Origin of the sequence: Streptomyces chumphonensis (assembly GCF_014779715.1) — a bacterium.
Lineage (GTDB): Bacteria > Actinomycetota > Actinomycetes > Streptomycetales > Streptomycetaceae > Streptomyces > Streptomyces chumphonensis.
The window spans coordinates 398584-456254 of sequence record NZ_JACXYU010000003.1 but is presented as its reverse complement, the minus strand read 5'-3'; the positions used below and the strand labels follow the sequence as shown (position 1 = coordinate 456254).

The following is a 57671-nucleotide window of genomic DNA, read 5'->3' as shown; positions in this document are numbered from 1 at the left end:
TCTCGCATGCTCGGCAGGGCTTGCGAGACCAATCGGATGTGCTGACGCAGCGTCGCGTCGAGTGCGACGTCGAGGTCGGCGTCCTCGACGCCGACCGCCGGAGCCGGCCTGGGGCCGGGGCCGTTGAGGACGAGGACATCGGGCGGACCGAATGCGGCGACCGTCGCCTCGAACATCTCGGCAGGGCCGTTCTCGCTGAGGAGATTCGCCTCGACAGCGATCGCACTGGGCAACTCCGCGGCGATCTCCTTCGCCCGGTGGGCCCGTCGGCCGCACACCACGGTCTGGGCTCCTTCCGCGGCCAGCGCTCGGGCGATCGCCTCCCCTATCCCTGCCGTCGACGAACAGACGAGCGCGGTACGCCCCGAGAGACCGAGGTCCATCAGTCGACCTCCACGCGAGCCGGAACGGCGGTGCCAGGTACGGAGCCGGGAACCGGGCGCCGTCGGAACGGCTGGTTCCCGAGGACGGCGAAGAGCGCCCCACCCAGCATGATCAACGTACCGACAAGCTGCACGCCGGTGAACGACTCACCGAGGAACACGGTCGAGAAGAAGGACCCGAAGACCGGGACGGTGAACATCATGATCGTTGCTGTGGACGGACTCACGTTGCGTAGTCCCCGGTAGTAGAAGAGATAGGCGATCGCGGTGGGCCCGACGGCGAGGAAGACGACATTCGCCCAGGCATGGCCGGGGACCGCCTGCCACGACACCTCGCCCGCCGACGGAAGGGCGAGGAGGACGAGCCCCAGCCCGCCGATGCCGGTCCCCCACGCGGTGGCCCGCAACGGGTCCACTCCCGACAGAAGCGACTTCGACAGGATGCTGTAGGCCGCCCAGCACGCCGCTCCAGCGACGAAGACGAGGTCGCCGACCAGCCGGGTGGAGCCGGAGGCTGATCCTCCGATCCCGAGGAAGAAGACCACAGCTCCGGCCAGGCCGACCGCCAGCCCGAGGATTCTCGGCCACGGCGCCGACTCCCGGCGCAGCAGGATCAGGGCCACGGTGGTCAGGATCGGGCTCAGCACGGGCACGATGATGCTGCCGTCGAGTGAAGGTGCCAGGGACAGCCCCCAGAAGAAGAGCACGTTGTAGGCCAGGACACCCAGCAGGCCGGCCAGGCCCGCGCGTATGGCCGAGGCGCGTCCGATGGGCCGCGAACGACCACGGAGCACCGCGGCGAGGACGATGAGCAGTAATCCGCCTCCGCCGAAACGGAGGGCGGCGGCCACCTCGTGGGGCATTTCGCCGACGACCACCTTGGAGCTGGCGAAGGCGCTGCCGAACATCACCATGGTGACCAGAAGATTCAGGTACGGAACGGCGGTCGAGCGCGCCGCAGGAGCGGAACCGGGCACCTTACTCGTCATCGGTACGTCACCGCTCCCTTCGTTGTTCTTTTCCATGGTTGTAGAACTTAGGGGAACACGGCGACCACCCGCGCCCGGAGCTCCGGGCGCGGGGCTCCGGGCTGGGTCACTAGCGGCCGGCGACCCTGTCCAGCACCTCGTCACCCTCGGGGTTGCGCTTCGCTTTGATGATCTTCTTGTGCGGGTCGCTGTCCATGACCAGCGGAAGAACACCCGACTGAGTGGCCTTCTCCGCGTACGGCGACCACAGCGGTCCGTCGTGGAGGGCCCGCAGATCGGTGAGGCTGAGGCCACTGGTTCGCTCCAGCCGAGCGGCGAGCGAACCGTCCTCCTCCTTCCCGGCCAGCAGGGCGCGGATCCGCTCCTCCTCGGCGAGGAGCTCGGGGCGCTCTCCGGCGATGTAGTCGTGCAGGTTCGCGGCACCCCCCGCGAAGGGGGAGTAGACCATGCAGACGAGCTGCGTGGTGTCCACCCCGAACGCGTCCTCGCCGTACTGGGTCGCCACGGCCCGCATCGCCTCGACTCCGGCCTCGGTGCGGTAGCGGTTCTCCATTTCCTCGATGAGGTGGTCCGGGAAGTGCTTCCGGCGCATCAGCTCCAGTGCGAAGTCCACGTACTGGGCTATGCCCTCCTGGTAGGTGCGCTTGTATACGCGCTCGGTCCTCAGCCCACGGAAGTGCGCCATGAGCGCGGGGTTCGCGCAGTCGGACTCGGTGAAGTTGAACGCGATCTCGTCGAAGACGAACCCGAGGAAGTCCGTCAGGAGCCGCCAGTGAGCCCCGGAGGCATAGCTCGTGTAGTCGTAGATCGAGAAGAACTCCAAAGCGGTCGAGATGTCCGAGGTCACGCCGCGCTCCGTGACCCGCTCGACGTTCTCCGAACCGTGTATCTCCTCGAAGTACGACTGTGCCAGCCCGTCGAGCGTCTCCAGCGTGCCCTTGAACCCCTTCTTGCTGTCAGCGGGCTTCTGGCCGGCGCCACGCGCCAACTGGCGGATCCACACCGCGTAGTCACGCTGTTCCTGGGGTGAGTCACCCGTGATGATCAGGTCCACGCCGTCACCGTGCCGGGCTGCGACGCCGAAGGAGTTCGCCACATTCAGGTTGCATGCGTTGCAGAAGCTGGCCCGGCCGTCGCCGTACGTCCGATGGCCGGACATCAGCATGTCGATCCGGTTGAAGGCGATCAGCCGGTGCGGCATGCTGCGGTCCCGGTCGAAGGGCACCACCCGGTCGCCCTCCACGAGGAGCAGTTCGACGTTCGGGTCGTCGTACAGCCCCAGCGCCCGGTAGGTGCGGTCGATGTTCCCCATCACCTGGTACGGCATGCCTCCGTGACGCATGGTCACGACGCGCAGCTTGAAGGTCTCGTCATGCCGCTCGGCGAGCGCCAGATGGACCGCACGCACGAACGCGACGGCGTAGGCACTGTCCTTGCCGCCGCCGTAAGCGACCATCACCGTGTTCTTCTCGATTTCCTCCTGCCGAGGCAAGGCATGGTACAGCTTGGTGGCGCACTCCTCGACGGCTGGCACGTCCTTCTCCGGCAGCGCACCCCTCAGGTTCTTCAGCACTGTCGTACGCATCGGCATCCTTTCTGGCCGCTCCACCGCACGGGAGACACGGCCGGCATCGGCATCAAAGCCCCAAACGCCGAGGCTTGTTTTCATGAACGGACATCGAACGACGCTCACATCGCACCGCCGGCGTGCAGGCGCCGGAAGTCATACGGCGGCCACGGCGGGTGTCCTTTGCCTGATCTCCACCGCGCCCGAGGAACAGGAAGCCCAACGCGTCCCGGATTGACCGGGCAGCCAAGCCGCATTCTGCGACAAGGTGCCCGATGGTAGTCGTCTGCGACTTCGGGCTCATCGAAACAACGTGAGAAAGACCCTGTCAATACAGAGCGCGAGAGCAAGCCAAGATTGACTTCCGGCTGGCTGAAAGCCTTCGATATCACATCTTTACGAACTGATTAGTCATCATATGTCCGCATCATGCGACCGCCTCGACTGTTCGGATGGTGAGACGGGGGCTTCCGGTGATCGGCCGACCGATCTAGCGTCCTGATCAGCGCCATCCATTGCCGGCTCTCCGTCATTTCGTTGAGGGAAAGCCGTGCTTGAGACTTGTTCTCTCATGCGTGACTCCATGACCCAGTCGACACGCATGGCCCCCACGCACCCCCACGTACTGCCGCAAACGACCACGACAGGGGTACGCGCCCGGCGCGTTTCCCTCCACATGACCATGCGCCAGGCATCACCATCGCGCCCTACGGGCGAGGAATGCATGCTCGTCTCCGCGCACATGGCGAGAGGGGCGTGATTCCACGTTTATGCGCGGTTCTCCTACCGTCGAAATCCAGTTCAGCAACGGTTGACCGAACGCCTCTCAAAACTGCCGAGCTTCGGAGGATTGTTATGTCTGCAGCACAGACCCCGCTGTTCCAGCTGGAGAAGGCAGAGATCCTTGACGCAACGCTGCGTGATGGCTCCTACGCAGTCGACTTTCAGCTCGACGAGAAGTTCGTCAGTGAACTCCTCGGCCGGCTCGATGAGACACCGATCGGAAAGGTGGAGATCGGACACGGTATCGGCTTCGAGGCGGAGCGCTGCGGGATCAAAGCCTGCAACATCGACCTCGAACGCTGGTGCGAGATCGCACGGTCGGAGTTGACGTCCACCTCATGGGGGATGTTCGCGCAGCCTGAGTTCAGCCGGCTCTCCACCCTCGCCGAGCTCTGCGACGCGGGCATGTCGTTCGTCCGCATCGGCATGGAGCCCGAGCGGGTTCCGGACCACGTGGACTACATCGAGCGCGCCACCGAGACCTGTGGCGAGGTCTACCTCAACCTGATGAAGACGAGTGCCACGCCGGCCGAGGAGCTGCCGGGCCTGCTGCGCGACGTCACTCCGGCCATCGCCGGTCTGTACGTGGTCGACTCGTACGGCTCCATGCTTCCCAACGACGTCCGCCGCTACGTGACCGTGGCCAAGGAATGCTTCCCGGTCGTCGGGTTCCACGGTCACGACAACCTGGGCATGGCCAACGCCAACAGCATCACCGCCTTCGAAGCGGGAGCCTCGATCGCCGATGGCTGCCTCGACGGCATCGGCCGCGGTGCCGGCAACGCGGAGACCGAGTCGCTGGCCGGAATCTTCAACACGCTCGGCGAGGACCGGTTCGACTACAAGGCCTTGGCCAAGCTCGCGGACTTCTGCCGCACGAGCCTGCACCTCCTGCTGGAAGACCGGAACATGCAGGTACTCGGTGGGGTGATCGGCATGCATTCCGGGTTCTTTCCCCTCATCGAGCAGTTGTGTGGGGAATTCGCCGTTGACCCGGCCTCCCTGATGGAGACGGCTGTCGAGCTGGCCCCGCGCAGCGCGAGCAAGAGTGACATCCGCGCGGCGGCACAGCGCATCTCCCGGAGCACGGCAGCCGTCTGACGCCTTCGTCCATCGCTACACGAGAGGAATCAAGTGCGACTGGCACGGTTCCCGTCCAAGGGCGGGTACGAGATTTTCGCAGGTCACGACAGCGGCTGGCTTTCGCTCTCCCGCCTTGAGGGCGGCGACGCCCCGCTCCGCATGGCCGACCTCCTCAGCGCGTCGCGGAGGAGGGAGATCGCCGCACTGCTCGACTCCAGGTCGGACGTCGAGCCGGCGGACGTCCTCCTGGAGCACGCGGCCACCATCGTCGACGCGGGCGACATCTGGGGCGCCGGACTCAACTACAGGGGTCACTCACAGGACCTGAACACCCAGCAGCCCTCCTCCGGCCCCGGCTCGTACCTGCGACCGGGCAACTGCCTCATCGGCAACGGTCAGCCGATCGAGCTGCCGTCCCAGAGCCGGCGGGTGACCGCGGAAGCCGAACTGGGCCTGGTCATCGGCACGGAGTGCAAGAACGTACGGCGCGACGAGTGGCGTTCGGTCGTCGTGGGTGTCACGGCCGTTCTCGACATGACCGCCGAGGACGTCATCCGGGAGAACCCCCGCTACATTCCCTGGGCCAAGGGTTTCGACACGTTCTGCAGCGTGGGCCCGCAGCTGGTCACCCTCGACGAGTTCGATGACACGGCTCTGCGGGCGATCCAGGTCTCGACCGTCCGCAACGGTGAGGTGGTCTCCTCGGCACCCGTGTCCGACATGAAGTACGACCCCGGATACCTGGTCGAATACTTCACGGCCGGCCGCACCTTCACGCCGGGGACCGTCATCTGCACGGGCACTCCCGGAGCCGCGGTGATCAACTCCGGCGACTCCATCACCTCCGTCGTCGACGGGGTCGGCACTCTCTCCCACACCGTGAAGTGACACAAGGCCCGATCCACGCGGCGTGTGCCCAGCCTGAAGGACGTGAAGACATGACCGTACAGCACATATCAGTCACAGACGAGATCGCGCGCACCATTCAGGAGCACCCGGAACGCGGTGCCATCGAGACGGTGGACGGCGTGCTCAGTTACCGGGAATTCGGTGAGCGGGTCGAGGCGTTCGTCGCCCGGGTCGAAGCGCTCACCGCGCCGGGTGAGTTCATCGGGATCGAGGCGACACGAACCTCGGGTTCCGTTGTCGCCCTGGTCGGCGCGCTGCGAGCCGGGCGCCCGTTCGTGTTCATCGACCCCCGGGACAGCGAGGCGTCCAACAAGACCAAAGTGACCTCCCTCGGCGTCAATCGGGTCGCCACCAGCACCGCCCCCTCGCACCCGCCGGAGCTCGTTCCGACACCGACCGAGTGGGGCGGTGGTGGCGCGGGAGCACGGCACTTGCGGGCACCCGCCGCACTCGCACCGCACCGAGGTGGCATCGGATACGCGATCCACACCTCGGGGTCGACCGGGCAGCCCAAGTGCGTGCTGGTGCGTGCCGAACCGCTGGCGCGCATGGTCCAGGACCACGTACGCACGCTGGAAGTGAACCACCGCAGCCGCACGCTTCAGTTCGCGCGGCTGACCTTCGACGGTTGCATCACAGAGATCCTGTGGACCCTCACTGCGGGCGCGTGTCTGGTGGTGCTGGGTGAGGAAGCGCTCAGCCCCGGAACGGTACTCCGGACCACGCTGGAGAGGTTCGGCATCACCCACCTCAAGACGACGCCGTTCGCGCTCACGGCCACCGAGCCGACGGACGCGATGAGCCTGGAGCACGTTCTCAACGGCGGTGGAGCGTGCCGCCAGTCCGTGGTGCGGAAGTGGTCGTCGGTCGCGGCGTTCCACAACGCGTACGGCACGACCGAGACAACCGTCTGCAACCTTCTCAGCGGCGCGCTGCATCCTGACGACTGCACCGAGTCCGTGCCGCTCGGCGCGATGGTGGGTGACTGCGGATACGACATCCTCCCGTTGCCGGAGCAGGCCGGGGACGGTCCGTCCGGGTCGAGGGCAACTCGTGGCGAACTCATTATCACGGGCGAGAGCGTCGCGATCGGCTATCTCACCGAGCGGGGCCTGGATGCCTTCGTCGACGACGACGGGAACCGGTTCTACCGGACCGGTGACATCGTCGAGCACCGCGAGGGTCAGCTCTTCTTCGTCGAACGGCTGGACCGGCAGTTGAAGGTCCGTGGCTATCGTCTCGACCCGGGTGAGATCGAGAGCGCGGCATGCCGGCTCGGCGGTGTCGTCGAGGCCGCCGTCACCGCCGAATCCCACGAGGACACAGGCGACTCCCCCGTCGACGCCCTGGTCTGCTACTACCAGGGCACCGTCAGCCCCCGCACATTGCGGGCGCACCTGGAGGACGTCCTCGACGCCTACAAGGTGCCCTCGGTGATCCATCAGGTGGAGACGCTGCGGTACACGCGCAACGGCAAGGTCGACCGCGACGCCCTCGGCGCGAGCCGTCACTCGTCGTCGCACCCGGGTGGGAGCGTCACGCCGGAAGAGCGGGTCCTCGACGTGGTGCGCCGCCTCACCGGTGTGGACGACGTCAGCTTGGACGACAACTTCTTCGATGTCGGAGGCGATTCGGCCTCCGCGGTGGTCCTGGTCAACAAGCTCAAGGACCTCGGCTGGATGGACGTGGGCGTCCGGGACGTGCTCCGCGCCGAGAACCTCAAGGATCTTGTCGATCAGTTGCGCGACCAGGGTGTGTGATCACGATGTGTGGTGTGTGCGGAACTTACGCTCCGAACGGTGGGATTGATCGAAGCGTCGCCGCTGCGATGCACTCCCGGCTTGTCCACCGCGGGCCCGACGAGACCTACTCGCTGAACACGGAGACTCTCTCCGTGAAGCTCGGCCGACTCGGCTTCACCGGTCTGGCCAACGGCTGGCAGCCGTCGGAGGACCGCAGTGGCCGCTACGTGGCCATGACGAACGGCGAGGTCTTCAACCACCGGACGCTGCGTGACAAGGTAGGCGCCGATCGGCAGCACAACGGTGTCGACGTGTCGGTCATCCCGGAACTCGTCGCGCGCTACGGCATCGAAGGACTCCGGCTCGTGGACGGCCAGTTCGCCACCGCCGTGTTCGACCGGGTCGAGAACGCCCTGTACCTCGCCAGGGACCGGTTCGGTATCTGCCCCATCTACTACACCGAGACGGCACCCGGGGTGCACTTCTGCTCAGAGATCAAGCCGCTGGTGCAGTGTGTCGACCGGTCCTGGAAGGTGGATGTCGGCGCTGTCGACCAGTACCTCTCGCTGGGCAACATCGTCGCGCCGCGCACCTTGGTGAGGGAGGTCCGGGCCGTCCCTCCGGGCTGCGCCGTCAGGTGTGACGCCGACGGCGTCGAGACGCTGCGTTACTGGCGCTACGGGGAGTTCTCGCCGGCCGCGGAGCCCCTGCCCGGCGAGGCACTTCGCGAAGGGCTGAAACAGTCGGTTCGTGATCGGCTGCACGCCGACGTGGAGATCGGGGCCTACCTCAGCGGGGGCTTCGACTCCACCGCGATCCTGATGGAGGCGGCGGCCCTCACGGAGCAGCCCGTCCGTACGTTCTCGGTGGTCTTCGACGATCCGGGGCTGGACGAGGGGCGGTTCCAGCGGGAGGTGGCACGTGTCGTCGGGAGCAAGCACGAGCAGATCCCGTGCCGCCAGGCCGACATCGCCGCGCGGTTCGAGGAGATGGTGCGGCACTGCTGCTATCCCCAGCGCGAGACCTACAACGTGGCTGCCATGATGCTGGCGGGCAGCGTGCGTTCGGCCGGGATCAAGGGAGTCGTGTCCGGCGAAGGCGCGGACGAGTTGTTCTTCGGTTACGACTCCTACGCCTTCGACAGCGTGCCCCGGTCACGTCGTGGTTCCCGTGCCGAGAACGAATACGCCTGGGGCCGTGCGGACTTCGACTGGGAGATCAACTGGCGGAAGGTGAGCCGGCGACGGGACGAGTACCTGGCTCCGCGCACCCAGGAGGCTCTCCGGGGCGATGAGTTCTGGCGGACGAGGCTCATCCCGTTCTCCGAGGAGGAGGTGAGGTCGCTCTCGCCGATGCAGTTGCGCTCCATCGCCGACGTGTACGTGCAGATGTCGGGCCACCTGCTCGGTGATCACGGTGACTCGATGCTCATGGCGAACTCCGTCGAGGGCCGCTACCCGTTCCTCGGCAACGCCGTGGTCTCCCTCGCCCTCCAGGTCCCGGATGAGGAGAAGCTGGTCGACTTCGAGGGAAAGGCGTGCCTGAAGTCGGCCTACGAGGGAGTCGTCCCCGATGCGGTTCTCCGCCGTGGGAAGCACGGGTTCACCGCGTACGACCTGCGATCGGTCACAGACGCGCGGACGTGGGACGACTGGCGCGCCCTTGTCGAGGCCACCGGTGTCTTCACCCCCGGCTGCCTCGACGAGCCCACCGGGCAGGGCGGAGCCGACAAGTGGGACTTCAGGCTCAGCGCCATCAGTGTCGCCATCATCATGGACGAGCTGGGGCTGGGATGGTGATCGCCGAAGCGGTCACGCACCCGCGTTCGCCGGAGCGTGGGGGGAGAAGGGGGAGGATGCAGTGAGTGCCGAGAGCCCCGGCGTCGTCGTGTTTCCGGGCGCCGGCTCGTTCGGGACCGAGCTCAAGCCGTTGCTGCGCCAGTTGGGGCCCGCCGCACGGCTCGCCCGGTATCCGGGCCGTTTCGGCAAAAGCTTCGGCACGGCGGCCACATCGTTCTCGGGCGTCGTGGAGGCGTGCGGCACCCAGGTGATGCGTTGGCGGCCGCATCGCCCCGTGCTCGTCGGACACAGCTTCGGCGCCTACGTCGCCCATGCCACCGCAGCGGAATTGGAGGAGCTCGGAACGGAGGTATCCGCGCTGGTCGTCGTCGGCGCCACCGCGCCGAGCCTCCTCACGGTGCCCGACTCCGCGGTTGGAAGTCGGTCGGAGGCTGCCGACTACCTGCACGGTATCGATCCCGCTCTCCTGCCGGACGAGGCCGACGAGTGGCGGAGCATCGTCGTCGACACCGCAGTGCAGGACCTGCGGTTGCTCAAGGAGTTCTCGGCGGCGGACCATCGGAAGGTGCGGTGTCCGATCTTTGCCGCAAGGGGCGAGGAGGACCCGCTGACGTCCACCAGCGGAAACGGCGCGTGGGACGGCGCCAGCGTCCAGGGGTGCACCCGCCGGACGTTCCCGGGCGGTCATTCGGACCTGCTGAACCATCCCGACTTCGCCGCGTGGGTGCACGAGGTGCGCAACCATGGCTGACACAGCGTCCCTCCCCATCGTGGTTCCCTCGCGTCCCTTCAGTCGCGATGACAAGCACCGCACCCCGCGTACGTCGCGAACGGCGAGGAACGAGAAGCCCGCAGCGAACGGCCACCCCCTCACCGCGTGTGGGCAACTCGTAGTGATCGGCGGCGGAGCCGCCGCGACGGCGGTGCTGCACCAGTTGGCGAAGGACGCCGGTTTCCGACCCGAGACGGTTACGGTGGTGGACCCACGGCCGGTCGGATTCGGCCTGGCCTTCGGCACCACCGACCCGAAGCTGCGCTGCAACACCTCGGTTGACGTCACCGCTCTGCACCGCGCCAACCGCTCCGACCTCCAGTGCTACCTGGCGGCGCGGGGCTGGCCCGTGGGCCGCTCCGACTTCGTGCCGCGTGCGCTGGTCGCACACTACTGCCGGGAGCGGTTCGCGCGGGCGCAGCGGGAGCTCAAGGCCCGGGGCATCCACATGCGTCACGTGGCCGCACGGGCTCACACCGTACGCCGGGCACATCACCCGGCTGACAGGTATCGGATCACGCTGAGCGACGGCAGCGCACTGGAGGCAACCGATGTGGTGGTGGCGGTCGGGGGCGACCAACCGCTCCTGCCCGAGGTGCTGCGTGAGCACGCCGACCATCCGGATCTGCTGATCGGCCCCTACCCCACGGAGCGGCTGCGGGCCCTGCCCGGCGACGCCAGAGTGCTGGTCCTCGGCAGCAAGCTGTCCGCCGTGGATGCCGCCCTCGTACTGTGCCGGTCCGACCGGCAGGTCACCCTGTGCTCACCCTTCCGGTGAACTACCCGCCGTCCGCGACCGGTTGTGCCGTACGACCCGGCCGACCGGCCTCCTCGCGGAGCTGCGCGGCCTGGACCCCGACGCCCGGAACTTCGACGTGGCGCTCACGCGATTGCTGGCGCGCGCCGTCCGGACCGCCACGGCCGCCTCGGGACGCGAAGCGCCCGCGCTACGGCAGCAGTTCGGCACCGAGCCCGAGGCCTTAGACCGTGTCCTACGTGGTGAGGCGTCGTTGGTTCGTTCATGGGGCGGGGTACGTGGAGTTGGATTGTTCCGGACGGGTTGTGGGAGATCGCGAAGCCGCTGATCCCGCCGTCGAAGGTGCGGCCGCAGGGCGGCGGAACACAGGACACACCTGATGAGACGCTGTTCGCCGCGATCATCTACGTCCTGGTGTCCGGCTGCGCCTGGCGTGCGTTGCCGCCCTGCTTCGGGATATCGAAGTCGACCGCCCACCGGCGGTTCCTCATCTGGTCGAGGGCCGGCGTCTGGGGGCGGCTGCACGAGGCCGTGCTGCACCGGCTCGACGACGCCGGCCTCCTCGACGTCACCCGCGTCGTCCTCGACACCGCCCACGTGAGGGCGAAAAAGGGGGCGAACATACAGGTCCGAGCCCTGTGGACCGGGGCAAGCCGGGTTCCAAGATGCACGTCCTGTCGGACGCGAACGGCCTGCCCCTCCTCGTCGGTGTCTCGGCCGGCAACACCCACGACAGCGAAGGGCTGAAGCCGATGGTGGAGGGTCACCAAACGAGACACGACCCCCACCGCGGCCGGTACTTCAAGCCCCAGCGCCTGCATGCGGACAAAGCCTACGACCGGGCCGACCTGCGCAGATGGCTCCGCGGCAAGCGGATCGGCGTGCGCATCGCCCGCAAGGGCATCGAGTCCAGCGAACGATTAGGGCGCCGCCGCTGGGTCATCGAGCGCACCATGTCCTGGCTGTCCGGCTACCGCCGTCTGAGTCCTCGCTACCAGCGAGATCCCCGCAACTACCTGGCCTTTCTCAGCCTCGCCGCCACCCTCTGCTGCTACAAGCGGCTCGTCCGCCTCACCACGTAGGACACGGTCTCAAGGGAAAAGTCAGTAGCGAACTCGGGCCGTCACGGACGACTATGCAACGCATGAGTGATCAACCCACGCGATGGAGCCCTGCAACCGTCTACCCAGACATGTGGGCCGACCCGGACGACGACCCCCGCAACAAAGATGGGGCCAGTCCGGAGGGTGAGCTGGCGACGCTGAAGGACTTCCTGACGGACTACCGCCTGACGTTGCGGATGAAATGCGAGGGCCTGGATGCGGAGCAACTGGCTCGTCGGTCGGTTCCGCCGTCGACGATGTCGCTGCTCGGCCTGGTCCGGCATCTCGCCGAGGTGGAACGGGACTGGCACAACTGGATCACCGACGGTGACCCGCTGCCGAAGCTGTACGGCGAGAAGGACGCGGACTTCCACGGAGCGGTCGCCGAGCAGGCCGTGGTCGACGCCGCATTCTCCGACATGGAGCGGGAGCAGGCCGCGACCGACGCTGCGCTGGCCGAGCACCCGGATCTGAGCGAGCGGGTAGGGAAGGACAAGATCGCAGTTCGGGAGCTGATGGTGCACAGGATCGAGGAGTATGCCCGTCACTGCGGGCACGCCGACCTGCTGCGCGAGTGCGTTGACGGAAGAGTGGGTCAGTGACGAGGACGGGGTTCGCCCCCCGCCCCTACCAGCACGGCACTTCGAAGTGACGGCCTCAGTTGTCGCCGGTAGTGGCTTGCTCGTGATCGCGCCTGGTGGCGTCGTCGCCAATCGGACCAGCCGAGTCGGTGGGCCACATCGTGGAGCTGCTCGACGGCGACCGTGATGAACAGGCGCTGGATCTCGTTGCAGGTCAGCGGGACTAGGCCGTCCGGGCCGGCATGGGGGCGCGCTCTATCGTTTCCCGCAGTGGCGTACCGCGCCCAGTCGGCCCCGCGCTAGCGTGCAGGCTTACGGGACGGGGAGAGAGCGCCGAGGGCCGAAGGGCTGACCCGCCGGGTGGGTGGGGCGTCGGGTACGTGCTGGGCAGCCTTCAGTGGTGGCTGTTCGCCCTGGTGAGTGCCGCCACCACGGTCGCCATGTTCCGGGTCATCCCCTCACCCTGGGACGCACTCGCGCTCCTGTGCATGATGCCGATCTACGCATGGCAAACCCGACACATCCAGCGAGGCTGGAAACGAGCTCAAGAACACCGGACCACCCCTACCTCCTGAAAGGGACCGGTTGAGCGCCGATCAGCTCGCCGTACTCGCGGAGCTGGGCCTGACCTGAGCGAGGCCGGTGCCGATTCCCCCGGCCGACCCGGACGCCGTCTTATGTCGTGAGCGGACTCCGGGCATCTTGAGGGTCCGCGGTTCGGCGCTGTGGCCATGATTCGGCCGATGTCCTGGTAGGTCAAAGGTGCAACGCGGACTCTGCTGCACACCGGTGTTGCACGCTGCGTGGCCCCGCGTCTGCAGGGGACAGCCTTCACCGCGAAGCGAAGGGCCCTGGACCAAGCCCTGCGACACCGACTTCAGTGTGGCCGCTAGGCGGCGGGCCGGCCCGGGGAGGTGTGAGGGCACCCGGCTACTTCAGCAGGTGTTCCGGCGCGGCGTCGGCCTGCGTCCGCGCCGGGCGCGGTTCCGCCGTACCGGGCCGGAGGTGGGTGTCGACCGATGGGACGCGTCGGTCGAGCGCCCATACGGCCAGCGCGCAGGTCGCGAAGGCGGCGCCGAGGACGCTGGCGCCGCCCCAGCCGTGTGCGGAGAAGACGGCGGTGGTCGCGGCGGCACCGAGGGCGGAGCCGAGCGAGTAGAAGACCATGTAGCTGCCGATGACACTGCTTGTGCGGTCCGCGTGTACGACGGCGAGTTGATGCTGGTTGCTGACGTGCACGGCCTGAACCGCGAAGTCGAGCAGGATCACTCCGACCACGAGCAGCCACAGGGACCACGGCAGCTGCGCGATCGTCGCCCACGAGAGGATGAGCAGGGTGAGGGCGAGACCGATGACGGGCGCCGCCCTACCGGCGTCCGCCCACCGCCCCGCGCGGGCAGCGCCCAGTGCGCCGGCGAGTCCGGCGATGCCGAACAGCCCGATCTGGCTCTCGCTCAGCTGCCACGGGGAACCGGCGAGGGGGAGGGCGAGCCCGCTCCACAGCGTCCCGAACGACGCGAACAGGAAGAAGGCGATGAGTCCGCGGGTGAAGAGGGTGCGGTCCCTGAAGAGCCCGCCCAAGGAGGCCACGGCCTGCCCGTGCCCGGAGGTTCGGGGCGGTCGCTGCTCCTGCGGCAGCACGGCCAGGACGAGCGCCGCCAGACCGAGTGAGAGCAGCGCCAGTACGGCGTAGACGCTCCGCCAGCCGGCCACTTCGGCGAGGGTGCCGGTGACGACCCGGGCACCCAGGATGCCGACGACGACACCGGAGGTCACGACCCCGATGTTCCGGCCGCGCTCGGCCGGGGGCGACGCCGAGGCGGCGTAGGCCACGGTGGTCTGTACCACCACGGCGAACAAGCCGGCCACGGCGAGGCCCACGATCGCGATCCACGTCGTGGACGCGACCGCGGTCAGGAGGAGGCCCAGAGCCGTCAGCGCGAGGTGCGCGGCGATGAGTCGTCGCCGGTCGGCCACGTCGCCGAGCGGGACCAGGAGCATCAGCCCCACGAGGTAGCCCAGCTGGCCCGTCGCGACGATCCAGCCGGTGAGTTCCGGCGAGAAGCCGAGATCGCGTCCCATCGGTTCCAGGGCCGGCTGCGCGGCGTAGATGCTCGCCACCGCAACGCCGCACACCACTGCGAGCAGCAGCCGCCGCCACGCGTTCATTGCGAAGTCCATCGCACTCCAGCCTCGATAAGTAGCAAATTGCAACTGATTCGACGCTACGGCATGATGGTTTCAATACGCAACTCTTCGGGAGGTGTCATGCCGCGCATCGCCGCAACCGCCCGGGACGGCGAGTGGTCCGACCCGGACTGCCCCGTCGCTCGCACGCTCGACCTCGTCGGCGACAGGTGGAGCCTGCTCGTCATCCGCGACGCGATGGACGGAGCGCGCTCGTTCACCGAGTTCCAGCGCCGCACCGGCATCGCCCGCAACATCCTCACCGACCGCCTGCGCAAGCTCACCGCACACGGGTTCGTCGCCCAGCGCACCGCACCGTCGGGGCGTCGCCGCGAGTACGTGCTGACGGACGCCGGCCGCGACCTCTTCCCCGTGATCGTCACCCTGCGGCAGTGGGGGGAACGGCACGCCTTCGCCCCCGGCGAGACCCACTCCGTGCTGGTCGACCAGCACGGAGAGCCGGTGCCGGACGTCTCCCCCACGGGCGGCGACGGCAGCCTACTCACTCCCGACACCACCCAGGTGCGCAAGGTCGGATCATGACCTCGGGACCGGCCGGGACCGGCACAGGTCGGCGCCGCTCGGGTGGAAGAGCTACCGCACGCGTGCCGTTTGACACGCCACGGGTCCAAGCCCCTGGGGCCCGGATCCAGGGCCTTGTTGTACAACCGCGGAGGGTCCTGGTTGACGTGCGCGCCGCTACCGGGCCTGACCGGGTCGCGGAACGGCAACCGGCCGTGCGCGTGACGATCATGGCCTTGACGGCGTTCTGCCTGGTCTTGCCGGAGATGCACGTCTCCCGCTCGCTGCACGGCCTCGTTCGGCCGGCAGAGGCCGCACCTCGCCGACAGCCCACGTGCCGGAGGCGCACGAGGGGTGGCCGAGAGTCGATCGACGCTCACCGGCCGATGCCTCGCGCCAGCGCCCACCGCCCGCTTCCGCGCTCCCGTCAAGAGGCCCGTCTGGAGGCATAGTTGCGCGAGAATGTCAGCACAAGGGGACTTCATCGAACGGGGTAGCTCTTCGTCCATGCCACTTCACCGGACCAGGAGGAGGCCACGTGCCCTGGCACCTCGCCCTCACCGTGGACCGCACGGCACGGCTGCCGCCAGTCACGCAGATACGGGGCAGAGCGCCAAGCCGCCGCCCGGCCCCGCGTCCTCCCTGCTCCCCGGCCCCGTGGACGTCCCCGAGGGCACCTGGGACCTGCGCACCGGTACGTCCGACATCGCGGCCTTCCCGCGACAGGACTGGATCCGCTCGGTCACCGCGGTGCCGGCGGACGCGGGCGGCGCCGAACCGGGCTACTCACCGCCCAGCGGCGTGCCACAGGCCGGGCACGTCCTGATCGGCTACCTGGGGCGGGTACGCGGGGTACACGCCAGGCCCGAGAACCTCATGGTCACAGCCGGGTTCGCGCAGGGCTTGGCGCTGCTGTGCAAGGTGCTGCGGGAACGCGGCCACGACACACTGGCCGTCGAGGACCCCGGGCACCCGGGCGAGTGGGAGTTCATCGCGGGCGCGGGTCTGCGGCCGGTGGGCATCCTCGTGGACGAGGACGGGATACGGGTGGACCTGCTGGCCGCGAGCGGGGCCCGCGCGGTGCTCACGACCCCCGGCAACCAGTTCCCCACAGGGGTAGCCCCCCGGACGGGTCCACCCGCCATCGTCCTCGGCTACGCGAGCACACCTCCGAAGACCCTCCGAGTGGCCCTCGAGAAGTTGGGCGCGTGCGTTCGGGGGGATCGCCGCGCGTGACGCTCCGCGGCTCGGACTTCGGTCCTTCCGGCGGTAGGGGGCGCGCTCGCGGGCCGTTGGTCGCTCGACGGCGCGCGCACGGTCCGGATCCTCGGGCGGAACCGAGGGTCAAGTACCCCATGTCCATGCGTCCGGGAACCACCGGGACCCGGCAGGTCCCGGGCCGCCTCACCCGGTGCGGCCTTCGGCGCCGTGCCCACGCCGCCCGCACCGCCCCGTAACGCTGGGGCGGGCGGTCCGCACGAGGCCGCCCGCCGCGGCACCGGGGCCGTGGCGGGCCTCACGCGCTCAGCGCGCCGGGCGGTAGGTCGCGATGATCACGCCACTGCTGGTCGGCTGGGCGCTGACCAGCCGAAGCCTCTTCAGCGCGGCGTCATCGGAGAACAGCTTGCTGCGTCCCCCTCCGGCCACGACCGGGTGGATCAGCAGCACGAGCTCGTCCAGCAGGTCCAGTTCCAGCAGCGAACGCACCAGCGTCGGGCTGCCCGCGACGGTGATGTCCTTGCCCTCGCCCGCCTTGAGCTCGTTGACCGCGGTCGAGAGGTCGCCCTTGACCAGCGTGCTGTTCGCCCAGTCGTCAACGCTGTCCAGCGTCGAGGAGACGACGTGCTTGGGCGATGTGTTGATCCACTCGGCGAAACCGGCGTCCTCACCACTGGTCACCGTCGGCCAGTATCCGGCCCACTCGGTGAACGTCACCGCGCCCAGCAGGATCGTGTCGGCCGTCTCCAGCGTGTCGGCCAGCGCGGCACCCATCTCCTCGTCGAACGCGAACTGCCACTCGTCCGGAGACTGGACGACACCGTCGAGCGAGACGAACAGGCCCGAGACGACCTTGCGCATGATTCCTCCATGGTGGATCCGGGGTGCACGCCCCCGGCGGGGCGGGAGCCGACACCGTCGGCCACGTCAGGAACACTAGACACCGTGGAGGTTCAGGTCTTGTACAGAAGCGACAGCGGCTCCGCCGCGTCCGGTGCGCTCAGCTGCGTGGCGGTCCGCCCGACGTACCGCTTCAGGGACCGCGCCAGGTGCGGCTGGTCGAAGTATCCGAGCCGGTGCACGACCTCCTGGGCCGGCACCCCCTCCTGAACCAGCAGCGTCGCCTGTCGGGCGCGGTGGATCTGCCGGATCGCGCCCTGGGTCAGGCCCGTCGCCGCGACGAAGTGCCGCTGCAGGGTGCGATCGGAGACATCCGGGCCGGCGCCGCCGAGCACGGCGGGCACGACCGGGTCCAGGTCCACGATCCCCTCACGCACCATCCGCGACACGAACGCCTCGGCGTTGTCGTAGCCGGGAACGTGCCAGGCAGACCCCTTCAGCCACAGTGAGCGCCTCGTCACGTCCGGGATCGCCGCGGTGCCACCCACCAGCCGACTGACCGGGATGTGCGGCATCGACGTCCCCAGCGCGAAACTGATGCCGAAGAAGACAGCGTCCCCGGGGACCGGGGCGCGCGACGCCTTCGCCTCCGGACCCAGCACAGCCGCCTCCGCCCGGCCCCGGTGCTCCCACCACACCAGCTCCCAGTGGGACGTCGCGACGGACATCATCCGGCCGACGTCCTCACTGCGGCTGCGCCACACCCGTTCGATGTACGGCAACTCCGACGGTCGGCTCTCGATCGCCAGGCCCAACCCGGTTTCCCTCCCCGATCACACGCCTGCCTCGGACCCGCCAGTCTGCCACTCGACCGGATCACATCCCAGCCCGTCCGGACGGCCTCAGCGCGTCGCCCCGCGCCGTGGCGGCACCCGCGCTCCGGACTGTCGTGGCGCCCCCACCGGCCGGCACGGGCTTCGGCCTGGCCGGTGGGGGGCGCCGTGGTTCCTTCCGGCGGGTGACCGGGTCCGCGGGGACCCGCCGGACCGAACCTAGGGGCGCTGCCTCAAGCGGTCGACGATCGCCCACTCCACCGTGTGCGACAGCTGGACGTACGTCCTGCCGGAAGCCGTGGACCCCTCGCTGCGGAAGCCCAGGAACTCGTGGGACTCCTCATCGAAGATCAGGTAGCTGCCCTTCTGAGCGCCCTCTCCGGTGTAGGCGATCCCCACGCCCGTGCGCCCGGCGGAGTCCTTCACGTCCGGAATCGCCTCGACACCCTGCACCAGGGCGAGTGCCTCGTACGCGGCGGGACGCAGACCCGGGGGCAGCGCCGGCTGCTTCAGGAGCTCGCCGAGCAGGAAATAGGCGCGGAACCAGTCGAAACCGGAGAGGTCGTCGATCGACTGGTCGGTCGTGCCGCCGGCGGAAATGAGAGCCGGAACGAGCTTCTCCGGGTCGGTCGGAAGTGTGGCGAGCTTGCTCCACTCCCGAGGGGGCCACACGGAACCGCCGTCCTTCATGGGCTCCTCCCAGATCACGTTCCCGCGCTCCATGGTCAGGGAACGCTTGGAGCCGTCCACCGAATCCCAGTTCACATCCACGAAGGTCTTGACCTCACCGGTCTTCCGGTCCGTCTCCTTGATGATCCGCTTCGAGTAGATGAACTGGTCGCCGCGCGGCGCGACAGGCGTCTCCTGACGGCCCGCGTACACGGCCGCACCTTCCAGCACCTTCACGGCCGCGGCGCTGCGCAGGTGCGGGGTTTCCGTGCCGGCGCGGTCCGGCGCTCCGCCCTCGGTGGTGATCAGCACCGCCGTTCCCGTGATCAACAGGGCGACCACCCCGGCCGTCGCGAGGCGCAGCGCGCGTCGGCGGCCCGGTCCTCTGTCGGGGTGCCGCTCCGTGCGGCTGATCGTGTTGAGCAGTCGGTGCCGGGCCTGTGCCCGGGCGGGTTCGGTGAGAGGGGACGCGTCGGCGTCCCAGTCCTGTAGGAGTTCGAGTTCGTCAGTCATGGTCGGACGCCTCTCGCAGTGTCGTCGGATCGGATCCGCCCAACGCGTCGCGCAGCTTGCCGCGAGCCCGGTGCAACCGTGATCGGACGGTGCCGATGGGCACGCCGAGGGCGTGGGCCACCTCCTCGTAGCCGAGACCGCCCCAGGCCACCAGCAGCAGCACGTCCCGGTGCCGTGCGGGCAGGGCGGCCAGTGCCGCCGCCAGCTCACGGCGTACGGCCTGTGCCCCGACGCGGGCCGCAGCCCGGTCGGCCAGGGGCTCCTCGTGGTCGGCCGGAGCCGGGAGGCGGGCCAGGGTCTTGAACCGGCGGGCCTCGGCCCGACGGTGCCGACCGACCAGGTTGGTCGCTATGCCGAACAGCCAGGGCCGGGCGCTGTCGCCGGTGGCCCGTACGGGGTCGTACCGGTACCGCTGCTGGAAAGCCGTGGTGAAGGTCTCCGCCATGAGGTCGTCGGCCGGCTCGTCGCCGAGCCTGCGGGCCAGGTAGCGGTGTACCGCGTCCGCGTGCCGGTCGAACAGCACGGCGAACGTCTCGGGCTCGTCCCGGGACCGCGCGATCACCGAGGCATCGCCGTCCACCCCCGTGCAGACGCCTGGGTCGACGGTCATCGGGGCTCCTCTCGCTTTGGGGAACGCTTCGAAAGCCTGGGCTTTCCCCTCTTCTTCGCCCGTCGCCGCCATCGAGTTCCCTCGGGCCCCCGCAGGCGCTCCCCGGAGCAGGTGGCAGCGGGTGGGCGGCCCCCGGCACGCCCGCCGACGCCGTCGGCCGCCGGGCTCGTCCGGCAGCCGGTCGTGGGTTCTCTCCACCGTGTGGCAGTGCTTCGGTGGCGCGCCGGGGGGAGCCCTCAGCCCCGTCGGCCACCCGCTGTACGGGCCACGCGGATCGTACGCGGCGCACTTGCCTCCCGCGGAGCCCGGCCCGGTCCCGGCGGCGATGTCGTCGCTCCAGTCCCTCGCGCACGTCCGAGTCGGTGAACGATGCGGACCGCGGTGACGGGCGGGCGGCGCCGCGCGGACGAGACGGTGCCCGTGTTGGCGGCCTTCCCCGTGTGTCCGCCCGGATCCCTTCGTGTGTGTCTCCTCAGCAACCGAGGAGACCGGCAGACCGGTGAGGACGGCGGAGTTCGCCCCACCGCTCTCCGTGCGTGGCCACCAGCGCCGGGAGGTGAGGAGAGGGGTGCGGCGGGGCCTGGTTCCGTGCCGGGTGCCGGTACACCGGAGCGCTGCCGTCGCATGCCCGCGCGTACGCCATCGTCCTCCTGGATCGGGTCATCGACACGCGGCGGTGCGTGGCGGTTCTGGTTCTGGCGGCGGTGTAGCCCCTCCCCTAGTAGTTCGATATCTGTCAACATAGATGTATGTCGAATAACGGGGCGCTGCCCCTCCTGGAATCCCCGAGCGGTCGGGCCGTGGCGCCCTGCTGCCCGCCACTGACCGAGCGCCTGATGAACGCCGAGGAGGCCGAGGCGGCGTCCCGGATGTTCAGAGCGCTCGGCGATCCGGTGCGCCTGCGGCTGTTCTCCGCCGTGGCCTCGCACGAGGCCGGGGAGACCTGCGTCTGCGACATCCCCGACGTGGGCGTCTCCCCACCCACGGTCTCCCACCACCTGAAGAAGCTGAAGGAGGCCGGGCTGCTCACCTCCGAGCGGCGCGGCACCTGGGTGTACTACCGGGTCGAGCCGTCCGTGCTCGCCGCCATGGGCACGATCCTGACCGGGCCGGGGGAAGCCTGAGCGGAGACAGGGCAGCCCTCACGGGAGGCGTGCGAGGTGGAGCACTCCGCCTACGGCACCCGGCGCGACGTCGCCCTCGTCGGACACCGCGGCCCAGGCGTCACGGGGGACCGGCCCCTCCTGCCCTCCGGCGCGGCGGGGTCCGTTTGCGGCGCGGTGAGCCCTTCATGGCGAGTGCCATAACAATGTAACATTGCATTACCGCTGTCCCTCACACCCCGGAGCTGGCATGACCCCACCCTCGGCCCGCATCACCACCGGCAGCCACGACCTGCCGGTCTCCCCCGCCCTGGCGTCGTTCATGAGCGGTGGCTGGGCTCCGTCCCCCGTGGACCACGCCGTGCGCGCTCCCCGCGGCGGCGCCACCCTGGGCCGCCGGGCCCGCCTGTCCGCGCACTTCCCCGGCGAGCGGCTCGTCCTGCCGGCCGGGCGGCTGACCACCCGGTCCAACGACTGCGACCACCACTTCCGCCCGCACACCGCCTACGCCTGGCTGACCGGTCTCACCGGCGAGGACCAGCCCGACAACGTGCTCCTCATGGAACCGTCCGGGCCCCGGGGGCACCATGCGGTGCTCTATCTGCGGCCGCGCTCCCCGCGGACGGGGGAGGAGTTCTACCGCGACCGCCGCTACGGCGAGTTCTGGGTCGGGCCCCGCCCCGACCTGGCGGAGGCGGAAGCACTGACGGGTATCGAGTGCCGCCACCTCGACGAGCTGCCCGGAACGCTGTCGGGGCCCCAGCCGCCCACCCGGACGCTGACCGGTGTCGACGGCGCCGTCGACGCTCTCGTCGCGACCCGGACCTCCGGCGAGGCGGAGCGGCTGCGGGAGAGGGAACTCGCCGCCTGCCTGTCCGAACTGCGCCTGGTCAAGGAGGCGTGGGAGGTCGAACAACTCCAACTCGCGGTGGATCACACCACCGAGGGCTTCGAGGACGTGGTGCGGGCCCTGCCCCGGGCCCTGCGGCATCCCCGTGGTGAGCGATGGGTCGAGGGCGTCTTCAACCTGCGGGCCCGCGCCGAGGGCAACGGCACGGGCTACGAGACGATCGCGGCCGCGGGAGCCCATGCCTGCGTACTGCACTGGGTGCGCAACGACGGGCCGCTGGACCCCTCCCAGCTTCTGCTGCTGGACGCGGGCGTCGAGACCGACACCCTGTACACCGCCGACATCACCCGCACCCTGCCCCTCTCAGGGCGCTTCTCCCCGGTGCAGCGGCAGGTCTACGAACTGGTCCTCGCGGCCCAGGAGGCCGGTATCGCCGCGCTGCGTCCGGGCGTTCCGTTCCGGGACTTCCACCGCGCGGCGATGCGGGTGATCGCCGAAGGGCTGCGCGAGTGGGGGGTGCTCAAGGCGCCCCTGGACGAACTGGCCGGGGACAGCGGCCTCCACCGTCGCTACACCCTGTGCGGCAGCGGCCACATGCTCGGCATGGACGTCCACGACTGCGCCAGGGCGCGGGCCGACGCCTACGTCGAAGGCGTACTGGAGGAGGGGCAGGTCCTGACCGTCGAGCCGGGGCTGTACCTGCAACCCGACGACGAGACCCTGCCCGTCGAGTTGCGGGGCATGGGCGTGCGTATCGAGGACGACCTGGTGATCACCGGGGACGGAGCGCGGTTGATGTCGTCCGCCCTCCCCCGGACCGCGGACGGCGTCGAGGAGTGGATGGGCACGCTGTTGGAGGGCTGAGGCGGCCGCTGTCGGCGGGGCGTGCGCCGTCGCGGCCGCCCCCCGCCGTGCGTGCCCGCCCCTGCGGACCGGTGAGGGTCAGCGGGCGCCCAGCCGCCGGGACGGCGGCGTGCGTCGGGGTTCGTCCCGCTTCCTCGCGGCCCACAGGGAACGCACGTGGGACAGGTGTCGGCGCATGTGCCCCTCGGCCGCGGCGGCGTCCCCGGCGATCATGAGATCCAGCAGCTCGGCGTGCTCCTCGGCCGAGGCCACCAGCATCCCGGCTTCGGCGAGTTCGGTGAGGCCGTAGAGCCGGGAGCGTTTACGCAGGTCACTCACCGTCTCGACGAGCCGGGCGTTGCCGGCGAGGGAGAGCAGTCCGAGGTGGAAGCGTCGGTCGGCCTCCAGGTAGCCGATGAGGTCACCGGCTCGCGCGGCGGCCACGATCTCCTCGGCCACCGGGCGGAGGGCCTCCAGCCGCTCGCGGGGAACCGACCTCGTCACCTCGCCCACGGTCGGGATCTCGATCAGGGCGCGGATCTCGGTGAACTCGTCGAGGTCACGCTCGGACAGTTCGGTGACGCGGAAACCCTTGTTGCGCACCGGCTCGACCAGCCCTTCGCGCGCCAGGTCCAGCATGGCCTCCCGCACGGGGGTCGCGGAGACCCCGTACTCGGCGGCCAACGCGGGGGCGGAGTAGACGGTCCCGGGCTGCAGTTCGCCCGCGATCAGTGCGGCCCGGAGGGCATTGGCCACCTGATCACGCAAGTGCTCCCGCACCGAGACGAGTTTCCGGGACTGGGGCTCGCTCATGGATTCCCTCCGTGGACCGGCGGCCCACTATACAATGTCACGTTGCGAGCCGACCGCGCTCGTCGACGGAGCGGGCTCAGGCCGACCCGGCGGGCAGGAGCGAGACCGTGCGGCTGGACGTGTAGAAGTCCATCGCGGCGCGCCCCTGTTCCCGCATGCCGATGCCGGATTCCTTCTCCCCGCCGAAGGGAAGGTGGAAGTCGACGCCCGTGGTGGGGGCGTTGACGCGCAGCATGCCGGTGGTCAGACGGTCCAGCACCGCGAGGGCGACGTCCAGGTCGCCGGTGTGCAGGGAGGTGACCAGGCCGTACGGAGTGCTGTTCGCGGCGCGGACGGCGTCGTCCAGGTCCGCGGCGCCCGACAGCACGGCGAGGGGGCCGAAGGTCTCGCGGCGGTGCAGTTCGTGGTGGGCGGGCACGTTCTCCAGCAGCACCGGGTCGGTGTACCAGCCCGTGGCCGGGCCGGGCCGGCGGGCACCCGCGCCGGCCAGGGCGCGGGCTCCGGAGCGCAGCGCGCCGTCGCGGGCCCCGGCGACGCGGTCGAGAGCCGCCTGCGAGATGACGGGCCCGCAGACGGTGGCCGCCGCGTGGGGAGCGCGGGCGGGCAGTCCCCGCAGTGCCTCGGCCAGTGCCTCACGCAGGGGCGGCAGCGCGCCGCCCACGGCGATCACCCGTCGGGTGGCGGTGCACTTCTGCCCCGCGTAACCGGCGATGGCGACGGCGATGTCCGCCGCCGCGCGTTCGGGGTCGGCGTCGGGCAGCACCACGGCGGCGTTGTGGCCGCCCATCTCCGCCTGGACCGGGACGCCTCGGGCGACGGCGGCACGGGCGACGTCGGCCCCGACGGCGGTCGATCCGGTGAAGGAGACGACGTCGGCCACGCCGACCAGACGGGCGCCGACGTCGGCGCCTCCGGGAACGACCCGCAGCAGGTCCTCGGGCAGGGCCTGCCCGAGGACCTCGGCCAGCCGCAGCGCGCACGCCGTCGCCTCGGGTGCGGGTTTGAGGAGCACGGCGTTGCCCGCGGCCAGGGCCGGAGCGGCCTTCCAGGAGGGAATGGCCAGGGGGAAGTTCCACGGGGTGATCAACCCGGCGACACCGTGCGGCCGTCTCCGGGTGAGCAGCAGCCCTGGCCCGGAGGCCGGCTCGTGGACCGCACCGGTGGCGTCGTAGGGGTGCTGGGCGTAGTAGCGCCAGATGGCCGCCGTGCGCGCCAGTTCGCCGCGCGCCTCGGTGAGCGGTTTGCCGACCTCCCTGACCAGCAGCCCGGCGAGTTCCTCGGAGGCGGCCTCCACGGCGTCTCCGGCCCGGCGCAGGGCCGCGGAGCGTGCGCCCGCGCCGGCGGCGAGCCATTCCGTTCGGGCCCGGGAGGCCCGGTGCACCGCGCCGGTGACGGTGTCGGGGCCGCAGCCGTGCAACTCCACGACGATGTCGTCGGGATCGGCGGGGTTGCGGGAGACGAGCGGGCTGTCCGCCTTCTGTACGGGGGCGCGGTTCACAGCAGGAAGCCTTCCGGGAACGGGTCGGTGGGGTCGAGGAGGAACTGGGCGGTGCCGGTGATCCAGGCGCTGCCGGTGAACGTCGGCACCACGGCGGGACGGCCGGCGACCTCGGTCGTGTCCACCAGGCGGCCGGTGAAGGCGGTCCCGAGGAACGACTCGTTGCGGAAGTCGCGGTGCAGCGGGAGTTCGCCCCGGGCGTGCAGTTGCGCCATCCGGGCCGAGGTGCCGGTGCCGCAGGGCGAGCGGTCGAACCATCCGGGGTGGATGGCCATCGCGTTGCGCGAGTGTGCGGCGTCCGATCCGGGGGCGAGGAACTGGACGTGGTGGCAGCCGGTGATGCCGGGGTCCTCGGGGTGCGTGGGCTCACCCGCCGCGTTGATCGCGGCCATGACCTCCAGGCCGGCGTGCAGGATCTCCTCCTTGCGGGAGCGTTCGAAGGGCAGCCCGAGTTCGGCGAGGGGGAGGATGGCGTAGAAGTTGCCGCCGTAGGCCAGGTCGTAGGTCACGCGCCCGAAGCCGGGGACGTCGACGGTCGCGCCGAGCGCCGCCGCGAAGGACGGGACGTTGCGGAGCGTCACCGCGCGGGCGTGGCCGTCGGCGACGTGGACCGCGGCGGTGACGAGCCCGGCCGGGGTGTCCAGGCGGACGGTCGTGACCGGTTCGGTCACCGGCACCATGCCCGTCTCCACCAGGACCGTGGCCACGCCGATCGTGCCGTGCCCGCACATGGGCAGGCAGCCGGACACCTCGATGTAGAGGACTCCCCAGTCGGCGTCGGGGCGCGTCGGGGGTTGCAGGATGGCGCCGCTCATGGCGGCGTGTCCGCGTGGTTCGTTCGTCAGCAGGGTGCGGATGTGGTCCAGGTGGCGCATGAAGTACGTACGCCGTTGGGCCATGGTGGCGCCGGGGACGGGCGCGACGCCCCCGGTGACGACGCGGGTGGGCATGCCCTCGGTGTGGGAGTCGACGGCGTGGAAGACATGGCGGCTGCGCATGGCTCTTCTCCTGCGGGCTGGTTCCGGAGGGGCGGGGTCACGCCAGGCCGTCGGCGAGGGCCTTCTCCGTCGCGGCACGGACGGCCGCGCCCGCTTCGGGGCCCAGGGCCGAGCGCGGCGGACGGCAGGGGCCCCCGGGGCGCCCCGCGAGGTCCATGGACGCCTTGATCGCCTGGACGAACACGTGCCGGGTGTCCCAGCGCAGGAGCGGGTGCAGGGCCCGGTAGAGGGGCAGGGCGGTGTCCAGGTCCCGGGCGACGGCGGCCCGGTACAGCGCGACGCAGGAGTGCGGCAGGGCGTTGGGGTAGCCCGCGATCCACCCGACGGCGCCGGCCAGGGCGAGTTCGAGGAGGACGTCGTCGGCGCCGACGAGCAGGTCGAGACCGGGGGCGGCCTCGGCGATCTCGTAGGCCCGACGCACGTCCCCGCTGAACTCCTTGACCGCCACGATGTGCTGCCGGGCGTGCAGTTCCGCCAGGAGCCGGGGGGTCAGGTCGACGCGGGTGTCGTGCGGGTTGTTGTAGGCGACGACGGGCAGCCCCACGCTCGCGACCCGCGCGTAGTGGTCGCGGACCTCCGCGTCGTCGGCGCGGTAGGCGTTGGGCGGCAGCAGCAGGGCGGAGCCGGCCCCGGCCTCGGCGGCCTGCTCGGCCCAGCGCGCGGCCTCCGCGCTGCCGTAGGCGGAGACGCCGGCCATGACCCGGCTGCCGTCCCCGGCGGCCTCCACGGCGGTGCGCACGACGCGGGCGCGCTCGTCGTCGGTGAGGGTCTGGTACTCCCCCAGCGAGCCGTTGGGGACGACGCCGTCGCACCCGGCGTCGAGCAGCGAGCGGACGTGCTCGGCGTAGGCGTCGTGGTCGATCGACAGGTCGTCCTTCAGGGGCAGGGTGGTGGCCACCATGACGCCGCGCCAGGGGTGGTCGGGGGTGTGCAGGGGTGCGCTCATGTGCGGTTCTCCTCGTGTGTCGGTCCAGGGAGGCGGGTGCGGCGCGTGGGTGGGACCCAGGGGCCGGTGTGCCGGTCGGGTGCGGGTCAGGTGTGCTCGTCCGGGCGGGGCGGGGCGGGTTCGGGGAGTCGGGCGAGTCGGGCGAGGGGGACGGGGCGGGCGAGGGGGCGCCGGTCCGCGCTCACCGGGGCACGGCCCGAGCCCGCCGCGAGGCAGGAGACGGCGGGCCCGCACATCCGTCCCTGGCACCAGCCCATTCCGGCCCGGGTCAGGAGCTTGACGGTGCGGGTGTCGGTCGCGCCGTAGGTGTCGGCCGCCGCGCGTACCGCGGCGGCGTCGACCTCCTCGCAGCGGCAGATCTCGGTGTCCTCCCGCAGCCATCCGGTCCAGCCGGGGCCGGGTCGGTGGACCTCGGCCATCAGGTCCGCGAAGGCCCTCAGCCGGGCGACGCGGGCGCGCAGCCCCGCGGTCGTCCACCCGGCGGCGGAGGCGCCCCGGGCGGCGGCGGCGATCTCCCGGGCCGCCAGTTCGCCCTCGCGGAGCGCGAGGGGGGCGCCGCCGACGCCGGTGGTCTCGCCCGCCGCCCACACGCCCGCCACGCTGGTGCGCAGGGCGGCGTCGACCATGACGGCGGGGGTGCCGTCGGGGGCGGTCCGCGTCTGGCAGCCCAGCTCCAGGGCGAGTTCGAGCTGGGGCACCAGGCCGTGCCCGACGGCCAGCGCGTCGCAGGGCAGGTGCTGCTCGGTGCCGGGCACGGGCCGCCAGTCCTCGTCCAGCCTCGCCACGGTCACACCGGTGACGCGATCGGTCCCGTGCGCCCGGACGACGGCCGTCCGGGTGCTCAGGCGTACCCGGCGGCGGGCCAGGGCCGCCGCGTGCCGGGCGCCTTCGGCGATCTTGCCGGGGTTGCGCAGCAGCGGGCCCGGCCGGTGGGCGTAGGACAGGTAGCCGCCCGCCTCCAGGACGCGGGGCACCCGGGCCCCGGCGGCCGACAGCGTGGCGGCGACGGCCAGCAGCAGGGGGCCGCTGCCCGCCACGACGACGCTCCGGCCCGGGAGGACCAGGCCCGACTTGACCATGGCCTGGGCTCCTCCGGCACCGACGACGCCGGGCAGGGTCCATCCGGGGAAGGGGAGTTGGCGTTCGTACGTTCCGGTGGCCAGGACGAGCCGGTGCGCCCGTACGGTCTCGTGGGGGGCTTCGCCGGTGGTCGGCTCGCCGGGGCGGGGCGCGGCCTGCGGCGGGACGGTGGGCGCGGTGTGCAGGGTCCAGCGCCCCGGGTGGTCGTGGGCCTCCTGGACGGTCCACACCTGCCGCTCCGTCAGGTGGCGGACCCGGCCGCCGGCCCGGTGTGCGCGGAGCCGGCCGAGGAGACCGACGAAGGCGGGCCAGCCGTGGTGGAGTGCCTGGGGACGGCGCGCCCCCAGGCCGGGGGCGGGGTGCCGGTAGTACTGGCCGCCGGGCCGGGGGCCGTCGTCGACGAGCGCCACGGTCAGCCCCGCGTCGGCGGCGGTGGCGGCCGCCGCCAGCCCGGCGGGCCCGGCACCGACGACCGCCACGTCGTAGGGTGCGGCCGGGGGCTCAGCGGGCGAGGTCGGCACGGCCGTGTCCTTCCTGGGGGGTGACGGTGTCGCCGTCGCGGGCGGGCACCAGGCACGCGCGCTGGTTGGGGCGGCCGTTGACGGTGATCAGGCAGTCGAAGCAGACCCCGATGCCGCAGAAGGCGCCGCGCGGGCGTCGGCCGTCGCGGGTGGTGCGCCAGGAGAGGACGCCGGCGGCCCACAGCGCGGCGGCGATGCTCTGGCCGGGCAGGGCGGGCAGGGTGCTGCCCGCGTAGTCGATGCTGATGGCGGGCTGGGGTCGGGACCGCACCAGCCCGGCGGGGTCACGTGGCATGGGGGCTCCTCGGAGGGGTCGGGCGGTGGCGGTCGTCGGGGGGCCGGACGGTCATGCGGGAGGACTCGGGGTGGGGAAGCGGTCGGGGCGGAAGGGGGCGAGGTCCACAGCGGGCTCCTCGCCGCGGAGGGCCTGGGCGAGCAGCAGTCCGGTGCCCGGCGCGAGCCCGATGCCGGCGCCCTCGTGCCCGCAGGCGTGGTGGAGGCCGGGGACGCGGGGGTCGGGGCCGATCGCCGGGAGGTGGTCGGGCAGGTAGGGCCGGAAGCCGTGGTAGGCGCGCAGGACGCTGACCTCGGCCAGGACGGGGAAGAGGGCGGTGGCGTCCAGGGCCATGCGCCGGAGGGCCGCGGTGGACAGGGACCTGTCGAATCCGGTGCGTTCCCGGCTGGAGCCGATCAGTACGGGACCTGCCGGTGTGCCCTCGATCACCGGGGAGGTGTGGAGGGCCGCGGAGTCGCTCGTGACGTCGGCGAGGTAGGCGGCGGCGTAGACCTTGTGCCGGACCACGCGGGGCAGGGGCTCGGTCACCAGGACGAAGCCCCTGCGCGGCATGACGGGGAGTGTCGTTCCGGCCAGCTCGGCGATGCGCGCGGACCAGGGGCCGGCGGCGTTGACCACGGCCGGAGACCTCAGCTCGCGCCGGGGTGTGCGCACGCCGTCGATCCGCCCCCGTGGCGTGACCACGACCTGGGTGACGGGCTCCCCGGGGTGGAGGACGGCGCCCGAGCCGATCGCGGCGTGCAGGAGGCGGGACGCGGCGAGGGCGGGCTGGACCTGGGCGTCCTGGGGGTAGTGGACGGCTCCGGCCAGGCCGGGGGCCAGGTGCGGTTCGAGGTCGCGGAGCCGCTGGGCGGGTACCTCGCGGGTCGTCACGCCGGCGGCCGCCTGGCGCGCGGCGGCGCTGCGCAGCGCCGCCCACTGCGTCTCGTCGGCGGCCACCACGACGCCGCCCTTGGCCTCGTACTCGATCCCCTGCGGCAGCTGGGCGGCGAGGTCGCGCCACAGGCCGGTGGAGAGGAGGGCCAGGTCGAGTTCGGGTCCGGGGGACTTGTCGGAGACCAGGAGGTTGCCCTCCCCCGCCCCCGTCGTACCGGCGACCGGACCGGCGCGGTCGACGACGGCCACCGTCAGTCCGGCGCGGGCGGCGTAGTAGGCGCACGCGGCGCCGACGATGCCCGCGCCGATGACGATCACGTCGACGGTCTGTTTCATGAGCACCACAGTAATATGTCACATGCTTCTACGGTAGTCCGGGAGGCGTCGAAGACCTTTTCGACGCGGAGGCCGGGGCGCGCGGGGAGGGAACGCGCCGCCTGAGCCCTGCGACACGCCGCCGCCGTGCCGGGGCGGGCGGCGGGTGCCTTCGCCCGCCCCGGCGGTCGATGGGGCGCAGGGTCAGTACTCGGCCTTGACGGTCACCCCGGAGAAGTCCTCTGCGGCGGCGAGGCTGATGTAGTTCCAGCCCACGGCCGGGTTGTTGACGGTGAGCGTCTCGTCGTTGTCCGCACCCGTGGAGCGACTGGTGTAGGTAGTGGTGGTCGCCCAGGTGCTGTTGCTGTAGTACAGGTCGGCGTTGCCGGTCCCACCCGACGAGGTGATCCTCAGTTGCTGGGTACCGGCGGGGAGGTAGAGGTAGAGGTAGGCGTAGTTCCCGGCGGTCGCGGACAGGTTGCCGCGCCGGCAGTTGCGGTCGAGTTCCCGGGTGTCGGTGCCGGTGCACTCGGGAGTGGGATCCGGCCCGCCGACGGTGATGCTCTGGGTGGCGGTACCGGTGGCGCCCTTGTCGTCGGTGACGGTCAGCTTCACGGCGTAGGTGCCCGCCGCCGTGTACGTCTTGGCGGGGTTGGCGGCGGTGGAGGTGGAGCCGTCGCCGAAGTTCCACGAGCGGGCGGCGACGGTCCCGTCGGAGTCCGTGGAGCGATCGGTGAAGTTCGCCGTCAGGCCGCTGACGGCGACGGCGAAGGACGCGGTGGGCGCCTGGTTGCCGGGCGGGTTGGTGGAGCCGCCGCAGTCACCGGCCGCACACCGCGACAGCCAGCTGTACCAGTCGCTGTCGTAGCGGGTGCCGATGCTGCCGGTGAGGTAGGAGCGGGCGGCGTTCCAGTCGCCGTTGCGGTAGTGGCCCAGTACGGTGTCCATCTCGGCGCGGTGGGACTGGAGCATGTAGCGCACGGCGAGATAGCCCCACCGGTAGACGCGCGTGGTGTCGTGGCTGTAGGTGGTGTCGAACAGAGTGCTCAGCGCGTAGGTGCGCTTGCCGGCCTCGGTGACGGCCGCGTCGTAGCGCAGGCCGCGGTAGGAGTAGGAGACGTACTCGGCGAAGCCCTCGATCCACCAGACGGTGGGGGTGGCGATGTTGTCGGCGAAGCCTCCGTGCAGGTTGAAGCGGCCGTCGAGGTAGTGCGTGTACTCGTGGTTGAGGTTCCAGATCTCGAAGGAGGGCCGCACCCATTCGGCCTCGTAGGCGATGAAGCGCGCCTGGTTGCCGGCGGCGGAGGGGTCGCCCTCCAGGTACATGCCGCCGTTGTTCGTGTCGATGCCCCACGTCGCTCCGGCGTAGGTCCGGTAGTCGGTGCTGCTGTCGTAGACGACCACCTCCAGGCTGGTGTTGCGGTCGCCGGCGACCGGGCCGCCGTCCTTGGCGATGCCGTGGAAGTAGGCGTCCTGGTCGGCCAGGCTGCCGCAGGTGTCCGCAAGCTGCGCCGGGGACATCTGCTGGGCGCGGATGCGGAGACCGGCGCTGCAGGTGTGACGGACCACCAGGACCTCGGATATCAGGCGCTGCCGGAGGTCGCAGGTTCCGTAGTAGCCGCAGTTGGCCTTGTCGTAGCTGTCGGTCATCTCGGCGACGCCGACCCACAGGGGGGCGGTGTCCCCCTTGATGGAGCTCTGGTTGAGCAGCCCGGCCGCCTGCGGCCGCACCGTGCTCCGCAGTGACGCGTGCCGCAGGAACCGGGCGTGCTCGCGTCCGGCGTTGGACGTCAGGTAGCTCTGGTCGGTCCCCAGGAGGTTCCCGTGGGAGGAGGCGAAGTCGTACAGCGCGTCCAGGACGCCGCGGTCGGAGGACACCGCCGTGACGAAGGCGGGGACCTGGTGGCCGCGGAAGAGGACGGTGTAGACGTTGTTGACCGCGGTCAACAACCACCAGGAGGAGTTGTAGGAGCTGTCGTAGCCGTTCAGCAGACGCTTGACGACGTACAGGTAGCGCGCGTTCTCCTCGGCGCTGTCGATCAGGGTCACCGCCTCGGCGAGGACCTCGCCGTTGGCGTCGGTGACATCGCGGGAGCGGGGGGCGGCGAAGAACGCGTCGAGCCCGGCGCGGACGGCGGTGCGCAGCGTCGGGCCGTAGGGGCCGGTGTCGTCCTCGTGGTACCAGTGCACGTAGTAGCCGGCGCGCAGGTAGAGCACGAGCTGAGGCATCCCGGTGCTGCCGTCGCCGGGATATGACGCGGAGCCGTCCCGCAGCGCGTAGGCGACACTGGTCATCTGCCCCTCGCGGAACGCGTGGTGGGCATCGCTTCCCGTGAGGCCGAACAGTGTGTTGACGCAGTCCGTCGTGGACGCCTTGATCTGCCGCACCAGGGCGCTGCCGGTGCGGCCGGTGAAGTCACTCGTGTCGCAGTCGGGCACGGCCGCCGTCCTGGCTTCGCCCTTCTCGTCGGTCTCATGCTCCGGGACCGCCCGCATGGACGGCCGCTGCCGCGGCGCGGGGGAGGCGGGGTCGTCGTAGTCCCGGCGCAGCGCGTCCTTCGTCGAGGGCAGCGGAGCTCGGTCCTCGACCTTCAGCGGCTCACCGCGCACATGCTCGGGATCGTCGCCCGCACTCGTGTGCTCCGACGCCCGGGGCGGGACGTCGTGGGGAGTCTGACGCTCCGTCGGCTTGTCACCCGCGCGGCCGGGTGCCGCGTGTCCCGGAGCGGCGAGCGTGGCGATCCCGAGGCACAACACCAGGATCAGCACACTCAGCCTCGCGAGAGGGAGTCGGGCCTGTTCTGTTCTCACTCGCTGCCTCCAGCGGGAGGAAGGGGCCGTGTGGGGGCACGGCCGGTGGGGGACCCATGGAGGCCGGGCGATGGGGCCATCGGCTTGTCATGGGCACATCTGCAATGTGTGACAGGTAATATTGCACATGTCACGTCTCATGAGAACCCTCCTCCACACGACCCGCCTGACGGCCCGTCGAGTGGCAAGAAGTTGCGGGCGCCGTGCAGCAAGTGGACACCTGACGGTCTCCTCCGGGACGCCGGGGGCGGGCATCCTCTACCGCGCCGAGGGTGATTCAGCAGCGCTAGGGGGAACTGTCATGGCTGCAGCAAGCACATCCGGAAGAGTGACGGCCGACGCGGGAGCCGCCCGGCGCGGCACGGGTCGGCGGGGCGTGGTGACCGTCGCCCTGCTGGCCGCCGTCCTCACCGGCTCGGCATCGGCCGCGGCCGTGGCGTCCCCCAGCGCCTCGCAGTCCGCGGCCGACGCGGCGGCGCCGGGCCCGTCGGCCCGCGGCGCCGCCGCCCTCTCCGCGGACGGCCCGGGCCCCGGAGCGGTCCACCTCCCGGTGGCGTCCGAGACCGCCTGTGCCGCACTCGCCGCCCTCCCCGAACCCGCCGCGGTCGCCGCCGCGGCGGTGGCGCCGATGTGCCCCCAGGTCAACGGCTGGCAGTGAGTCCGTGCGGTTCCTGCTGCTCGGGCCACTGAGCCTCACCGAGGGTCCGGACACGGTCGTGCTCCCACCCTCCAAACCGACGGACCTGCTGGCCGCGTTGCTGCTGAACGCGGGCTCGGTCGTCTCCGTCGACTACCTGCTGCGCACGGTGTGGGGCGAGCACCGGCCGGCCAGCGCCAAGGCCGCCGTGCAGACCTGCGTGCTGCGCCTGCGCAGGCTGTTCTCCCGGCACGGGGTGAGCGCGACGCCCATCGAGGCGGTACCCGGCGGCTACCGGATCTCCGCCGGCCCCGAGACCCTGGACCTCGTGGATTTCCGTGAGCGGGTCCGGGCGTCCACCGAGGCGGGGGCCCCCGATCGGGAACTGCGCATGCTCGGCGAGGCGCTCGCCCTGTGGAACGGCTCGCTGCTGGCCAACGTCCGCTCCGAGGTGCTGCACCGCGACGAGGTCCCCCGGCTGACCGAGGAGCGGCTGCGTACCGTCGAACGCGCCTGTGACCTGCTGCTGTCGCTGGAGCGGTGCGGGGAGGCGCTGGTCGAGCTGTGGGGAGTGACGCGGGCCCACCCGGGTCACGAGCGGTTCCGCGAGCAGCTCATCGAGGCGCTGTACCGCACCGGACGGCAGACCGAGGCCCTGGCCGAGTACCGGCGCATCAAGGAACACCTGCTGGACGAACTCGGCGTCGACCCCTCACCGGCCCTGCGCCGTCTGGAACTCGCCATTCTGCGCGGGGACGAGCTCGGAACGGGTCACGGCGGCCGGGCCGAGCTCGCTTCGGCCGGGACGGGAGAGCCGGGCGGGCCGCCGGAACTGCCGGGCGGCACCGTGCCGGGCTCGGAGACCGGCGGGCCGCCGCGACCGGCCCAGGGCGGCGAGGGGACGGCCCGGCAGCGGCCCTCCGCCGTGCCGAGCCCCGTCTCCGCGTCGGGGTTTACGCGCGTCGACCACGCCGCCGAGCCCCTCGCCACCCGCGTCCTGCGCGACGTTCCGCACTTCACCGGCCGGGAGGCCGAGACCGAGGCGATGGCGGCCCGGCTGCGGGGCACCGACGGGGAGCCGGTCACCGAACTCATCTGCGGTCCGCCGGGGATCGGCAAGACCGCACTGGCCCGCCACGTCGCCCGGCTCGTCCGCGACAGCCACCCGGACGGGACGCTGCTGCTGCGGATGGCCCGGCCGGACGGCACGTCGGTCACCGCCGAGGAGGCCGCGGACGCGGCCCGGCGCGCCCTGGCGGAGACCGGCGGATCGCCGAACCGCACCCTGCTGCTCCTCGACGACGTCGTGGACGCCGAGCAGGTCCGCCCGCTGCTGACCTGCGGCACCCACGGCGCCGCCCTGCTCACCAGCCGGCGTCCGCTGGCCGGTCTCGTGGCCACGCACGGCGGCCGGGTGCACCGGCTGGGCGTGTTCAGCGCGCAGGAGTCCGGCCGACTGCTGAGCGCCGCGCTCGGCGCCGAGCGGGTGGCGGCCGAACCCGAGGCCGCCCGGTCGCTCGCGGACGTCTGCGGCCACTACCCGCTGGCCCTGCGGATCGCGGCGGCCCGGCTGTCCACCCGCCCCGCCCTGCGGCTGGCGGACTGCGCGCGCTGGCTCGCCGAGGACCCCTGGGCCCGGCTCTCCCTCACCGACGACCCGGACCTGTCCGTCGAACGGGTCTTCGGCACCGCCCTGGCCCGGCTGGACCCGCGGCTGGCCGAGGCGTTCCGGCGGCTGGCCGCGCTGCCCGACGACGCACTGCGCCCCGAGGAGGCCGGTCGGGTGCTGGGCGGGCTGCCGCCCCCGGAGGCCGAGCGGGCCCTGGAGTGGCTGGCCGACGCCGGTCTGCTGGAGGAGGGCCCGCCGGGCCCCTACCGCATGCACGCCCTGCTCCGTGCCTACGCGCGCTGGGCCGACGACCGAACCCGTTCCCGACAGAAGGTGTGACCCCATGGCAGCAGGAGCGTACGAGGCGCTGGCCGAGACCCGGCCGCGCATCCGCCGGGACGTGCTGTTCACCCGGACGCCCGGCGGCGTCCTCTTCCACAACGCCGACGGCGGGTTCCACCTCACCGGACGCACCGCCTACCGCTTCGCCTCCCTCCTCGTGCCGCACCTGAGCGGCCGCCACCGCCTCGCGGAGATCTGCGAGGGGTTCCAGCCGCCGCAGCGGAAGATGGCGGGGGAGCTGGTCAAGGCCCTGTACGCGCGGGACTTCGCGCGCGACGCCCCGGTGGAGGAGCCGGAGCCGGCGGCGGATCCGGCGACCGCCGCGGTCACGTCCCGGTTCGCTCCCCAGATCGCCTACGTCGACCACTACGCGGACGGCGCACGGGCCCGCTTCGCGGCCTTCCGGTCCACCCGGGTCGCCGTCCTCGGCCGGGACGAGGTGGCCCGCTGGTGCGCCGTCGGGCTGCTGCGCAACGGCTGCGCGACCCTCGGCGTCGAGGGCGACTTCGCCGAGGTCGCCGCGGAGGCCGCCGAACTGGAGGCCGCCGGGTGCCCGGTGGACGTCACCCCGCTGCTCCCCGCCGGGCGGACCGGAGCCCCTCAGGAGGACGACCCGGGCTGGGCCGACCTGGCCGACCACGACGTCGTCGTGGTCAGCGGTGCCCGGGCCGCCGCGCGCACCCACCGGCTGCTGGCCGAGGGCGTCCCCGAGGGCCGCGTCCTGCTGCCGTCCTGGACGTTCGGGGAGCACGCCGTCACCGGTCCGCTGCACCGGCCCGGCGCATCGGGCTGCTGGTCCTGCGCGCTGCTGCGGCTGGGGGCCAACCGGGACTCGGCCACCGCCGCCGAGTTGTGGAGCGAGGTCGCCGGCGCGGCACGCCCGCTGGACGCGGCGCAGGACGGGCCACTGCACGGCCCGGTCGCCGCCATGACCGGCAACCTCCTCGGCTACGAGGTGTTCCGGCTGACGACCGGCGCGCTGCCCGCCGAGACGGCCGCGCAGGTCCTCGTGCAGGACCTGCGCTCCCTCGACGTCGTCGCCGAGCCGGTGCACCCGCACCCCCGCTGCCGACTGTGCCGGGAGCCGGCGCCGAGTGACGCGGCGCAGCAGGTGCTCGTCGAGGGACCGGCCGCGCCGCACACCGCCACGGCCGGGGACGCCCGGGAGGCCGAGCAGGTCGTCGAGGACCTCAACGCCGTCACCGGCGCGCTCGTACGGCCCTGGACGGGCACGTTCCGGCGGTTCCTGGACGAGGAGCTGACGCAGACCCCGCTCAAGGTCAGCCGCCTGGAGGGGGTCTTCGGCGCGCAGGGCCCCCGGCTGATCGCCGCCTTCGACGTGCACCACCTGGCCGGGGCCCGCGTCCGAGCGCTGCACTCGGCCGCCGTCGCCTTCGTCGAGCACGTGGCGCCGGCTCCGGAGGAGGCCACCGGCGTCTCGCTGCTCACCAAGGAGACCGCCGCCGTACCGGCCGCCGCCCTGCGTCCGTTCGGCCCGGCCAACCGGGAGCGCCGGTACCCGGCCACGCGGGCTGGAGCGGGAGCGGGAGCATCGCCCCGGGAGGCGGCCGGCAGCGCGCTGCTCTCGGCCCTGGCCCATGAGGCCCTGCTCGGCGCCGTGTGCGGCACGAGCCCCGCGGCACCGCTGCCCGAGGACGAGGCGGACCCCGAACGCGTCTTCCTGCACCGGTCGGCCGGGCATCTGGAGGTCGGCGTCGAACTCCTCGCGCTCGGCGCGGACTCCCCCGGCGCCGTGCCCGTCGTCCTGGCCCGCGAGACCACGGCGGACGGCAACGGACGCTGGGCCGTCGCCGCCGCCCTGACCCGCCGGGCGGCGGCCACCGCCGCGCTGCGCGACCTGCTCGGACCGGTGCAGCTGGCCGCCCAGGAGCCCGGCACCCGGGTGGACCTCGGCGACCCGGTCCTGGCCGACCTCGCCCCGGGGACCCTGCGCGTCGATCCGGGCGGACGCCTCGGGCCGGACGGGACGACCTGGCCGGCCGTGCTGGAGGCGGTGCGCGCCGCCGGACGGGACGTGCTCCTCGTCCCCACGACGCCCGCCGCCCTGCTCGCCGGTGGCGTCCACACCGCCCGCGTCGTGCTCACCGGTGGTGCGGATGACCGGCGTTGAGGACGTGAACCACACCACCGGACCGGGCGCCGAGCACGCGGAGGCGGCGGAGCGGCTCGCCCGGGCCCTGGCCGAACTGGGTACACCGGTGCCCGTGGACGTCGCGCCGCTGGGCACCCGCGACGCCTTCGCCGCCGACGCCCACCGGGAACCCGGCGCCGACCCGGCGGCGGTGGGCATCCGGCTGTACGGGCGGCACGCGCTGGTCGGGCCGCTGCCCGGCCGGCGCGGCTGCGGGCACTGCCTGGCGCGGCGCTGGCAGGCCGTGCGGTCCGTGGCGCTGCGCGAGGCCCTGGAGCTGGGCGGGCCCACCCGGGCGGCCGGGGCCTCGCCGCACCTGACGCCGTTCGCGATCACCGCCCTGGCCGGTCTCGTCGCGGCCCGGCTGGACGGCGGCGGCCCGCCGGACACCGTCCACGGCCTGGTGCAGCTGTGCGACCTGCGGACCCTGGGCGTCCGGCACTACCCGCTGGTCGCCGACCCCGAGTGCCCCCGCTGCGGCCGCCGGGTGCCGGACACCGCCGAGGCCGCCACCCTGGAGCTGCGGCCGACGCCCAAGCGCCGGCCCGACTCCTTCCGGGTGCGGGACATCGCCTCCTACGACCTGCCGGTCGAGCCCTACGCCAACCCCGTCTGCGGCGCGCTCGGGCCCTCGGTGGTCTACGACGTCTCCTCCACCTCGACCTCGGCGACCATCGGCTGCTTCTCGCTCCGCTCGGGCGACTACCTGCGCGAGACGTTCTGGGGCGGCCACGCCGACTCGTTCGCCGAGAGCGCCCGCATCGGCGTCCTGGAGGGGCTGGAGCGGTACGCGGGGATGCGGCCGCGGGCCCGTGCGGCAGCGGTGCGGGAGTCGCTGACGACCCTGCGCGAGCACGGTGAGGCGCTGGTGGACCCCCGGGCGTGCGGGCTGTACTCGGCCGACTTCCACCACGCCAACCCGCACGTGCGGCCGTTCACGCCGGACCGCACGATCCCCTGGGTATGGGGGTACTCGCTGCGCGACCGGCGGCCCGTCCTCGTCCCCGAGGTGCTGACGTACTACCACACGCCGGGACTGGAGAACCGCTTCGTCCAGGAGAGCTCCAACGGTTGCGCCTCCGGCGGCGCGCTGGAGGAGGCCGTCTACTTCGGGCTGATGGAGGTGATCGAACGCGACGCCTTCCTGCTCGCCTGGTACGGGCGGGCCGAGCTGCCGGAGATCGACGTGCGCGGCAGCAACCGCCGCGCCACCCGGCACATGGTCGACCGCCTGGAGATGTACGGCTACGAGGCCCGCTTCTTCGACACCCGGATCACCTTCCCCGTCCCCGTCGTCACCGGGGTCGCGGAGCGGTACGACGGCGGCCCCGGCCGCATGTGCTTCGGCGCCGGCGCCGGTCTCGACCCGGAGGCGGCCCTGGCCGGCGCGTTGTGCGAGATCGCCACGGACGCCGTCAACCTGCCCGGCCGCACCGAGCGGGACGAGTCCCGGCTGCGCGCCATGGCCGCCGACTTCCACGAGGTGCGGGCCCTGCACGACCATCCGCTGGCCTACGGCGTCCCCGAGATGGGCGTGCACGCCGAGTTCCTGCTGGGCGCCCCCGGCGCCCCGCGCCCGCCGCGCCGGTCGATGGCCGACCTGTACGGCGGCGGCGCGGCGCCCGCCCCCTCCAGCGACCTGCGCACCGACCTGCTGGCGTGCGTGGACGCGGTGACGGCGCACGGGTTCGACGTCGTCGTGGTGGACCAGACCATGCCACAGCAGCGCGAGCTGGGTCTCACCACCGTCAGCGTCCTCGTGCCCGGGCTGCTGCCCATCGACTTCGGCTGGACGCGGCAGCGCGCCCTGGGGATGCCCCGGCTGCGCACCGCCCTGCGGGAGGCGGGAATGCGCGAGCACGACCTGACCGACGGGGACCTGAACCCCGCTCCCCACCCCTTCCCCTGACCCGCGACGCCACCAGAAGGAGCAGCACATGGGTTACGCCCATGACTACGCCGCCGCGATCATGCAGCGTGGGCGGGTGCCCATGGACCCGGCGGACTTCGTCCCCGACTGGGCCGACGGGCCGCGCAAGACCAAGCTCTACCCGTTCGCCGAGACCGTGCCGCTGCCAGCTTCGCACCTCCCGCCCGAGGCCACCGTCGAGCGCGGGCTCGACCCGGCCGCCGCGCCGTCCGGCCGCTTCGACCTGGCGGCCCTGTCGGGCCTGCTGCTCGACTCCTACGGGCTGACGGGCCGTCGGCTCGGGGTGCAGGCCAACACGGACCTGAACGCCCTGCCGTTCTACCCGCTCGCCAACTGGTCGCGTGGCACCGCCTCCGGAGGCGGGCTCTACCCCGTCAGCATCTACTGGGTCTCCGGCGCGGGCGGCCCGGGGACGCCCGGCGTGCACTACTACGCGACGCGTCACCACGCCATGCAGCGGCTGCTCACCGGTGACGTGAGCGGACGGGTCCGGGCGGCCCTCGGGCCCGGGCACCCCGCGCGGGACACCGACCAGTTCCTCGTCCTGGGCGTGAAGTACTGGCAGAACGCCTTCAAGTACAACAGCTTCTCCTTCCACGCCGTGAGCATGGACGTCGGAGCCTGCCTGCAGACCTGGCGGATGTGGGGGGCGGCGCGCGGCCTGCCGGTGGAGCCGGAGCTCTGGTTCGACGAGGAGGACCTGGCCGACCTGCTGGGTGTGGACCCGGCCGAGGAGGGGCTGTTCGCCGTCGTCCCGCTGCCCTGGGACGGCCCGGCGCCGGGCGGGGCGACGGGCGGGGGCGGGGGCGGCGACCGCGTCCGCCACCGCGACCTGGAACGTTCGCGCACCGTGCTCACCTTCGACGCGCTGCGCGCCATGCAGGACGCCACCTGCGCCCGCGCCGCGGACCGGCCCGCGCCCGGAGCGCTGGTCCCGGCCGCCGCCCCGGCCGTGGATCCGGCCCGGCCCCGGCTGCCGCTGCCCGCGCCCGCACCGCTCGACACCGACGTGCGCACCGCGCTGCGGACGCGGCGCAGCAGCTTCGGCCGTTTCGACGCCGCGCGCCCGGTGGCCGCCGACCAGTTGGCCGCCTGTCTGCGGGCGGCCGCCCGGGGCTGCGACGTCGGCGGCCGGACCACCGCCGGGCAGCCGCCTCTGGTGACGCTCTACGCCTTCGTCAACCACGTCGAGGGCGTCGAACCGGGCGGCTACGTCTACACCCCCGGCGACGCCGGGACGAAGGACGACCCCGGGGGCGGCGGCGCGCTGCGGCTCGTGCGGCCCGGAGCGCCCGGCGCCTTCCTGCAGGAGAACTACTTCCTCGCCAACTACAACCTGGAACAGGCCGGCGCCGTGCTGGTGCCCACGGTGCGCACGCACGCGGTCCTGGACGCCGTCGGGGACCGGGGCTACCGCCTGGTCAACGCCACGATCGGCGCCCTCGCCCAGAGCACCTACACCGCCTGTTCGGCCCTCGGCCTGGGCTGCGGTGTGGCGCTGGGCTTCGACAACATCTCCTACATCGAGGAGCTGGAGCTGGCCGCCACCGGTGAAGCCCCCCTGTTGATCATGATGGTCGGCCACGAGCGTCCCGAGCCCGCCGACTTCCGCTTCGAGATCGTGTGAGGAGCGCCGCCATGAGCGCCACAGCCGTACCACGGGTGAGTGCCGCGACGACCGGGCCGACCACGGGGCACCGGGCCGCCGGAACGGGCGGGCCGGGTGACTGGCGGCTCGGCCCGGCGTTCCTGCTCCGGGTGGCCGGCCTGCCGGTGGAGACCGTCCGCCGACTGCGCTGCCCGGCCGGACGCCGCTGGGCCGACGCGGTGCTGGCGGAGTCCGACCGGCTGCGAGCGGACGGGGAGGCCGTCGGTGACCTGCTGCACGACCTGATCGGCCGCAACGAGGACGAGACCTCGCGGCGCCGGCTCCTCGCCGTGCGCCGTGCGGTCTTCAACAACCGCCTCCCCCGCGAGCCGGAGGCCGCCCTGGCCCATGTCCGGTCGCTGGACGGCGACGTCGGCCGGGCGCTGGACGACTGGCTCACCGGCCGGACGCGGCTCGCCGCGCTGCTCGACGAGGGCGGGCCGGTGCTGGCGGAGGAACTGGCCGCGTCCCGCGACGCGCTGCGCGGCATCGCCGGGGACGAGCGGCTCCGCGCCGGGGTGCTGCTCGCCTCCCCCTCGCTGGACGCACAACTCGACGGCTACCTGCGCGCCGGGGGCGGGCCCCCCGACAAGCGGCAGCGCAAGATCGAGCGCTCGCTGCTGGCGTACCTGTACCGCACCGCCTGCAAGACGAGCCCGTTCAGCACCTTCACCGCCCTGGCGCTCGGTGACTTCACCGGCGCCGGGACGGGGGCCGGGCGGGAGGTGCGGGTCGGTGGAGCGTGGCGCAGTCACCCCCGGCTCAACGTCGTGGCCCTGGGTCGGCTCACCGACGCCGTGCTCGCCGACCCCGCCCGCTGCGCCGACCTGCCCGTCTCCCCGGCCTCCGGCTGGGGGCGGGAGGACGACCGGGTGCGCTACGTACGGCGCTGGACCACCGCCGGGGACGAGGACAGCGCGGTGACCTTCGACGCGGTCAAGGACCGGCTGTTCTTCCTGCGCCGCAGCGGCACCCTGGACCGGCTGCTCGCCCTCTTCGAGCGACGTCCGGTGCTGCGCCACGGCGAGCTCGCGCGCTGGCTGGCCGCCGAGAGCGGCGAGAGCGAGGAGGAGTGCGCCCGCTACCTGGAGGCGCTGCTGCGCCTGGGCATGGTGCAGGTGCCCTCCCTGCACACCACGGTGTACGACACCGACCCGCTGCTGGCCTTCCGGCAGGCCCTGCGCGCGCTGGACCGGCCCTGGGCCGGGGAGCTGGCGGAGGTGCTGGCGGCGCCCGCCGGGGCGGCCCTGGCCTATCCGCACGCGCCGCTCGCCGAGCGCCGCCGCCTGCTGGGTGAGCTGCGCCGGCAGCTGGGCGAGGTCCAGAGCGCGCTCGGCGCGCGGGACGCGAAGGTGCCCCAGACGGTGCTCTACGAGGACGTCGTGGCCGACGCCCCGGTGGCCATGGACCGGGGGGCCTTCACGGAGCTGGCCGCCGAGCCGCTGCGGGCGGTCGAAGGCGTGCTGCCCGCCTTCGACCTCACGCTGCCCCAACGCGTGACCTTCAAGGGCTTCTTCGTCGCCCGGCACGGCCGCGGCGGGCGCTGCGAGGACCTGCTCAAGCTCGTGCACGACTTCCACGAGGACTTCTTCGACCAGTACCTCACCTTCACCTCCCGCCGCCGGGCCTACGACGAACAGGGCCGCTACACGCCCGAGGAGAACTGGCTGGGCCTGCCGCAGCTGCGGGCGCTGGACTCCGCCCGGCAGACCTTCACCGCCCACATGCGGGAGCTGTGGGAGCACCGGGGAGCGGAGCCGGAACTGGGGGTCCCGGCCGACGTGCTGGAGGAGGTGGCCGCCGAACTCGCGCCGCTGAGCGCCGACTTCGTACCGCTGAGTCACCACGTGCAGGTGGCCGACCGGGCCGAGGACCCGCTGGTCGTGCTCAACCGCTCCTACGGCGGGCTGTCCTTCCCCTTCAGCCGGTTCACGCACTGCTTCGACGGGCTCTCCGACCGGCTGCGCGCGCACAACGCCGGGCTGGAGCCCGAGGGAGCGGTCTTCGCGGAGGTCACCGGCGGGCCGGTGACCAGCAATCTCAACCTGCACGGCCGGCTCACCGACCACGAGATCGTCTGCCCCGGGGAGCGCGGCACGCTGCCCCCCGAACGGCGCCTGCACCTGGAGGACCTGTACCTGGTGCACGACGAGGAGGCCGACCGCCTGGTGCTGCGCTCGACGCGGCTGGAACGCGAGGTCGTCCCGGTCTACCTCGGCTACCTGGTGCCGCTCGCGCTGCCGGAGGTCCCCCGCACCCTGCTGCTGCTCTCACCGACGTCCATGGCGCCGGTGGACGTCTGGGCGGGGGTCCCGGAGGGCGAGCCGGTGGACGGCGTGACCCACCGGCCCCGCGTCCGGCACGGTGCCCTCGTCCTCAGCCGCCGCCGCTGGAGCGCTCCGGCCGCCGCGCTGCCGCTGCGCGCACCGGGGACGTCGGACGCCGAGTGGTTCCTCGGCTGGCACCGGTTCCGGCGCCGGCACGGCCTGCCGGACCGGGTGTTCGCCACCGTCAGCGGGGGCGGGGCGCGCGGCGCCACCGGCGCCAAGCCGAGCTACGTCGACTTCGACAGCGTGCTGTCGCTCACCGCGTTCGAGGCCCTGCTGGGCTCCGCCGAGGCCCGCGTCGCCCTGCGCGAGGCGCTGCCGGACGAGGACGCCCTGCACACCGTCACCCCGGAGGGCCGGCACGTGGCGGAACTCGCCGTCGAGACCGTGCGGGGCGGCGGGACCCCGGCTCCGCGCGGTGAGGGAACCGAGAGAAAGGACGTGCCGTGACGGACCACGCGCCCACCGCGGCGGCGCCGGCCGGGCCCGGAGCCTGGCAGGCCACCCACATCTTCTACGCCGCCAACCCCCGGCCCCTGCTGCTCCAGTGCGTGCGCCCGCTGGTGGACTCCCTGGCGGACGACGGCCTGCTGGCGGGCTGGTTCTTCATCAACTACTGGCTGGAGGGGCCGCACGTACGGCTGCGGGTGCGGCCCTCCGCACCGGAGCACGAGGCGCGGGTGCGCCGCCGCACCGAGGAGGCGATCGACGCGTTCCTCGCCGAGCGGCCCGCGCTGTACGAGGTGGACACCGGCTTTCTGAACGAGTTCTACAACACCCTCTTCGACGTCGAGTTCTCCGGTCAGGACCGCGCGCCCTACCTGGACGGCGAGGGCCGGATGAACCTGCGGCCCAACAACTCGCGGCACGCCATGGAGTACGCGCCGGAGTACGGCAAGTACGGCGGCCCGGTCGGCATCGACCTGGCCGAGTGGCACTTCCGGCACTCCAGCGACCTCGTCGTCGAGGCGTTCGACACCAAGAACCTGCACCTGCGCACCGTGCTCCTGGGCACCTCCGCGCAGCTCATGATGGTGATGGCCGGCTGCTTCCTGCCCGACCGGGAGGAACTGGCCGAGTTCCTGCACAGCTACTACGAGTTCTGGCACACGCTCTATCCGGGCACCAACTTCATCGGCAGTGACGAGTACGACACCAACTACGCGGCCATGGCCCCCGACCTGGCGCGACGGTTCGCCCTCATCCGGGAGGCGACCTCGGCGGAGGACCCGGCCGCCCGGCTGCCCGCCTTCCTCGCCCGGTGGGCCGTCCACTGCCGCGAGCTGCGCGCCCGCGCCGTGGCCGCCGCCGAGGCGGGAGAGCTGGTCTTCCGTTCCTGGGACGGCGAACGCGACGAGCGGATCACCGACCCCGGCCAGGCCCTGCGCGTCCTGCTCTCGCCCTACATGCACATGACGAACAACCGGCTGCACGTGACCATGCGGGACGAGGCCTACCTCGCCCACGTCCTCGCCCGCTCCCTGCACGAACCGCTCGCCGCCCCGGCCGCCCGGAGCGCGCCGTGAGTGCCGAGGGACCACCGGGCCGGGCGGCGCCCCCGCGACCCGAGGACGGCTACCGTCCCGCGCTGCGGCCCGGGGTGCTGGTCAGCGGTGAGGTCCTGCACGGGCCGCGCCGGGTGCACCTGGTGAAGGACACCGCCTCGGGCCAGTCCTTCCAGGTCGGGGTGAAGGAGCACTTCCTCATCACCCGCATGGACGGCACCCGCACGCCGGACGAGATCGGCGCGGCGTACGCGCGGGCGTACGGCAGGCGGCTGGGCGAGGGCCACTGGCGTCAGATCCTCGGACTCCTGGGCGGGCGCGGCCTGCTGGCGGGCGGTCCCGCCCCGGCCGAGCCCCCCGGTACGGCGGGGGGCGGGAGCGCGGAGGCGTCCGGGGGCGGTACGGCCGACGGGCGCGGGAGGGGGCGCGGGGGCAACGGCGTGCTCGCCGGCAGCGTCCGGCTCGTCGCGGACGCCCACGCGACGGCGGGACGGCTGCACGAAGCGCTCGGCTTCCTGCTGGCACGGCGGTGGGCGGTTCCGCTGCTGTTCCTGGTCGGTGCGATGACCCTCGTGCTGGCCTGGCACGTCGGTGAACTCGCGACCGGAGCGGTGGAGTTGTTCCGCAACCCGGTGCTGCTCACAGCCGGCGCGACCCTGCTGTGGCTGAGCACGGCGCTGCACGAGTTGGCCCACGGCCTCGTCGCCCGGCACTACGGAGGACGCGTCGGCGAGATCGGCCTCCGCTGGCGGTTCCCCGTGGTGATCATGTACTGCACGGTCGAGGACTACCTCTACCTGCCCGGGCGCACGGCCCGGATCGCCACCGCCCTCGCCGGGGCCGTCACCAACCTCCTCCTCCTGCTCCCGTTCTTCGGGCTGTGGGCCCTGGCCCGCCCGCCGGGCGCGACCGGTCAGGCGCTCGGCGGCTTCCTCTTCCTCGGCGCGCTCCAGGCGCTCGCCATGCTCGTTCCGCTGCCGCCGCTGGACGGCTACAAGGTCGTCGCCCAGCTCCTCGGCACCGCCGAACTGGCCGCCTCCAGCCGCCGCTACGTCGGGCTCGCCCTGCGCCGGGACCCCGAGGCCGCCCGCTATCCCGCTCGGGCCCGCCGCGCCTACCGCGCCTACGCGGCCGGGGCCGTCGGCGTCGTGCTGCTCCTGCTGACCGGTGCCGTCCTCCTCGTCCGCCACATCCTCACCACCGCGTAACGCTTCGCCCCCGTAAGGAGTCCACCGTGACCACGAACCACCGGCCGAGCCAGGCCACCGACGCCCCGGCGGAGGGCGCGCCCGAACCGGCCGTCGTCCTGGAGGACGTCCACAAGCGGTACGGGGACGTGCGCGCCGTGGACGGGGTGAGCCTGCGGGTCGGCCGCGGGGAGTTCTTCGGACTGCTCGGGCCCAACGGCGCGGGCAAGACCACGGTGGTGGAGATCATGGAGGGACTGCGGCGCGCCGACGCGGGGACGGTCACCGTACTCGGCCACCGCCCCTGGCCCCGGGACGTGCAACTACTCCCCCGCCTGGGCGTACAGACCCAGGCGTCGGCCTTCTTCGTGCGGCTGACCGCCCGCGAGCACCTGCGCACCGTCGCCGCCCTGTACGGCGCCGACCGGGCCCGGGCGGAGAGCACCCTCGCCGCCGTCGGCCTCACCGAGCACGGCGACGTCCGGGTGGACGACCTCTCCGGTGGACAGCGGCAGCGCCTGGCCATCGCCGCCGCCCTCGTCCACGATCCCGAGCTCATCTTCCTGGACGAGCCGACCGCCTCCCTCGACCCGCAGGCGCGGCGGGACCTGTGGGAGGTGCTGCGCGGCCTCAAGGGCGCCGGCCGCACGATCGTCTACACCACCCACCACCTCGACGAGGCCGAGGAACTCTGCGACCGGGTGGCGATCATGGTCCGCGGCCGCATCACCGCCCTGGACACCCCGCACCGGCTGATCACCGCCGGTGCCACCACGACACGGCTCCTGGTGCCCGCCGAACGGCTGCCGCTGCCCACCGCCCGCTCGCTGCCCGGTGTCCTGAACGTGACGACGGACGGCGACGTGGTGGTGCTGGAGACGGAGGACTCCGGGCCGGTGCTCGCCGCGGTCGCCGAGGTCGCCGGGCTGGAGGGCGTGCGGACCCGCACCCCGAGCCTGGAGGACGTCTACCTGCAGCTCACCGGCACCGCCGGCTGACCGCCGTCCCGCCACTCCCCCGCAACGTCTTCGGAGCACCTGCATGAGCGCATACGCGGCCCTGAGCGCGGCCGGCTACCGGGCCTACACCCGGGACAAGACCACCCTCTTCTTCACCTTTGCCTTCCCGCTGCTGTTCCTGGTGGTGTTCGGGCTGATCTTCTCCGGTCAGGAGGTCGACGAGACCGGGCGCCCCTACATCTCCTACATCGCCCCGGGAGTGCTCTCCTGGGGCGTCGCCAACGCCGCCGTGTTCGGTGTGGCGTTCGTCCTCATGCAGTGGCGGCGCGACGACCTGCTGCGGCTCATCCGGATGACGCCCACCCGGCTCTCCGCCGTCATCGGCTCCCGCTACGGCCTGGCGCTGGTCATCGGACTCGTCCAGGCCGCGGTCTTCGTCCTCACCGCGCTTCTGCCGCCGTTCGGGCTGGAGCTCTCGGGCGACTGGCCGCTCGCCCTGCCGGTGCTGCTCCTCGGCATCACCGCGTTCCTGGCCATCGGCGTCGTCATCGGCTCCTTCACCCGGACGCCGGAGGCCGTCGCCGCCGTGGCCAACTGCGTGATGGTGCCCATGGCCTTCCTCTCCGGCTCCTTCTACCCGCTGGACGCCATGCCCTCCTGGCTGCAGACCCTCTCCTGGGCGCTGCCGCTGCGCTACTTCAACGACGGCGTCTCCGCCGCCGTGACCGGCGACGGCGGCGCCACCGACGTCCTGGCGGCATGCGGAGGACTGGCCGCCTTCGCCCTCGTCTTCGGCCTTCTCGGGCTGCGGACCTTCCGCTGGAGCGACCGCACATGACCGCGACCACCCCCGCCGCGACCCCGGCGACTCCGGACACCGCGGGCGCCCCCCTGGAGGCCGCCCGGGCCGCGCTGGAGCGTCGGCTCCTCGCCCGCCACCGGGACCTGCCCCCCGGTGAGACGCTCCCGGAGCCCCGGGTCGTGCCGCTCGGAGCCGCCGACACGCTCGGCGCCGGCCACCCGGACCCGCACGCCGGGGCCCGGCCCGCCGCCACCGTGCACCTGACCGCCCGAGCCGTCCTGCTGGGGCCCTGGGGTACGGACACCACCGCGCCGCCCCAGGCCCCGCCCGCCTGCGGCCGGTGCCTGGCCATGCGCTGGCAGCGGCTGCGCAGCCGCTCCGAACGCGAGGCACTGGAGCTCGGCGAGCCGCCCGCCGGCGCCCGGGCCTGGCCGGTGCTCACGCCCTGGATGGTGGACGCCGTGTGGGCCGCCTACCGCGTGGCGGCCGGCGGCCCGGCCCCGGCGCGTCCGGCCGACCCCGCGGCACGGCCGGACGCGCCGGACACCCGGCTGCGCCAGGTCGTCCGGGTGGACCTGGCCACCCTGGCCACGGCCCGCTTCCCGCTGCTGCCCGAACCCCTGTGCCCGCACTGCGTCCGGCCCCGCCCCGACACTCCGGAGGACGCCCGCATGCGGTTGCGGACCGCCGTCAAGACGGACCCCTCCGGGTCTCGCGGGCGACCGGCCGACGCCTACCCGCTGCCGACGCTGGCCCTCGCCAACCCCGTGTGCGGAGCGCTCGGCTCCGGCACCTGGCTCAACCCGGCCTCCACGACGACGGCACCGGTGGCCGGCTCGCACTTCGTGCGCGGCTACGCGGGGCTGAACGACGTGACCTGGAGCGGCCAGGCCGACGCCTACGCCGCCAGCCGCACGCTGGCCTACCTGGAGGGGCTCGAACGGTACGCGGGCACCCACCGGCGCCGGGGGACGTCCCCGGTCGAGCGCTCGTTCCACGACCTGCGGGAGGCCGGGCTGCGGGTGCTGGACCCCCGGGAGTGCGGCACCTACGCCCCCGAGACGTACGCGACCGATCCCCTGGTCAGCCCCTTCGACCCCGACCGCCCGATCCCCTGGGTGTGGGGCCACTCGCTGCGCGACGACGAACCGGTGCTCGTGCCCGCCCGGCTGGTGCACTACAGCGCGGGCGTGGCGGCCGACAACTTCGTCTTCGAGTGTTCCAACGGCTGTGCCACCGGCGGCGGTCTGGAGGAGGCCGTCCTCTTCGGCCTCCTCGAACTGATCGAACGCGACGCGTTCCTCCTGGCGTGGTACGCGCGGCCCGCGCTCACCGGGATCGACCTGGACTCCTGCCGGGGCACCGGCATCCGCTCACTGCGGGACCGGGCCGCGCTGCACGGCTACGACGTCCGCGCCTACGACACCCGGATGGGGAACGGCGTGCCGGTGGTGACGGCCCTCGCGGTGCGCAGCGACGGCGGCCCCGGCACCCTCTCCTTCGCCGCCGCCGCCGGATTCGACCCCGAGCGCACCGTCGGCGCCGCGCTGTGCGAGGTGCTCACCTACATCCCGCACCTGCCCGGCCAGGTGGCCGAGCGGCGGCACGAACTGGAGGCCATGGCGCAGGACTTCACCCAGGTCCGGCAACTGAAGGACCACGCCCAGCTGTACGGTCTGCCGCGGATGGCCGAGCACGCCACGTCCTTCCTGGAACCGGAGGGCATCCTGCCGCTGGCCGAGTCCTTCCCCGGCTGGGAGGGTGCCCGGCGGCCGGGCGGAGCCGACCTGCTGGAGGAGCTCACGCTCGTGCGGGACGACCTGGTGGCCGCCGGACACGACGTCATCGCGGTGGACCAGACCACGCCCGAGCAGTCGCGCATGGGCCTGCGCACCGTCAGCACCCACGTGCCCGGCCTGCTGCCGCTGGACTTCGGCTGGAGCAGGCAGCGTGCCCCGCGCATGCCCCGGATGCTCTCCGGTCTGCGGCGGGCGGGCCGTGCCGAGCGGGACCTGACCCCGCGGGAGCTGGCGTCCGCCCCGCATCCCTTCCCCTGAACCGCCGCCCGGACCACGCAGGACGGCCCTTCCTCCTCCGCGAGCGGAGGGGGAAGGGCCGTCACGCCGCCCGGAGGCGGGGGACCTCAGGCCGAGCAGGAGGTCGTGCTCGTCGTGGAGGAGCAGGTGGAGGTCGAGGAGCAGGAGGTGGAACCGGCCAGGACGACCTCGGCGGCGTCGGAGTAGTCGGAGATCTCGAAGGTCTCGGACTCCAGCTCCAGGATCTCGTCGGCCAGGGTGGTGAGCTGCGTCTTGTCCATGGTGGTCTCCCAACTGCCGCGCGGGTCACCGGCTGTCCCGGATGGACGTCCCCGCACCGCCCTCCCATTGGACGGTGCGGCGCTCGCACATCGGCCCCGCTGCCGCTGACACTCCGCTGACACCCGCTGTCAGCGGGACGTGCGGCCCCGGCGCGGCGGGGGCCGCACCCTCGTACCCCCTGCGTGGAAGGAACCGCACGATGACCTCAGCGCCGAGCCCGCCGTCGGCCGCCACCGTGCCCCAGGACGTCCTGCGCGACACCGTGGCCTTCTACCTCGACCTGCACGCCCACCCCGAGCTGTCCGGAGACGAACGGCGCACGGCCGAGGCGTTCGCCCGTCGGCTGGCCCGGGAGGGCTGCACCGTCACCCGGGGGGTCGGGGGGCACGGCGTGGTCGGCGTCCTGGCCAACGGACCCGGACCCACGGTGCTGCTGCGGGCCGAACTCGACGCGCTGCCGGTGCCGGAGGAGACCGGCCTGCCCTACGCCAGCACCGTGCCGGGGGTCATGCACGCCTGCGGCCACGACCTGCACCTCGCGGCGCTCGCCGGGGCCGTCACCGTCCTGGCCCGTGACCGGTCGGGCTGGAGCGGCACGCTCCTGGTCGTCGGGCAACCGTCCGAGGAGACGCTGAGCGGTGCCCGCGCGATGCTCGCCGACGGGCTGTACGAGCGGTTCGGCACCCCGCACGTCGCGCTGGCCCAGCACACCGCTCCGCTCCCGGCGGGGACCGTCGCCCACGTCGCGGCGGGCGCCCCCGTCCTCGCCGGCGGGGTGACACTCGACGTCGTCGTGCACGGCCGGGGCGGACACGCCGGAGCCCCGCACCTGACGGTCGACCCGGTGCTCACCGCGGCCGCCGTCGTGATGCGGCTCCAGGGCGTCGTGGCCCGGGAGACCGCCCCCGCCGAGCAGGTCGTCCTCACCGTCGGCGCACTGCACGCCGGGGAGCGGGCCAACGTCGTCCCCGACGCGGCGCGGCTCGCGATCGGGGTGCGCGGCTTCACCGAGGCCGCGCTGGACCGCGTGACGGAGGCCGTCCGGCGCATCGTGCGCGCCGAGAGCACGGCCTCCGGATGCCCCGCCGAGCCCACCCTGTCCGTCGACTCGCGCTCTCCGGCGCTCGTCCCCGACCCGGGTACCACCGACGCGCTGCGGGGCGTGCACACCGACGTCCTCGGGGCCGCCCGGGTGCTGACGTGGCATCCGGCGACGGCCACCGAGGACTTCGCCTGGTACGGGCCCGCCGGAGCCGCGCTGCACGGCGTCCGGCACGTGCGCACGGGCTACTGGATGCTGGGCGCGACCGGTGTCCGGGAGTGGCGTGCGGCCGGCGACCGCCCGGGCGGGCCGCCGGGCAACCACTCACCGCACTTCGCCCCGGACGTCCGCACGGCACTGCCCGCCGGGGTGCGGGCGTTGGTGAGTGCCGCCCGGCACGAGTTGGCCGGCGGCCGGCCGCGAGCGGAGGACGGCGATGAGGGACGTGCCTGAGGCGTGCCCGGAGCGCGGATCGGCCGCGGAGCCGGGCGGCCACGTCGACATCGTGGTCGTCCGCCGCTCGGTCGCCGCCCCGGTGGGTCAGACGACGGTGGTCCGGTTGCTCGGTCTGCTGCCGCCGCGCTGGCGGTGCGTCCCGCAGGTGGAGACCGACCACGTCCGGCTCCGTGTCGCCCTGCCGGGCACCGGTGGCAGGGCGGCCGTGCGGCGGGCCGTCGCCGACGTCCTGGCCGACCGCGCGTTGCGCGGGTGGGCGGAGGAACAGGGCGGGTGGGTGGAGGAACACCGCGGGTGGGCGGAGGAACACCGCGGGTCGGTCAGATCCAGCCCCGTTCCCGGGCGATCAGCGCGGCCTGAACCCGGCTGGCGGCGCCCAGGGTCCGCATGAGGTCGGCGACGTGCCGCCGGTAGGTGCGCACCGACACCCCCAGCTCCCGGGCCCCCGCCTCGTCCTTGCCCACCGAGACCATCGACAGCAGCACCCGCCGCTCGGTCTCGGTGAGCTCCGGCGGCGTCCGGACGCCCTCCCCGCTGGCCCGGAGGTCGTCGGCCTGCTCCCAGATCTTCTCGAACAGGGCGATGATGTTGCACACGAGCCCGCCCTCACGCGTCACCAGCGCGCCCCGCGAGGTGTCCGCCGGGTCGATGGGCACGAGCGCCGTGCGCCGGTCGTAGACGAGGATGCGCTCGGTGACGTCGTCGGCCACCCGGACCCGGGCGCCGTGCGCCACCAGCTCCCGCAGGTAGGCGGCGGTGGGCCCGTGCTCCAGGGCGTCGCTGCGCACGACGTTGCGGATGGAGACCCCGCGTCGCAGGCAGCGCAGGTCCAGGGGCCGGGACTGGGTGATGTTCTCCGGGGTCAGCCGGGTGTAGGGCTCGACGGAGAGGATCTCCTCCCGCGCGAAGAAGGCCAGTTCGTCGATCTGGTTGCGGATCTGCCCGAGGTCCACGAGCTGCTCCACGCCCTGCGGCGACGTCTCCTCGTCATCGACGACCTCCGCGCGCAGCAGGTCGACGACGTACCGGGAGGTCGTCACCCGCATGATCTCCTCGTGCAGCTCCTGCAGCCGACGGTCCATCAGCCGGGCCATCGCGATGTCGGGGCTGGTGGGGGTGAGGCCCCGGTCGGAGACGTCATGGCGCAGCAGTCCCAGGTGCCGGAGCCGCTCCAGCCCGCGCTCGACGGCCTCCCGGGGGGACCCGACCCGCTGGTCGACCTCGTCCGCACGGATGCCGGGGTTGCGGAGGAGGAACCGGTACAACGCCTCTTCTTCGGAGGTGACTCCGAACACGGCGAGCGCGTTGGCGGTCAAGCTGGCGACTCCTCGACGCGTAGAGCGGTTCGGCCTTGTGGGCCGGGGGTGTTGCGAACGGCGCGTCGTCCGCCCGGACGGCGCACCCGGGGTGCCCGTGCGTGCGGTCGCACGGCGGCGGGAGACGCAGCGCACTGCGCCGCCAGGGGCACCCCACGGGACGTCTAGGCGCCCGTGGCAGCAGGGTACGCGCTGAACGGGGCCGCGTGGAGGGCGGGAAGGGAAACGTGCGGCCACGGCCCGTCGCGGGCGTCGTGCTCGCCGCGAGCCCGCGAACGCTCGCGCACCCGACGGCGTCGCGCGGGCCGGTCGTCGGGGCCGACGACCGGCCCGGGCCGGTCGCTCAGCGGCCCTGGAGGCGGCGGACGTTGTCGCCGAAGGTCCAGTTCCGGGAGCCGTCCCAGTTCAGGGACCAGGTCATCAGGCCCTTGAGGGCGCCGCGGTAGTGGTTCCAGGCCTGGGCGACCAGGCTCGGTGCCATGTGGCCGCCGCCGGCGCCGGGCTGCGCGGGCAGGCCGGGCACCTGCTTGGCGTAGGGGACGGTGATCGTGGTGCCCTGGATCGTCAGCCCGTCGTTGAGGCAGTCGGTCTGGGCCGTGAAGCCCCGGACGGTCCCGGCCGCGTAGGAGTCACCGGAGCAGCCGTACATGCTGCCGTTGTAGTACTGCATGTTCAGCCACCACAGTCGGCCGTTGTCCGCGTACTTCTTGATGATGGGCAGGTACGCGCCCCAGATCGAGCCGTACACGACGCTGCCTCCGGTGACGTAGGCCGTCTCGGGGGCCATCGTCAGGCCGAAGCCGGCCGGCATGCGCGCGAGCACGCCGTCGATGATGTGGATGAGGTTGGCCTGCGAGGCCGAGAGCCGGTTGATGTCGCCGGTGCCGACCAGGCCCGTCTCGATGTCGATGTCGATGCCGTCGAAGTTGTGGGTCCTCAGAATGGGCACGATGGTCTCGATGAACCGGTCGGCCACCGCGCGCGAGCTGAGGTCGATGCCGGCCGTCGCGCCGCCGATGGACATGAGGAGGGTGAGGCCGTCGGCCTTGGCCTCGCACATCTCGGCCGGGGTGGGCACCTTGACCGTGCGGTCCATGCCGTCCTCCCACAGCACGGTTCCGTCGGAGAGGATGACGGGGAAGGCCGCGTTGACGACGTTGTAGCCGTGCTGTCGGATGCGGGGGTCGGTGATCGGCGTCCAGCCGAAGGGCGGGTGCACACCGTTCGCGGCACCGTCCCAGTTCTCCCAGTAGCCCTGGAGCACCTTCCCGGCGGGCTTGGACCGCAGCGCGCAGGTCTCCGCGGCCCGGGGCTCGGCACCGGGGGCGCCCGGTGACGCGGCGGTGAGCAGCGGGACCACGCAGGCGGCCGCCAGCGTGGCGCCGAGCAGTCGGGTGCGACGACGCAGATCCGTGAGCATTCCTTGCCTCCGTGAACGAGTGGGGGGTTGAGCCGGGTGCCGGGGTGCGGGGAGTCGTGGCGCCCGGGGCCGGACGGTGGTGCGCGGGCGGGGTGCGGGCCCGCGTCCGGCGGGTCCGCACCCCTGTCCGGCGCGGACCCGCAGGCCCGCGCCGGACAGGGCTGGGCTACGGCAGCCCGTTGTGCAGGGCGTTCATCAGGCTGCTGTCCGGTGTGTCACCGGACATCTCCCAGATCATGGCGCCCAGCAGGCCCTTGGACCTGATGTACTCGGACTTCCGTCCGATGGACCAGGGGTCGTCGAAGGACCACCACTGCCCGTTCGGTCCGGTGTACCCGTAGGTGGACACCGACTCGGTGTCGTGGTGGACCGTCATGTTCGGCACCCTGGTGAGGAGGTCGTGGTAGCCGCGGGTTCCGGCCTCCTCCTGGAACTGGCCGGGCGCGGCGCCGGCGGCCGTCTGGTACTCGCCGTTCACCCCGCCCGCCGTCACCTGCTGCCAGCCCCGGCCGTAGAAGGGGAAGCCGATGGTCAGTTTGCGTGGGCTGACGCCCGCGTCGAGGTAGTGCCGCACGGAGCCGTCGATGCTGAAGTCGGGGTCGTAGGGGGAATCGGGGTCGGGGTAGAGATTGCCCTGGTGGCCGGTGCGGTTCGGCTCCCAGGAGTTGTCACTGCCCGCGCCGTGGAAGTCGTAGCCCTGCACGTTGGCGAAGTCCAGGTGCTTGAAGATCTCGGTCAGGTCCCAGCCCGCGTCGATCTTCACGGGGTCGGCCGGGGTGAAGGCGGTCAGCAGCCTGTGCTCACCGCCGAGGGCGTCGAGCTGCTTGCGGAACTCGGCGATCAGCGCGGTGTTGTTGTCCTTGTCCTGCGGGCTCCAGTGGTTTCCGGGGTGTCCGTCGGGCGAGCCGGGCCACTCCCAGTCGAGGTCGATGCCGTCGAAGATCCCGGCGGCCACGCCCTCGCCTCCGGCACCGTTGTACTCGGGCAGGTCGCCCTTGATGTACATGTCGATGCAGGACTTCACGAACTTCTTCCGGGACGCCTCGGTGGCGGCGGCGTCGGAGAAGTACTTGGAGTAGGTCCAACCGCCCAGCGAGATGACGATCTTCAGGTGCGGGTGCTTGGCCTTGAGCTTCTTGAGCTGGTTGAAGTTGCCGCGCAGCTTGCCCCAGCCGTCGTCGGCCACGCCGTCCACGGACTGGTGGGCCGGGAAGGCGCGGCCGTAGTCGGCCTCGGCGTCGCCCGCGCCGTCCCCCTGGTCGGGGTCCTGCGGGTCGGGCGTGGTGCCCTTGGTGACGCCGTTCAGGCAGGTGAGGTTTTGCGGGTCGATGTTCGCGAAGGCGTAGTTGATCACGTCCAGTTTGGCCGCCGCCCTGGAGGTGTCGAGGTTCTTCACGAAGTACTGGCGGCCGTAGATGCCCCACTGCACGAAGTAGCCGACCTTCGCGTAGCCGCCCTCGCCGACGGCCTCGTCCGTGGTGACGCTCACCGTGTTGCTGGCCGGCGAGGCGTTGTCGGCGGCGTCGCGCGCCGTGACGGTGAACGTGTACGCGGTGGCGGGCGAGAGCCCGGTGAGGGTGGTGGTCAGGGTGTCACCCGGCAGGCTCTCGGTCAGGGCACCGTCCCGGTGGACGTCGTAGGCCGCGACGCGCTGGTCGTCGGTGGCCGCGTCCCAGCGCAGTTCCACGGTGCTGGAGGTGACGTCGCCCGCCCGGAGCCGGCTCGGTGCCGTCGGCGGTACCGGGTCGGTGGCCGGGTCGACGGTCGTCGCGGTCACGGGGGCGCTGGGCGGCCCCGTGTTGCCCCGGTTGTCCTTGGCGCGCACGGTGAACGTGTACGCGGTGGCGGGTTGCAGGTCCCGCACGGTCGCCTCGGTCGTGGCACTGGCGGCCACGACGTCCTCACCGCGCAGCACCTCGTAGGAGGCGACGGGGAAGTCGCCGCGCGGTGCCGCCGTCCACGCCAGGCTGACCGTGCGGGCGGTGGCGTCCGTCGCCCGCACGTCCGCGGGCGCCTCGGGGGGCACGGCCGGGGTGCCGTCGCACTTCTCCCCGTTCAGCAGGCATCCGGTGGGCTCGGTGATCGGGCCGTTCGCCTGAAACCGGTAGCTGTAGGGCTCGGTGTCGCGGCCGGCGGGAAGATGGGCGATGTAGTAGGCGGGTGTGACGGTCACGTGGCGACCGTCGATCTCGGCGGTTCCGTGCGTGTGACCGGTCAGGGTCACCCCGTCGGGCAGGTCGAACTCCAGTGACCAGTCCCGCACGGCCGCCTGCGAGCCGTTGGTCACGATGAACGTGCCCGTCCAGGACGAGCCGCCGCCGCTGCTGACGAAGGCCGCGGTGAGCCCTTGCTCGGCGTGCGCCGTGCCCGTCAGTCCGGGCAGGCCGGTGAGCCCGGCCAGGGCCAGCAGCAGGACGGCGAGCACGGCGGCGCGGCGGCGGCGCGCCGGCGCGGGGGGTCTGGGGGGTCCGGGAACGTGGGGGGTGTGGCGTCGGGACACGGCACTCCTCGGCAGGGGAAGTGGGACGTCCGCCCGTGGGGGGTGCGCTCCGGAGGCCGGTCTCGGTCCGCGGGACCGCCGCGGCGGTGGGGTGAACGTGTCCTGGGCTCCGGGGCGTTCGGACGCGTGCTGCGCTGTGCGGTACAGACCTTCAGGCAAGCGGATATCACGTACATGTCAACCAAGAGGCTCACCTCTTGGACTAGACCAATACGCGGTCGCGGCCCCGCGCGCCGCGCTCGGAGCATCCGTCGAGGACTGGACCACTCACCGGAGATTTTGCCTTCCCTTGACCGGGATGCCACGGGTCTCGGCAGCGGCCGTCCACCGCTTGCCGACCCGGCCCGCCCCGTCCGGCCTTCGTCCTGACATCACCCTTTCGGGGGCGGATTCGGCGGTTCCCGGTGTCCGCCGAGACGAACCCGTGTGCTGTGGAGCCGCACGGGCCCGGGAGCGCATCGCGCGCCGCCCGGAGGGGAGTTCGACCGGACACCGCACCCGGCCGGACGGATCTGACGCCCCGTCCCGTCGGCCGTCCGCCGTCCACACCCGCAAGGTGACCGAGCACGACCATCCGAGGAGGACCCCCATGTCGTCACCCTACGGCCCCGAACACGCCCCCGCCGGCGACGTGGGAGCGGCCCTGCTGATGATCGACTCGCGACTGCGCAGCGTGCACGCGGGCAGGACCGAGGCCGACCCCGAAATGAAG

The 57671-nt window shown here is 72.5% G+C and carries 45 protein-coding genes and 1 pseudogene (2 of these 46 only partly in view); 25 read left to right on the top strand and 21 right to left on the bottom strand.

Annotated elements, in window-relative coordinates; genetic code table 11:
• From IF129_RS09745 to IF129_RS09735, 3 genes are all read right to left on the bottom strand, one after another.
• A protein-coding gene (locus IF129_RS09745; RefSeq protein ID WP_191209118.1) for an SDR family oxidoreductase crosses the window boundary here: on the bottom strand, window positions 1-383 show its start. 391 nt of this gene lie to the left of the window's left edge; 383 of the gene's 774 nt are visible here — the first part of the coding sequence; its start codon is at window positions 381-383; its stop codon lies off the left edge, out of view.
• Window positions 383-1372: a DMT family transporter gene (locus IF129_RS09740; RefSeq protein WP_191209117.1), complete on the bottom strand. Its 990-nt coding sequence runs from the start codon at window positions 1370-1372 to the stop codon at window positions 383-385. Before IF129_RS09740 ends, IF129_RS09745 begins: the two co-directional genes overlap by 1 nt.
• Window positions 1373-1481: 109 nt before the next feature.
• On the bottom strand, window positions 1482-2957 hold the full coding sequence (locus IF129_RS09735) for a PqqD family protein (protein ID WP_191209116.1): 1476 nt from the start codon (window positions 2955-2957) through the stop codon (window positions 1482-1484).
• 837 nt (window positions 2958-3794) lie between these two features.
• On the opposite strand from IF129_RS09735, the gene IF129_RS09730 reads away from it, so the two are divergent.
• The 8 genes from IF129_RS09730 to IF129_RS09695 all read left to right on the top strand — a co-directional run bounded on the left by IF129_RS09730 (window position 3795) and on the right by IF129_RS09695 (window position 12489).
• Window positions 3795-4823, top strand: a complete 1029-nt coding sequence (locus tag IF129_RS09730) for a beta/alpha barrel domain-containing protein (protein WP_191209115.1) — start codon at window positions 3795-3797, stop codon at window positions 4821-4823.
• Window positions 4824-4856: 33 nt separating this feature from the next.
• Window positions 4857-5693, top strand: a complete 837-nt coding sequence (locus IF129_RS09725) for a fumarylacetoacetate hydrolase family protein (protein ID WP_318153643.1) — start codon at window positions 4857-4859, stop codon at window positions 5691-5693.
• A gap of 50 nt (window positions 5694-5743) precedes the next feature.
• Window positions 5744-7474, top strand: coding sequence for a non-ribosomal peptide synthetase (locus IF129_RS09720; protein WP_224754620.1), 1731 nt, complete (start codon window positions 5744-5746; stop codon window positions 7472-7474).
• 5 nt (window positions 7475-7479) lie between these two features.
• Window positions 7480-9255: an asparagine synthase (glutamine-hydrolyzing) gene (gene asnB, locus IF129_RS09715; RefSeq protein WP_191209114.1), complete on the top strand. Its 1776-nt coding sequence runs from the start codon at window positions 7480-7482 to the stop codon at window positions 9253-9255.
• A gap of 61 nt (window positions 9256-9316) precedes the next feature.
• Window positions 9317-10006 (top strand): thioesterase II family protein, encoded by a 690-nt coding sequence (locus IF129_RS09710; RefSeq protein WP_191209113.1) that lies wholly within the window; start codon window positions 9317-9319, stop codon window positions 10004-10006.
• On the top strand, window positions 9999-10805 hold the full coding sequence (locus IF129_RS09705) for an FAD/NAD(P)-binding protein (RefSeq protein WP_191209112.1): 807 nt from the start codon (window positions 9999-10001) through the stop codon (window positions 10803-10805). Before IF129_RS09710 ends, IF129_RS09705 begins: the two co-directional genes overlap by 8 nt.
• A 243-nt stretch (window positions 10806-11048) precedes the next feature.
• A protein-coding gene (locus IF129_RS09700; RefSeq protein ID WP_191209111.1) for an IS5 family transposase occupies window positions 11049-11866 on the top strand; the annotation gives its coding sequence in 2 pieces (ribosomal slippage) (window positions 11049-11391 and window positions 11391-11866; 819 coding nt in all).
• Window positions 11867-11919: 53 nt separating this feature from the next.
• The gene (locus IF129_RS09695) at window positions 11920-12489 is read left to right on the top strand and encodes a DinB family protein (RefSeq protein WP_191209110.1); all 570 of its coding nucleotides are present in this window, start codon (window positions 11920-11922) and stop codon (window positions 12487-12489) included.
• Here IF129_RS09695 and IF129_RS26225 read toward each other — a convergent pair.
• Both IF129_RS26225 and IF129_RS09690 read right to left on the bottom strand, forming a co-directional pair.
• Window positions 12483-12713, bottom strand: a pseudogene (locus IF129_RS26225) (hypothetical protein); the annotation flags it as partial. The gene IF129_RS09695 and the pseudogene IF129_RS26225 sit on opposite strands and share 7 nt — an antisense overlap.
• A 685-nt stretch (window positions 12714-13398) precedes the next feature.
• Entirely contained in the window at window positions 13399-14637 is a 1239-nt protein-coding gene (locus IF129_RS09690; protein WP_191209164.1) for an MFS transporter, read from the bottom strand.
• A 99-nt stretch (window positions 14638-14736) separates the two neighbouring features.
• On the opposite strand from IF129_RS09690, the gene IF129_RS09685 reads away from it, so the two are divergent.
• Window positions 14737-15198 (top strand): winged helix-turn-helix transcriptional regulator, encoded by a 462-nt coding sequence (locus IF129_RS09685; RefSeq protein ID WP_191209109.1) that lies wholly within the window; start codon window positions 14737-14739, stop codon window positions 15196-15198.
• A 636-nt stretch (window positions 15199-15834) separates the two neighbouring features.
• Window positions 15835-16413 carry an aminotransferase-like domain-containing protein gene (locus IF129_RS09680; protein ID WP_224754619.1) on the top strand — a complete coding sequence of 193 codons (579 nt, stop codon included), beginning with the start codon at window positions 15835-15837 and terminating at the stop codon, window positions 16411-16413.
• Between the two features lie 288 nt (window positions 16414-16701).
• Here the strand turns inward: IF129_RS09680 and IF129_RS09675 are convergent, their stop codons facing one another.
• The 4 genes from IF129_RS09675 to IF129_RS09660 form a co-directional block, all read right to left on the bottom strand.
• Window positions 16702-17256 carry a dihydrofolate reductase family protein gene (locus tag IF129_RS09675; protein WP_191209108.1) on the bottom strand — a complete coding sequence of 185 codons (555 nt, stop codon included), beginning with the start codon at window positions 17254-17256 and terminating at the stop codon, window positions 16702-16704.
• Window positions 17257-17348: 92 nt separating this feature from the next.
• Window positions 17349-18050 (bottom strand): helix-turn-helix domain-containing protein, encoded by a 702-nt coding sequence (locus tag IF129_RS09670; protein WP_191209107.1) that lies wholly within the window; start codon window positions 18048-18050, stop codon window positions 17349-17351.
• Window positions 18051-18287: 237 nt separating this feature from the next.
• The gene (locus IF129_RS09665; protein ID WP_191209106.1) at window positions 18288-19250 is read right to left on the bottom strand and encodes a CU044_5270 family protein; all 963 of its coding nucleotides are present in this window, start codon (window positions 19248-19250) and stop codon (window positions 18288-18290) included.
• Window positions 19243-19860, bottom strand: a complete 618-nt coding sequence (locus tag IF129_RS09660) for an RNA polymerase sigma factor (protein WP_191209105.1) — start codon at window positions 19858-19860, stop codon at window positions 19243-19245. The genes IF129_RS09665 and IF129_RS09660 overlap by 8 nt, the downstream gene beginning before the upstream one ends.
• A gap of 749 nt (window positions 19861-20609) precedes the next feature.
• Here IF129_RS09660 and IF129_RS09655 point away from each other — a divergent pair.
• Window positions 20610-20984 (top strand): ArsR/SmtB family transcription factor, encoded by a 375-nt coding sequence (locus IF129_RS09655; RefSeq protein WP_191209104.1) that lies wholly within the window; start codon window positions 20610-20612, stop codon window positions 20982-20984.
• A gap of 229 nt (window positions 20985-21213) precedes the next feature.
• The gene (locus IF129_RS09650) at window positions 21214-22677 is read left to right on the top strand and encodes an aminopeptidase P family protein (RefSeq protein ID WP_191209103.1); all 1464 of its coding nucleotides are present in this window, start codon (window positions 21214-21216) and stop codon (window positions 22675-22677) included.
• A 78-nt stretch (window positions 22678-22755) separates the two neighbouring features.
• On the opposite strand, the gene IF129_RS09645 is transcribed toward IF129_RS09650, so the two are convergent.
• The 8 genes from IF129_RS09645 to IF129_RS09610 form a co-directional block, all read right to left on the bottom strand.
• On the bottom strand, window positions 22756-23469 hold the full coding sequence (locus tag IF129_RS09645; protein ID WP_191209102.1) for a GntR family transcriptional regulator: 714 nt from the start codon (window positions 23467-23469) through the stop codon (window positions 22756-22758).
• A 76-nt stretch (window positions 23470-23545) separates the two neighbouring features.
• On the bottom strand, window positions 23546-24967 hold the full coding sequence (locus tag IF129_RS09640) for an aldehyde dehydrogenase family protein (protein WP_191209101.1): 1422 nt from the start codon (window positions 24965-24967) through the stop codon (window positions 23546-23548).
• Entirely contained in the window at window positions 24964-25965 is a 1002-nt protein-coding gene (locus tag IF129_RS09635; RefSeq protein ID WP_191209100.1) for a proline racemase family protein, read from the bottom strand. Before IF129_RS09635 ends, IF129_RS09640 begins: the two co-directional genes overlap by 4 nt.
• Before the next feature lie 37 nt (window positions 25966-26002).
• A complete protein-coding gene (locus tag IF129_RS09630; RefSeq protein WP_191209099.1) occupies window positions 26003-26911 on the bottom strand; it encodes a dihydrodipicolinate synthase family protein in 909 nt (302 codons plus the stop codon).
• 86 nt (window positions 26912-26997) lie between these two features.
• A complete protein-coding gene (locus tag IF129_RS09625; RefSeq protein WP_191209098.1) occupies window positions 26998-28512 on the bottom strand; it encodes an FAD-dependent oxidoreductase in 1515 nt (504 codons plus the stop codon).
• On the bottom strand, window positions 28493-28807 hold the full coding sequence (locus IF129_RS09620; RefSeq protein ID WP_191209097.1) for a (2Fe-2S)-binding protein: 315 nt from the start codon (window positions 28805-28807) through the stop codon (window positions 28493-28495). The genes IF129_RS09625 and IF129_RS09620 overlap by 20 nt, the downstream gene beginning before the upstream one ends.
• Window positions 28808-28858: 51 nt before the next feature.
• A complete protein-coding gene (locus IF129_RS09615) occupies window positions 28859-30025 on the bottom strand; it encodes an NAD(P)/FAD-dependent oxidoreductase (protein WP_381480395.1) in 1167 nt (388 codons plus the stop codon).
• 177 nt (window positions 30026-30202) lie between these two features.
• Window positions 30203-32809, bottom strand: a complete 2607-nt coding sequence (locus IF129_RS09610) for a collagenase (RefSeq protein WP_381480393.1) — start codon at window positions 32807-32809, stop codon at window positions 30203-30205.
• 301 nt (window positions 32810-33110) lie between these two features.
• Between IF129_RS09610 and IF129_RS09605 the strand changes: the two genes are divergently transcribed.
• The 11 genes from IF129_RS09605 to IF129_RS09555 all read left to right on the top strand — a co-directional run bounded on the left by IF129_RS09605 (window position 33111) and on the right by IF129_RS09555 (window position 49964).
• The gene (locus IF129_RS09605) at window positions 33111-33467 is read left to right on the top strand and encodes a hypothetical protein (protein WP_191209095.1); all 357 of its coding nucleotides are present in this window, start codon (window positions 33111-33113) and stop codon (window positions 33465-33467) included.
• Window positions 33468-33471: 4 nt separating this feature from the next.
• A complete protein-coding gene (locus IF129_RS09600; protein ID WP_191209094.1) occupies window positions 33472-35394 on the top strand; it encodes an AfsR/SARP family transcriptional regulator in 1923 nt (640 codons plus the stop codon).
• Between the two features lie 4 nt (window positions 35395-35398).
• Window positions 35399-37528, top strand: coding sequence for a TOMM precursor leader peptide-binding protein (locus IF129_RS09595; RefSeq protein WP_191209093.1), 2130 nt, complete (start codon window positions 35399-35401; stop codon window positions 37526-37528).
• Complete coding sequence (locus IF129_RS09590; protein ID WP_191209092.1) at window positions 37515-39458, top strand: TOMM precursor leader peptide-binding protein; 1944 nt, start codon at window positions 37515-37517, stop codon at window positions 39456-39458. The genes IF129_RS09595 and IF129_RS09590 overlap by 14 nt, the downstream gene beginning before the upstream one ends.
• Window positions 39459-39486: 28 nt before the next feature.
• The gene (locus IF129_RS09585; RefSeq protein WP_191209091.1) at window positions 39487-41106 is read left to right on the top strand and encodes a nitroreductase family protein; all 1620 of its coding nucleotides are present in this window, start codon (window positions 39487-39489) and stop codon (window positions 41104-41106) included.
• Between the two features lie 11 nt (window positions 41107-41117).
• On the top strand, window positions 41118-43904 hold the full coding sequence (locus IF129_RS09580) for a lantibiotic dehydratase (RefSeq protein ID WP_191209090.1): 2787 nt from the start codon (window positions 41118-41120) through the stop codon (window positions 43902-43904).
• Entirely contained in the window at window positions 43901-44980 is a 1080-nt protein-coding gene (locus IF129_RS09575; protein ID WP_191209089.1) for a lantibiotic dehydratase C-terminal domain-containing protein, read from the top strand. The genes IF129_RS09580 and IF129_RS09575 overlap by 4 nt, the downstream gene beginning before the upstream one ends.
• On the top strand, window positions 44977-46167 hold the full coding sequence (locus IF129_RS09570; RefSeq protein WP_191209088.1) for a peptidase M50: 1191 nt from the start codon (window positions 44977-44979) through the stop codon (window positions 46165-46167). Before IF129_RS09575 ends, IF129_RS09570 begins: the two co-directional genes overlap by 4 nt.
• A 98-nt stretch (window positions 46168-46265) precedes the next feature.
• Window positions 46266-47144, top strand: coding sequence for an ABC transporter ATP-binding protein (locus IF129_RS09565; protein ID WP_224754718.1), 879 nt, complete (start codon window positions 46266-46268; stop codon window positions 47142-47144).
• A gap of 43 nt (window positions 47145-47187) precedes the next feature.
• Window positions 47188-47943, top strand: a complete 756-nt coding sequence (locus IF129_RS09560; RefSeq protein ID WP_191209086.1) for an ABC transporter permease — start codon at window positions 47188-47190, stop codon at window positions 47941-47943.
• Window positions 47940-49964: a TOMM precursor leader peptide-binding protein gene (locus IF129_RS09555; RefSeq protein ID WP_191209085.1), complete on the top strand. Its 2025-nt coding sequence runs from the start codon at window positions 47940-47942 to the stop codon at window positions 49962-49964. Before IF129_RS09560 ends, IF129_RS09555 begins: the two co-directional genes overlap by 4 nt.
• A gap of 86 nt (window positions 49965-50050) precedes the next feature.
• Here IF129_RS09555 and IF129_RS09550 read toward each other — a convergent pair whose 3' ends face one another.
• Window positions 50051-50224, bottom strand: coding sequence for a thiazolylpeptide-type bacteriocin (locus tag IF129_RS09550; RefSeq protein ID WP_191209084.1), 174 nt, complete (start codon window positions 50222-50224; stop codon window positions 50051-50053).
• A 200-nt stretch (window positions 50225-50424) separates the two neighbouring features.
• Between IF129_RS09550 and IF129_RS09545 the strand changes: the two genes are divergently transcribed.
• Window positions 50425-51720, top strand: a complete 1296-nt coding sequence (locus IF129_RS09545) for an amidohydrolase (RefSeq protein WP_191209083.1) — start codon at window positions 50425-50427, stop codon at window positions 51718-51720.
• Window positions 51721-52043: 323 nt separating this feature from the next.
• Here IF129_RS09545 and IF129_RS09540 read toward each other — a convergent pair whose 3' ends face one another.
• The 3 genes from IF129_RS09540 to IF129_RS09530 all read right to left on the bottom strand — a co-directional run bounded on the left by IF129_RS09540 (window position 52044) and on the right by IF129_RS09530 (window position 56959).
• Window positions 52044-53039 carry a helix-turn-helix domain-containing protein gene (locus tag IF129_RS09540; RefSeq protein WP_191209082.1) on the bottom strand — a complete coding sequence of 332 codons (996 nt, stop codon included), beginning with the start codon at window positions 53037-53039 and terminating at the stop codon, window positions 52044-52046.
• 343 nt (window positions 53040-53382) lie between these two features.
• Window positions 53383-54447, bottom strand: coding sequence for a chitinase (locus tag IF129_RS09535; protein ID WP_191209162.1), 1065 nt, complete (start codon window positions 54445-54447; stop codon window positions 53383-53385).
• A gap of 178 nt (window positions 54448-54625) precedes the next feature.
• Window positions 54626-56959, bottom strand: a complete 2334-nt coding sequence (locus tag IF129_RS09530) for a glycosyl hydrolase family 18 protein (protein ID WP_191209081.1) — start codon at window positions 56957-56959, stop codon at window positions 54626-54628.
• A gap of 589 nt (window positions 56960-57548) precedes the next feature.
• Between IF129_RS09530 and IF129_RS09525 the strand changes: the two genes are divergently transcribed.
• Window positions 57549-57671 carry the 5' end (the start) of a hypothetical protein gene (locus tag IF129_RS09525; RefSeq protein WP_191209080.1) on the top strand. The gene runs 414 nt beyond the window's last position, so 123 of the gene's 537 nt are visible here — the first part of the coding sequence; the start codon lies at window positions 57549-57551; its stop codon lies beyond the right edge, outside the window.

Coding starts and splice junctions, on each gene's coding strand:
- IF129_RS09740 (WP_191209117.1), bottom strand. CDS start 1,372: ATGACGAGTAAGGTGCCCGGTTCCGCTCCTGCGGCGCGCTCGACCGCC.
- IF129_RS09735 (WP_191209116.1), bottom strand. CDS start 2,957: ATGCGTACGACAGTGCTGAAGAACCTGAGGGGTGCGCTGCCGGAGAAG.
- IF129_RS09730 (WP_191209115.1), top strand. CDS start 3,795: ATGTCTGCAGCACAGACCCCGCTGTTCCAGCTGGAGAAGGCAGAGATC.
- IF129_RS09720 (WP_224754620.1), top strand. CDS start 5,744: ATGACCGTACAGCACATATCAGTCACAGACGAGATCGCGCGCACCATT.
- asnB (WP_191209114.1), top strand. CDS start 7,480: ATGTGTGGTGTGTGCGGAACTTACGCTCCGAACGGTGGGATTGATCGA.
- IF129_RS09705 (WP_191209112.1), top strand. CDS start 9,999: ATGGCTGACACAGCGTCCCTCCCCATCGTGGTTCCCTCGCGTCCCTTC.
- IF129_RS09695 (WP_191209110.1), top strand. CDS start 11,920: ATGCAACGCATGAGTGATCAACCCACGCGATGGAGCCCTGCAACCGTC.
- IF129_RS09690 (WP_191209164.1), bottom strand. CDS start 14,637: ATGAACGCGTGGCGGCGGCTGCTGCTCGCAGTGGTGTGCGGCGTTGCG.
- IF129_RS09685 (WP_191209109.1), top strand. CDS start 14,737: ATGCCGCGCATCGCCGCAACCGCCCGGGACGGCGAGTGGTCCGACCCG.
- IF129_RS09675 (WP_191209108.1), bottom strand. CDS start 17,256: ATGCGCAAGGTCGTCTCGGGCCTGTTCGTCTCGCTCGACGGTGTCGTC.
- IF129_RS09665 (WP_191209106.1), bottom strand. CDS start 19,250: ATGACTGACGAACTCGAACTCCTACAGGACTGGGACGCCGACGCGTCC.
- IF129_RS09660 (WP_191209105.1), bottom strand. CDS start 19,860: ATGACCGTCGACCCAGGCGTCTGCACGGGGGTGGACGGCGATGCCTCG.
- IF129_RS09655 (WP_191209104.1), top strand. CDS start 20,610: ATGTCGAATAACGGGGCGCTGCCCCTCCTGGAATCCCCGAGCGGTCGG.
- IF129_RS09650 (WP_191209103.1), top strand. CDS start 21,214: ATGACCCCACCCTCGGCCCGCATCACCACCGGCAGCCACGACCTGCCG.
- IF129_RS09645 (WP_191209102.1), bottom strand. CDS start 23,469: ATGAGCGAGCCCCAGTCCCGGAAACTCGTCTCGGTGCGGGAGCACTTG.
- IF129_RS09635 (WP_191209100.1), bottom strand. CDS start 25,965: ATGCGCAGCCGCCATGTCTTCCACGCCGTCGACTCCCACACCGAGGGC.
- IF129_RS09630 (WP_191209099.1), bottom strand. CDS start 26,911: ATGAGCGCACCCCTGCACACCCCCGACCACCCCTGGCGCGGCGTCATG.
- IF129_RS09620 (WP_191209097.1), bottom strand. CDS start 28,807: ATGCCACGTGACCCCGCCGGGCTGGTGCGGTCCCGACCCCAGCCCGCC.
- IF129_RS09605 (WP_191209095.1), top strand. CDS start 33,111: ATGGCTGCAGCAAGCACATCCGGAAGAGTGACGGCCGACGCGGGAGCC.
- IF129_RS09595 (WP_191209093.1), top strand. CDS start 35,399: ATGGCAGCAGGAGCGTACGAGGCGCTGGCCGAGACCCGGCCGCGCATC.
- IF129_RS09590 (WP_191209092.1), top strand. CDS start 37,515: ATGACCGGCGTTGAGGACGTGAACCACACCACCGGACCGGGCGCCGAG.
- IF129_RS09585 (WP_191209091.1), top strand. CDS start 39,487: ATGGGTTACGCCCATGACTACGCCGCCGCGATCATGCAGCGTGGGCGG.
- IF129_RS09580 (WP_191209090.1), top strand. CDS start 41,118: ATGAGCGCCACAGCCGTACCACGGGTGAGTGCCGCGACGACCGGGCCG.
- IF129_RS09560 (WP_191209086.1), top strand. CDS start 47,188: ATGAGCGCATACGCGGCCCTGAGCGCGGCCGGCTACCGGGCCTACACC.
- IF129_RS09555 (WP_191209085.1), top strand. CDS start 47,940: ATGACCGCGACCACCCCCGCCGCGACCCCGGCGACTCCGGACACCGCG.
- IF129_RS09550 (WP_191209084.1), bottom strand. CDS start 50,224: ATGGACAAGACGCAGCTCACCACCCTGGCCGACGAGATCCTGGAGCTG.
- IF129_RS09545 (WP_191209083.1), top strand. CDS start 50,425: ATGACCTCAGCGCCGAGCCCGCCGTCGGCCGCCACCGTGCCCCAGGAC.